At 35.2% G+C, this 57,671-nt stretch carries 56 protein-coding genes (2 of these 56 cut by a window edge); 27 read left to right on the top strand and 29 right to left on the bottom strand.

The features are described from left to right. Positions 1–535, top strand: partial view of a PLP-dependent aminotransferase family protein gene (locus tag ES677_RS03615; protein WP_148380463.1) — the final stretch only. Its footprint begins 1,310 nt before the window's first position; 535 of the gene's 1,845 nt are visible here — the last part of the coding sequence; its start codon lies beyond the left edge, outside the window; the stop codon is at positions 533–535. Positions 536–691: 156 nt separating this feature from the next. Next, on the top strand, positions 692–1,879 hold the full coding sequence (locus tag ES677_RS03610) for a BaiN/RdsA family NAD(P)/FAD-dependent oxidoreductase (protein ID WP_148380462.1): 1,188 nt from the start codon (positions 692–694) through the stop codon (positions 1,877–1,879). Between the two features lie 250 nt (positions 1,880–2,129). Here ES677_RS03610 and cysM read toward each other — a convergent pair whose 3' ends face one another. Together cysM and epsC are read right to left on the bottom strand one after the other, a co-directional pair. Further along, a complete protein-coding gene (cysM, locus tag ES677_RS03605) occupies positions 2,130–3,008 on the bottom strand; it encodes a cysteine synthase CysM (protein ID WP_148369670.1) in 879 nt (292 codons plus the stop codon). 1 nt (position 3,009) lies between these two features. Continuing rightward, entirely contained in the window at positions 3,010–3,801 is a 792-nt protein-coding gene (gene epsC, locus ES677_RS03600) for a serine O-acetyltransferase EpsC (protein WP_148380461.1), read from the bottom strand. Positions 3,802–5,278: 1,477 nt separating this feature from the next. On the opposite strand from epsC, the gene ES677_RS03595 reads away from it, so the two are divergent. The 6 genes from ES677_RS03595 (at position 5,279) to hemN (ending at position 12,519) form a co-directional block, all read left to right on the top strand. After that, positions 5,279–8,125, top strand: coding sequence for a PAS domain S-box protein (locus ES677_RS03595; RefSeq protein WP_170235041.1), 2,847 nt, complete (start codon positions 5,279–5,281; stop codon positions 8,123–8,125). Positions 8,126–8,151: 26 nt separating this feature from the next. Beyond that, positions 8,152–8,517: a response regulator gene (locus ES677_RS03590; RefSeq protein WP_170235040.1), complete on the top strand. Its 366-nt coding sequence runs from the start codon at positions 8,152–8,154 to the stop codon at positions 8,515–8,517. 129 nt (positions 8,518–8,646) lie between these two features. After that, a complete protein-coding gene (locus ES677_RS03585) occupies positions 8,647–9,408 on the top strand; it encodes a LytR/AlgR family response regulator transcription factor (RefSeq protein WP_148380458.1) in 762 nt (253 codons plus the stop codon). 73 nt (positions 9,409–9,481) lie between these two features. Next, positions 9,482–9,892 carry a response regulator gene (locus tag ES677_RS03580; RefSeq protein ID WP_148369665.1) on the top strand — a complete coding sequence of 137 codons (411 nt, stop codon included), beginning with the start codon at positions 9,482–9,484 and terminating at the stop codon, positions 9,890–9,892. A gap of 798 nt (positions 9,893–10,690) precedes the next feature. Beyond that, the gene (locus ES677_RS03575; protein WP_148369664.1) at positions 10,691–11,032 is read left to right on the top strand and encodes a hypothetical protein; all 342 of its coding nucleotides are present in this window, start codon (positions 10,691–10,693) and stop codon (positions 11,030–11,032) included. Positions 11,033–11,157: 125 nt separating this feature from the next. After that, complete coding sequence (gene hemN, locus ES677_RS03570) at positions 11,158–12,519, top strand: oxygen-independent coproporphyrinogen III oxidase (protein ID WP_148380457.1); 1,362 nt, start codon at positions 11,158–11,160, stop codon at positions 12,517–12,519. Between the two features lie 166 nt (positions 12,520–12,685). Here hemN and ES677_RS15250 read toward each other — a convergent pair whose 3' ends face one another. The 10 genes from ES677_RS15250 to ES677_RS03525 all read right to left on the bottom strand — a co-directional run bounded on the left by ES677_RS15250 (position 12,686) and on the right by ES677_RS03525 (position 22,086). Further along, positions 12,686–12,853 carry a hypothetical protein gene (locus tag ES677_RS15250; RefSeq protein WP_170234435.1) on the bottom strand — a complete coding sequence of 56 codons (168 nt, stop codon included), beginning with the start codon at positions 12,851–12,853 and terminating at the stop codon, positions 12,686–12,688. A 23-nt stretch (positions 12,854–12,876) separates the two neighbouring features. Next, positions 12,877–13,584, bottom strand: a complete 708-nt coding sequence (locus tag ES677_RS03565; RefSeq protein WP_148380456.1) for a sulfite exporter TauE/SafE family protein — start codon at positions 13,582–13,584, stop codon at positions 12,877–12,879. Between the two features lie 6 nt (positions 13,585–13,590). Further along, complete coding sequence (locus ES677_RS03560) at positions 13,591–14,037, bottom strand: FixH family protein (protein ID WP_148380455.1); 447 nt, start codon at positions 14,035–14,037, stop codon at positions 13,591–13,593. 117 nt (positions 14,038–14,154) lie between these two features. Then, the gene (ccoG, locus tag ES677_RS03555; RefSeq protein ID WP_148369660.1) at positions 14,155–15,576 is read right to left on the bottom strand and encodes a cytochrome c oxidase accessory protein CcoG; all 1,422 of its coding nucleotides are present in this window, start codon (positions 15,574–15,576) and stop codon (positions 14,155–14,157) included. A 27-nt stretch (positions 15,577–15,603) separates the two neighbouring features. Continuing rightward, entirely contained in the window at positions 15,604–15,906 is a 303-nt protein-coding gene (locus ES677_RS03550; RefSeq protein WP_148369659.1) for a hypothetical protein, read from the bottom strand. 83 nt (positions 15,907–15,989) lie between these two features. Then, positions 15,990–16,880, bottom strand: a complete 891-nt coding sequence (locus tag ES677_RS03545) for a cbb3-type cytochrome c oxidase N-terminal domain-containing protein (protein ID WP_148369658.1) — start codon at positions 16,878–16,880, stop codon at positions 15,990–15,992. 1 nt (position 16,881) lies between these two features. Next, positions 16,882–17,073, bottom strand: a complete 192-nt coding sequence (locus ES677_RS03540) for a cbb3-type cytochrome c oxidase subunit 3 (RefSeq protein ID WP_148369657.1) — start codon at positions 17,071–17,073, stop codon at positions 16,882–16,884. A gap of 2 nt (positions 17,074–17,075) precedes the next feature. Further along, a complete protein-coding gene (gene ccoN / locus ES677_RS03535; protein WP_148369656.1) occupies positions 17,076–19,280 on the bottom strand; it encodes a cytochrome-c oxidase, cbb3-type subunit I in 2,205 nt (734 codons plus the stop codon). A 3-nt stretch (positions 19,281–19,283) separates the two neighbouring features. Then, the gene (gene ccoS / locus ES677_RS03530) at positions 19,284–19,496 is read right to left on the bottom strand and encodes a cbb3-type cytochrome oxidase assembly protein CcoS (RefSeq protein WP_148369655.1); all 213 of its coding nucleotides are present in this window, start codon (positions 19,494–19,496) and stop codon (positions 19,284–19,286) included. A 148-nt stretch (positions 19,497–19,644) separates the two neighbouring features. Further along, positions 19,645–22,086: a heavy metal translocating P-type ATPase gene (locus tag ES677_RS03525; protein ID WP_148380454.1), complete on the bottom strand. Its 2,442-nt coding sequence runs from the start codon at positions 22,084–22,086 to the stop codon at positions 19,645–19,647. A gap of 246 nt (positions 22,087–22,332) precedes the next feature. On the opposite strand from ES677_RS03525, the gene ES677_RS03520 reads away from it, so the two are divergent. Further along, the gene (locus ES677_RS03520; RefSeq protein WP_148380453.1) at positions 22,333–23,031 is read left to right on the top strand and encodes a Crp/Fnr family transcriptional regulator; all 699 of its coding nucleotides are present in this window, start codon (positions 22,333–22,335) and stop codon (positions 23,029–23,031) included. A 22-nt stretch (positions 23,032–23,053) separates the two neighbouring features. On the opposite strand, the gene ES677_RS03515 is transcribed toward ES677_RS03520, so the two are convergent. The 11 genes from ES677_RS03515 to ES677_RS03465 all read right to left on the bottom strand — a co-directional run bounded on the left by ES677_RS03515 (position 23,054) and on the right by ES677_RS03465 (position 36,345). Continuing rightward, the gene (locus ES677_RS03515) at positions 23,054–23,884 is read right to left on the bottom strand and encodes a universal stress protein (RefSeq protein ID WP_148369652.1); all 831 of its coding nucleotides are present in this window, start codon (positions 23,882–23,884) and stop codon (positions 23,054–23,056) included. Positions 23,885–24,054: 170 nt separating this feature from the next. Beyond that, a complete protein-coding gene (locus tag ES677_RS03510) occupies positions 24,055–24,489 on the bottom strand; it encodes a heavy-metal-associated domain-containing protein (RefSeq protein WP_148369651.1) in 435 nt (144 codons plus the stop codon). Positions 24,490–24,526: 37 nt separating this feature from the next. Further along, complete coding sequence (locus tag ES677_RS03505; protein ID WP_148380452.1) at positions 24,527–26,275, bottom strand: efflux RND transporter periplasmic adaptor subunit; 1,749 nt, start codon at positions 26,273–26,275, stop codon at positions 24,527–24,529. Continuing rightward, positions 26,265–26,738: a DUF305 domain-containing protein gene (locus tag ES677_RS03500; protein WP_148369649.1), complete on the bottom strand. Its 474-nt coding sequence runs from the start codon at positions 26,736–26,738 to the stop codon at positions 26,265–26,267. The genes ES677_RS03505 and ES677_RS03500 overlap by 11 nt, the downstream gene beginning before the upstream one ends. A 12-nt stretch (positions 26,739–26,750) precedes the next feature. Then, positions 26,751–29,255: a heavy metal translocating P-type ATPase gene (locus tag ES677_RS03495; protein ID WP_148380451.1), complete on the bottom strand. Its 2,505-nt coding sequence runs from the start codon at positions 29,253–29,255 to the stop codon at positions 26,751–26,753. A 76-nt stretch (positions 29,256–29,331) separates the two neighbouring features. Then, positions 29,332–29,901 (bottom strand): helix-turn-helix domain-containing protein, encoded by a 570-nt coding sequence (locus ES677_RS03490; RefSeq protein ID WP_148380450.1) that lies wholly within the window; start codon positions 29,899–29,901, stop codon positions 29,332–29,334. A gap of 3 nt (positions 29,902–29,904) precedes the next feature. After that, positions 29,905–31,173 carry a TolC family protein gene (locus ES677_RS03485; RefSeq protein ID WP_246124359.1) on the bottom strand — a complete coding sequence of 423 codons (1,269 nt, stop codon included), beginning with the start codon at positions 31,171–31,173 and terminating at the stop codon, positions 29,905–29,907. Positions 31,174–31,192: 19 nt separating this feature from the next. Then, positions 31,193–34,966 (bottom strand): efflux RND transporter permease subunit, encoded by a 3,774-nt coding sequence (locus ES677_RS03480; RefSeq protein WP_148380449.1) that lies wholly within the window; start codon positions 34,964–34,966, stop codon positions 31,193–31,195. 107 nt (positions 34,967–35,073) lie between these two features. Continuing rightward, a complete protein-coding gene (locus tag ES677_RS03475; RefSeq protein ID WP_148380448.1) occupies positions 35,074–35,490 on the bottom strand; it encodes an HYC_CC_PP family protein in 417 nt (138 codons plus the stop codon). A gap of 120 nt (positions 35,491–35,610) precedes the next feature. Beyond that, a complete protein-coding gene (locus ES677_RS03470; RefSeq protein ID WP_148369644.1) occupies positions 35,611–36,009 on the bottom strand; it encodes a rhodanese-like domain-containing protein in 399 nt (132 codons plus the stop codon). A gap of 24 nt (positions 36,010–36,033) precedes the next feature. Beyond that, positions 36,034–36,345, bottom strand: coding sequence for a rhodanese-like domain-containing protein (locus ES677_RS03465; protein ID WP_148369643.1), 312 nt, complete (start codon positions 36,343–36,345; stop codon positions 36,034–36,036). Positions 36,346–36,798: 453 nt separating this feature from the next. Between ES677_RS03465 and ES677_RS03460 the strand changes: the two genes are divergently transcribed. The 16 genes from ES677_RS03460 (at position 36,799) to ES677_RS03390 (ending at position 52,474) form a co-directional block, all read left to right on the top strand. Further along, positions 36,799–38,193 (top strand): anthranilate synthase component I family protein, encoded by a 1,395-nt coding sequence (locus ES677_RS03460; RefSeq protein ID WP_148380447.1) that lies wholly within the window; start codon positions 36,799–36,801, stop codon positions 38,191–38,193. A gap of 18 nt (positions 38,194–38,211) precedes the next feature. Beyond that, complete coding sequence (locus ES677_RS03455; RefSeq protein ID WP_148369641.1) at positions 38,212–38,778, top strand: anthranilate synthase component II; 567 nt, start codon at positions 38,212–38,214, stop codon at positions 38,776–38,778. A gap of 1 nt (position 38,779) precedes the next feature. Beyond that, positions 38,780–39,772 carry an anthranilate phosphoribosyltransferase gene (gene trpD, locus ES677_RS03450; RefSeq protein WP_148380446.1) on the top strand — a complete coding sequence of 331 codons (993 nt, stop codon included), beginning with the start codon at positions 38,780–38,782 and terminating at the stop codon, positions 39,770–39,772. 25 nt (positions 39,773–39,797) lie between these two features. Beyond that, positions 39,798–40,583 (top strand): indole-3-glycerol phosphate synthase TrpC, encoded by a 786-nt coding sequence (gene trpC / locus ES677_RS03445; RefSeq protein WP_148380445.1) that lies wholly within the window; start codon positions 39,798–39,800, stop codon positions 40,581–40,583. Between the two features lie 19 nt (positions 40,584–40,602). Beyond that, entirely contained in the window at positions 40,603–41,241 is a 639-nt protein-coding gene (locus ES677_RS03440; RefSeq protein ID WP_148369638.1) for a phosphoribosylanthranilate isomerase, read from the top strand. Further along, entirely contained in the window at positions 41,231–42,412 is a 1,182-nt protein-coding gene (gene trpB / locus ES677_RS03435) for a tryptophan synthase subunit beta (RefSeq protein ID WP_148369637.1), read from the top strand. Before ES677_RS03440 ends, trpB begins: the two co-directional genes overlap by 11 nt. 227 nt (positions 42,413–42,639) lie before the next feature. Then, positions 42,640–43,404 (top strand): tryptophan synthase subunit alpha, encoded by a 765-nt coding sequence (gene trpA, locus ES677_RS03430; protein ID WP_148369752.1) that lies wholly within the window; start codon positions 42,640–42,642, stop codon positions 43,402–43,404. Positions 43,405–43,414: 10 nt separating this feature from the next. Further along, positions 43,415–44,938, top strand: a complete 1,524-nt coding sequence (locus tag ES677_RS03425; RefSeq protein WP_148369636.1) for a carbon-nitrogen hydrolase family protein — start codon at positions 43,415–43,417, stop codon at positions 44,936–44,938. 106 nt (positions 44,939–45,044) lie between these two features. Further along, the gene (locus ES677_RS15245; RefSeq protein WP_170234434.1) at positions 45,045–45,188 is read left to right on the top strand and encodes a hypothetical protein; all 144 of its coding nucleotides are present in this window, start codon (positions 45,045–45,047) and stop codon (positions 45,186–45,188) included. A 360-nt stretch (positions 45,189–45,548) separates the two neighbouring features. Next, positions 45,549–46,169 (top strand): hypothetical protein, encoded by a 621-nt coding sequence (locus ES677_RS03420; protein WP_148369635.1) that lies wholly within the window; start codon positions 45,549–45,551, stop codon positions 46,167–46,169. Positions 46,170–46,283: 114 nt separating this feature from the next. Beyond that, positions 46,284–47,612 carry a Na+/H+ antiporter NhaA gene (nhaA, locus tag ES677_RS03415; protein WP_148369634.1) on the top strand — a complete coding sequence of 443 codons (1,329 nt, stop codon included), beginning with the start codon at positions 46,284–46,286 and terminating at the stop codon, positions 47,610–47,612. A gap of 85 nt (positions 47,613–47,697) precedes the next feature. Continuing rightward, a complete protein-coding gene (locus tag ES677_RS03410; RefSeq protein WP_148380444.1) occupies positions 47,698–48,459 on the top strand; it encodes a Rossmann-fold NAD(P)-binding domain-containing protein in 762 nt (253 codons plus the stop codon). Between the two features lie 18 nt (positions 48,460–48,477). Next, a complete protein-coding gene (locus ES677_RS03405) occupies positions 48,478–48,930 on the top strand; it encodes a tRNA (cytidine(34)-2'-O)-methyltransferase (protein ID WP_148380443.1) in 453 nt (150 codons plus the stop codon). 189 nt (positions 48,931–49,119) lie between these two features. Next, positions 49,120–50,568: a RimK family protein gene (locus ES677_RS03400; protein ID WP_148369631.1), complete on the top strand. Its 1,449-nt coding sequence runs from the start codon at positions 49,120–49,122 to the stop codon at positions 50,566–50,568. Further along, positions 50,568–51,794 (top strand): glutamate-cysteine ligase family protein, encoded by a 1,227-nt coding sequence (locus tag ES677_RS03395; protein ID WP_148369630.1) that lies wholly within the window; start codon positions 50,568–50,570, stop codon positions 51,792–51,794. The genes ES677_RS03400 and ES677_RS03395 overlap by 1 nt, the downstream gene beginning before the upstream one ends. Next, positions 51,791–52,474, top strand: coding sequence for an N-formylglutamate amidohydrolase (locus ES677_RS03390; RefSeq protein WP_148380442.1), 684 nt, complete (start codon positions 51,791–51,793; stop codon positions 52,472–52,474). The genes ES677_RS03395 and ES677_RS03390 overlap by 4 nt, the downstream gene beginning before the upstream one ends. Here the strand turns inward: ES677_RS03390 and ES677_RS03385 are convergent. The 5 genes from ES677_RS03385 to ES677_RS15240 form a co-directional block, all read right to left on the bottom strand. Continuing rightward, positions 52,471–52,713, bottom strand: a complete 243-nt coding sequence (locus ES677_RS03385) for a VF530 family protein (protein ID WP_148369628.1) — start codon at positions 52,711–52,713, stop codon at positions 52,471–52,473. The genes ES677_RS03390 and ES677_RS03385 overlap by 4 nt on opposite strands. A gap of 3 nt (positions 52,714–52,716) precedes the next feature. Continuing rightward, positions 52,717–52,932: a DUF6500 family protein gene (locus ES677_RS03380; protein ID WP_148380441.1), complete on the bottom strand. Its 216-nt coding sequence runs from the start codon at positions 52,930–52,932 to the stop codon at positions 52,717–52,719. Positions 52,933–52,934: 2 nt separating this feature from the next. Next, positions 52,935–54,227 (bottom strand): DEAD/DEAH box helicase, encoded by a 1,293-nt coding sequence (locus ES677_RS03375; protein ID WP_148380440.1) that lies wholly within the window; start codon positions 54,225–54,227, stop codon positions 52,935–52,937. Positions 54,228–54,643: 416 nt separating this feature from the next. Further along, the gene (locus ES677_RS15615; protein ID WP_246124357.1) at positions 54,644–54,880 is read right to left on the bottom strand and encodes a hypothetical protein; all 237 of its coding nucleotides are present in this window, start codon (positions 54,878–54,880) and stop codon (positions 54,644–54,646) included. 181 nt (positions 54,881–55,061) lie between these two features. After that, positions 55,062–55,502: a hypothetical protein gene (locus tag ES677_RS15240; protein WP_170235039.1), complete on the bottom strand. Its 441-nt coding sequence runs from the start codon at positions 55,500–55,502 to the stop codon at positions 55,062–55,064. A gap of 365 nt (positions 55,503–55,867) precedes the next feature. On the opposite strand from ES677_RS15240, the gene ES677_RS03360 reads away from it, so the two are divergent. Then, positions 55,868–55,999, top strand: coding sequence for a 30S ribosomal protein THX (locus ES677_RS03360; protein WP_148380438.1), 132 nt, complete (start codon positions 55,868–55,870; stop codon positions 55,997–55,999). 1 nt (position 56,000) lies between these two features. Here the strand turns inward: ES677_RS03360 and yaaA are convergent, their stop codons facing one another. Beyond that, the gene (gene yaaA / locus ES677_RS03355) at positions 56,001–56,759 is read right to left on the bottom strand and encodes a peroxide stress protein YaaA (protein ID WP_148380437.1); all 759 of its coding nucleotides are present in this window, start codon (positions 56,757–56,759) and stop codon (positions 56,001–56,003) included. A 608-nt stretch (positions 56,760–57,367) separates the two neighbouring features. Here yaaA and ES677_RS03350 point away from each other — a divergent pair. Next, positions 57,368–57,671: the start of an FMN-binding glutamate synthase family protein gene (locus tag ES677_RS03350; RefSeq protein WP_148380436.1), read on the top strand. Its footprint extends 1,304 nt past the window's final position; only the first 304 of its 1,608 coding nucleotides appear in the window; it begins with the start codon at positions 57,368–57,370; its stop codon lies beyond the right edge, outside the window.

The following is a 57,671-nucleotide window of genomic DNA, read 5'->3' as shown; positions in this document are numbered from 1 at the left end:
AGGTAATATGAAAACGGAAGCATTAATGGATAAAATTGAAACACATCTATTGCTTTGCGATAACGAAGCGACAGCGCTTCAATATGAAATATTAGCACAACAGTTACCATCAATGAATCAAAGAATTGTTGAGGCACATAAAAACACACGCGAATTTGTAAACTTTATTCACGAGTCTTTACCAGCAGCGAAAATAAATTTTGTTTCAGAAGATTTAGCAAATGAAGGGTTTACACCCTCTGTTTTTTCTTTAGACCTTCCTACTAAAGGGAATACCGATGCGGAAAGAGAGACTTATAAAAGAGCTTTAAATTTGAAGTTAATCAATTTAATGATTACAGAAATCCCAAATGAAAGCAAGTTCTGTGTAAGCTACGGGCAGTTAAAGGGCTCTTATTGGACCATACCTGCAACATCGACTCAAGGAACGACTAAAGAAGGTGATAAAGACTATATTGTACGTGTATCACTATCTCCAAATATGGATCTTGAGCGTCATAAAAAAGTCTTTCTAGATTTTGTAAAGAATAGTTAAGAATTGGGAGGTGGCACGCCTCCCAACTTAGTTGTATTTGTGCGCGATTTCTTAGTAAACCTAAAGCTAAAACCTATATAATAATGCATTTAGCTAACCGTTGTAGGCTATAAATAAAACGCTTTCATAAAGTCTAATAACAACTATTTTTGTTCTATGAAAAAACAAATTGCAATTATAGGCGGCGGGCCATCAGCTTATTTATTGGCTGCTTTTTTAGATACTGAAAAGTTTACTATCACCCTCTATGAAAAAAACAAAACCTCTGGACGCAAATTTTTAGTTGCCGGTAAAGGGGGATTTAATTTAACGCATTCAGAACCGATTAATCAGCTTATTAAACGCTACACACCAGATCATTTTCTAGACGCAGCCTTACGCAATTTTACCAATACCGATTTTAGAAATTGGCTTAATCATATAGGGATTTCAACTTACATAGGAAGCAGTAAAAGAGTCTATCCGAAAGAGGGAATTAAACCTATTGCTGTACAGAAGGCAATCCTAAAACATCTCGAAGAAAAAGGAATTATTATAAAGTATGATCATACTTTTTCTGATTGGGACGGTGCTAATAACCCGATTATTAATAACAAAACAATACCAACAGATTATACCGTTTTTTGTTTAGGCGGAGGTAGCTGGAAAGTTACGGGATCGGACGGAAACTGGCGTGATACTTTTTCTAAAAAAGGAGTTCAAACAAAACCATTTCAACCCTCAAACTGCGCTTATCAGATTGATTGGAAACCTGATTTTATTAAAAAGCACGAAGGAACACCTTTAAAAAACATTGCGGTGTCTTGTAATAATGGTATGCAGAAAGGGGAAGCCGTTATTACTACATTTGGATTAGAAGGAAATGCCATTTACGGACTGAGTCCACAAATTAGAGAACAGTTGCAGAAAGACTCCAAAGCACACCTTTTAATCGATTTTAAACCGTCGCTAACGTTAGAAAATATCCATTCTAAAATAAAATTATCTACCTATAGAAATACGACGGAGACCTTAAAAAAGGAACTCAAACTAAGTGCCGCTCAAATCGATTTATTAAAAACACACCTCACTAAAGCGTCTTATTTAAATACAGAATCATTAACAAAAAACATTAAACAATTTCCGTTAGAAATAATAAACACGGCCGCACTTGATGAAGCCATTTCCACCGTTGGAGGCATTGATTTAAAAGCCATTTCTAACCATTTTGAACTGGCCGCTCTACCTCATCAATATTGTATTGGAGAAATGTTAGATTGGGACGCGCCAACAGGCGGATATCTTTTGCAGGCTTGTGCAAGTACCGGAGTCTATTTAGCGAAACACTTAAATAACACGGATTAAAAACGCGTTTATCGCCGTTTAATTTGGTTTCTAGTTGAAGGTATTGCTGTTTCTATAGTTTTTAACCAAACGCGCACCTACAAAAGTTATCGTTTACCAAAATAAAAACCCTTAAACACTACTTCCGTAGCTGGCAATAGAAAAAAAGACGAACAGAAATTAAAATACGAGTGTAACAACGTATCTCATTTATTGCTAGAGCTTACTTGCTTTCGCAAAACCATTCCAAATACCTTCTACTACAAAGTCTTTATTTAAAAAGATCTGAAGACAAGTAGCGATCTCCACGGTCGCAAATGATACTTACAATAATTCCACTATCCAATTCATTCGCCAATTTTAGAGCTGCTGCCGTAGCACCTCCGCTACTCATCCCTCCAAATATCCCCTCTTCTTTTGCCAATCTTCTGGTCATAGCCATAGCTTCGTCGCGGCTAACCTCCAAGATCCTATCTACTTTTTTCGGGTTATATATTTTAGGTAAATACGCTTCTGGCCATTTACGTATTCCAGGTATTTTAGAACCATCAGTGGGTTGCACACCAACTATTTGCACCTCTGTATTCTGTTCCTTTAAAAAGGTAGAAGTGCCCATAATGGTTCCCGTCGTACCCATAGACGACACAAAATGAGTAATCGATCCCTTGGTATCCCTCCATATTTCTGGCCCAGTAGTATTATAATGCGCTTTCCAGTTATTATCATTTGCAAATTGGTTAAACGAGTAATAGTTCTCGTGGTCTACTTTAGCCATAGCATAATCTCGCGCACCTTCTATCCCGTCTGGGTGTAGCGTAACCTTCGCGCCATAAGCTTCCATAGTCTGAACGCGCTCTTTAGTCGCCGTTTCTGGCATAACGAGTTCTATATCTAATTTAAATAATCCCGCAATCATTGCTAGTGCAATACCCGTATTACCACTAGTGGCTTCAATAAGTTTTGAAGATTCGTCGATTTCTCCAGCATCCAGCGCATTTTTAATCATATAGTAAGCCGCCCTATCTTTTACGCTACCACCCGGATTATCTCCTTCAAGTTTAAAATACAGACTTACATTGGGGTTGGTGTTTAACACCATTGATTTTACAAGTGGTGTATTTCCTATTTGATCTAATATCGTTTTATTCATCTTATTTTTTTGGTTTAGTGATGACTTGTACCGTTGGTGTGTGCAGAACTATTGAGTTTTTTAAGACCGAGGTCGTTAACCATGTATTACCACCTATAACACTATTTTCACCCACAACCGTATCTCCACCTAAAATGGAGGCGTTGGCATAAATAACAACATTTCTCTCTATTGTAGGATGCCTTTTTACATTCTTTAGCTGCTTTTTAACTTTAAGCGCCCCTAAGGTTACCCCTTGATATACTTTAACATTATCGTGGATTTCCGCGGTTTCTCCAATCACAATTCCCGTGCCGTGATCAATAAAAAAAGACGCTCCTATTTGTGCTCCAGGATGAATATCAATTCCGGTGAGCTGGTGGGCGTACTCCGTCATAAGTCGTGGTATTAGAGGTAGTTTTAAAGCATAAAACTCTCTTGCCATTCTATATATTGCAATGGCAAAAAACCCGGGGTAAGCCAAATAAATCTCTTCCATTGAGTCGGCTGCAGGATCATTTTTATAAATAGTGATGGCGTCTTTTTTTAGACTAGAGAATAAAGAGGGGATAATTAAACAAAAGTCCTCCCATGTTTTACAGGGCTGACCTGCAATTTGCGGACATGCTAAATCTCTAATCACGCGAAATAAATCTTCCAATTCTACCAGTGCTTTTTCTGCATCTGTAGACCGGTCGAATAACGCCTTAAAAAGCAATTGTGTAAACCGTTGAGATTCCTCCTTTAGTATACTGGAAAAATGAATTTCCTCTTTTTGTTGATGTATAGCCTGTAGCAATACGGATTGATTCATTAGTTTAATTTTAGAAGAGAAGCAGTATAGCAGCTAAGGCTGAATAATAAAAGCAAGTAAAAGTACTTTCAATTCAACGTTTAGCGTTTGAAATAATGCTTAGCATCGTTAATAGTTTCAAAGATAAAGCTTCAACCCTTTAAAATAAGTTAAGAATTTTATAATCTATTCGTTAAAGGGCTTCACACTTCACCACTACTTCTGACACCGTAAGTAGAAAAAAGAACCACAGACAGTAAAAAAAGGTGTAATAAAGTATCTCATTTATTGCTAGTGCTCGCCTACTTTCGCTAAATCCGGAATACCAACAGGTATAAAAAGGGGCAACTATTGCTTTTACCCGCTAAATGAGTCGCTTTAACAAAGCAACAAACCCTATAGAATAACGGAGAATACCATTACAAAATAGTTTTAAATGGCATTTCATCTAACAAACAAACAAACACTCAAAGCAGGAAAATTAATGGATCTAATTCCCTTTTTGTATGTCATGAATTTTTTGAATGGAAATAGACTATACAAATCATTAATAGCCATAAAAAAATGGCCCGTATTTTAATTTAGTTACAAAAAACGAATATCAAAAGAGACCAACACATTGGCAATGAAGAAATAGCGTTATAATTAATAATGAATAGAAGCAGCAAAATGGCCAGAAATAGTTGACGGATTTATGCCTACAATAATTGAAAGAATAAAAAAAACCACCCTATTGGAATACATTTTTGTTGACTCAGAAAACGTTCGGTTTTTGGAAATGCTCAAGCATACTTAATAAACAAATGTATTTAAAGCTTGATTTTGAGTTTTCCTATTTAATAACAACGCAATGGTTTGAAATAGAATAAAGAGCTCCAATTTTTCAGAAAACGGGAGTTAAAAACCTCCTTAATGGAATATTAACTCACGTTTAACAAAAAAATAGAAAAATTTTAAAGACAAAACAAAGTCTATTTTGAGATATAATAAATAATAAAACCCGTTTATTCCCTTTTAAGGTACATATATTCCTTTTTAAAGACACTTACAACAAAACACCCCGAGCCATTACTATTGGGTTCTTTAATCAATAGTAATAGCGTAATTTAGCACAGTCCAGAAGTTTAACAGACATGACAACATCTCTTTTTATTTCAAACAGATTTATTATCTCGAGAGACCTAAAAAAACTTTGCATAACCTAAATATTTATAAACAACGCAATAGTTGTTTCGTATAAATAAAATTCTCTTTTTAAATTTATCACAGAAATACAAGACCGCTACAAATGACTATTAAAATAATGACTACCTCTTATTTTATAATGTTTCGATTGGTATAGCATTAAATAATGATAGTATCAATGACATAATTAAACGTTTAAAATTATATCTATGAGTTAATGTATAAGCCATTCCATTCACAACCTTACATTATACACGCCCTACAGTCTTACTTAGGACGTACTGAAGGAGAAGACTTAACAAACAGAAATAACATGCAGCAAACAATCCCATATATATTTATTGCAAATCACATAGAAATAGAAAATTGTATTACACAACTCAATCAAGGCCTAACAAATATTGTCCTAAAAGAGAACCTCTCGTCTTTAAATCATAAAGTGGAAAAAAACCTAAAAGAAAGTTATGTTTTTAATAATAATGTAGTAGTCAAACAAAGCACAGACAAGAACTCCTGTGAAATTAAATCTTCCAAAAACGAAGCCACATTACAGGCTATATTTGATAATTCTATGGAAGCCATTCTCCTCGCCAATAAAGAAGGGTTTGTTATTTCTGCGAATCCTGCTGCTAGTAATATGTTACAAATGACACTTCTAGAGCTCTGCAAAAAACACTGGTCTGACCTTATTGATTTAACGGATCCCAAATTAAAAGGCTTTATAAAAGAACAACAGGAAAAAGGAAGATGTAAAGAAGAGTTAAGATTAGTACAGAAAGATGGCACTAAACTACCTGCTATAGTAAGCTCCGTAAACTATACGGATGTTTATGAACAACAAAGAATTTTAGTGACTATTAATGATTTATCAACATGTAAAGAAGGTAAAAAAAAACTTCCCAAAACAACCATAAAACCGCAGGAAGCCTTAGATGAACTCAAGAAATTAATGGACTCTTCTTTAGATATACTATGTACTATTGATGAAGAAAGCAGGTTTGTTCAAGTAAGCGCTTCTTGCAAAAGCACTTGGGGATACTCCCCCCATGAATTAATTGGCAAAAATTACCTCAGCCTCATAGCTAGTGAAAATCAAGACGCTACCATAAATATTGATAATGAAATCAAAAAGAGCCAGCCGGAGAGGACATTCGAAAAAAGAATGACCCATAAAAATGGAACCACTGTGTACGTGGTATGGACTACCAAATGGGATAAGGATGAAAAGTTATTTTATTGTACAGCCAAGGATATTACAGGTGAAAAAAAATTAGAAAAAGCCTACGAAATAGGAAGACAACGGTTTTTGGACTTTTACAACCACTCCCCATCGTGTATGGGAATTTTAAAAGGGCCTACTCATATTTATGAAATGGCAAATCCACTGTGTTTAAAATTAATTGGCAAAACCAATATCATTGGTAAAACGGTAATGGAAGTATTACCCGAACTAAAAGACCAGGGCATTATAGAATTATTAGACGGCGTGTATAATACAGGGGTACCATTCATCGCTAACGAAAGGCGTTTTAATTTTGATTTACAAGGCAATGGAAACCTTGAAGATAAGTACTTGAATATTTTATATCAAGCGCATAGAAACCTTGACGGTATTATTGACGGAATTTTGTTTTTTGCAATTGATGCCACTGAACAAGTAAAGTCAAGAATAAAAATAGAAGAAAGCGAAAAAATGTATCGTCAACTAATAAGAGAATTGCCTGTGGCGGCATACTCTTGCGATGCGGCCGGAAAAATAAAAATTTTTAATAAGGCAGCGGCTACGTTGTGGGGCGTAAAACCAAAAATAGGAAAGGATTTATTTTGCGGCTTCTCGAAACTTATAGACAATGCTGGACACTTGATACCAGCGCACTTGTCTCCTATGGCTGTGGCCTTGAAAGAAGGCAGAACGGTATCTGGTTGGGAAGGTACTGTCGAACGGCCAAATGGGGAGAGGCGCAATGTAATTCCTCATGTCGTTCCCTATATTGACTCATCAGGAAAAGTTACAGGCGCTGTTAATGTGTTAACGGATATCACGGAAAGCAAAGCGGCTCAAAAAGTATTGGAGCTACGTAACAAAGAACTGGCCGATTATAAATATGCTTTAGATGAATCAAATATTGTAGGAATTACTGATGCAAATGGAATAATAATATACGCAAATACTAACTTCTGTAAAATTTCCAAATACAGTTTCGAAGAATTAATAGGACAAGATTTCAAAATTATTAACTCAGGCTATCATTCTAAAGAATACATAAGTAATTTATGGCAAACGATAACTCAAGGTAAGATATGGAAAGGCGAGTTGAGAAACAAAGCAAAGGATGGAAGTTACTACTGGGTAGACACTACCATAATCTCCTTTCTTAATGAGCAAGGAAATCCGTATCAGTTTGTTACCACGAAATTCGATATCACAGAACGTAAAAATGCAGAACTAAACCTTGAAATACAAAATATAAAACTACTCAAAACAAACAAAGAATTAGACCGTTTTGTGTATAGCGTTTCTCACGATTTACGTAGCCCATTAACCTCAGTTCAAGGACTTGCTTCAATTATTGAGGACGAAACCAAAGAGCCTGAAACTATGGAACATGTTCAGATGATTAAGTATAACATAAATCGTCTCGATGACTTTATAAGAAACATTTTAAGTTATTCACAAAACAACCGGACAGGTTTGGAAGTAGAAACAATCCCTGTAAAAGAAACAATTACAGATATTACTCTGGCCCTGAAAAACATAACCAACGCACAAGGAATTCACTTTGACATTGATGTAGAAGAGCACTCAACGTTTTATTCAGATAGGTTGCGTTTTAAAACCATTATAGAAAATCTTATTTCTAATGCCATTAAATATCATAAATCTAGCAGTACCGAAAGATTTATTAAAGTGAAAGCAATTGCCAATGACAAAATGCTACAACTTAAAGTGTCGGATAATGGAATAGGTATTCCTTTAGAGTATCAAGAAAAAATATTTGATATGTTTTTTAGAATATCAAGTAAATCACAAGGTTCCGGAATTGGTTTATACATTGTAAAAGATACAATCGAAAAATTAGAAGGCTCTATTAACGTCTCTTCACAGATAAAGAGTGGTACTACTTTTGAAATAAAGCTAAAAAATTTTAAAATATGTTAGAACTAAAATCAAAGTTCAAAAGAGTCATGATAATTGATGACAATACTATTGACCTCTATATAACTGCTCGACTAATAACAAAATATAATTTTGCACAAGAAAATAACCAGTACAAATCTGCTTTAAAAGCTTTGGATTTTTTAAAGAAAAACCAGAACAACTTTTCAGAATTGCCAGAAATAATTTTCGTGGATATCTATATGCCCATAATGTCAGGATTCGAATTTATGGAAGAATATGATAAATTATCGTTAGAATTAAGAAACCATTGTAAAGTATATATTATATCGTCCTCCATTGATGGAAATGACATTAAACGAGCAAACGACAACGTCAATGTGGTGGCTTTCCAAGTTAAAACTATTACCAAAGAATTCCTCGATAGTATTTAATTAATATTTAACAAATTGAATGTCTTTCTTTAGCCATAAAATATCGATATCCTTTTTGTTGTAATCCGCTTTAGTCTATTCAGTATAGCTAAAAGCCATAGCATTATTTTAAAAACAAAACATCAAAATATGATCAAACTAAATTCCATAATTATTAATGATAATAAAGAGACGCTAACACTTTTAGAAAAATTTGTTGAGGAAAACTCTATGATCATGAATATCGTTGGAAGTACAGCTTCTATAAGGGAAGCCATAACTTTGATAAAAAAAAACAGACCAGAAGTCGTGTTTATAGACATTACTTTTAAAGATGATACTTTTTTTGACATGCTGGCTCAAATAGAATTCAACACCCCAAAATTGGTGTTTATATCTGAGCATCATAACATTGCCGTAAAGGCTTTTAAAAATAACGCTATTGATTTTATACTAAAACCAATAGAGTTTAACAACGTTATTTTAGCTCTCTACAAAGTGATTAAAGCAATTAAAATGGAACGCAGTTATCAAGACGATAAAATAAACAATATCAATATTTTGAATGCTCAAAACCAAGGCGGTAAATATGTTGCCGTTGCTTCGTTAGACAAGGTTGAAATCATTCATATGACAAATATTATGTATTGCGCAGCAGAGGGGAAATACACCTATTTTCACCTATTGAATGGAAAAAAAATAATGTCGAGCAAAAATTTAGGAGAGTATAGGACCCTTTTGAGTAACAGTTGTTTTTTCAGAATACATCATTCGTATATTATTAATGTTCATCATATTTCCATAATTTCTAAAAAAAACGGATATTATTGCGAATTCCCTAATGGAATCGCACTGCCAATTGCAAAAAGGCGCCAAGAAGATTTTAATAAATTTATAAAGCTACGCGATTAAAAAAATTAACACAAAGTAGCGGTGTAACAATACCGTTACAACCGATTTAATTAACACTAATAATTTAAAAAATATGATGGCCCAATTACAACCCAAGTTTGAAAGAGTTATGTTAATTGATGACAACCCCACAGATCTCTATATTTCATCACGTATAATTTCAAAAAATAACTTCGGAAAAGAAGTCTTAGAATATTCTTCTGGACAAGCAGCGTTAATATATCTCCAGCACAACCAGAAAAACGCTGCTTTACTGCCAGAAGTGATTTTTATAGATATATATATGCCGTTAATGTCAGGATTTCAGTTTTTGGAAGAATTCAACAAACTTTCCTCCGCTTTAAAAAAACAATGCCAGGTGTTCATAATTTCATCAACTATCGATGATTTAGACATCGTACGTGCACGAACAGATCAAAATGTCGCTTTCTTTCAAGTAAAGCCTATTACTAAAGAATTCCTTAACCGCATTGGCACCCATTAATAAGCAATATAATTAATAAAACTGTACGTATCTCAACGTAACGCTATATCTAACTAAAAACCAGACTTTCTATTACAAAATAGTAATGATTTGCTATTTGCATTAGGTGACCTGTTTGAAAAGAATTTAAGAAGTATTCCGCTTTTCTTAAACCAGATATTAAGAATCACTTATTTCCTGTATAATGCAGTTGTTACTTTTCGTTTTACATTTAGACAATAATCTTCTTCCTTTGTTCTTTAACGACCTATGGCTAATCAATCTAAACTCAAATCTTTAGATTCTATATAGATGTTTTTTTAAAAATTAATTCTAAAAATTATCGAATTTAATTTAAAGTATGAAAAAATCAAATAGACTAAGAATTCAAAAAATACTTCTATTTCTCATTACATACCTCTTGAGTTTTTCTAAAGTTATTTCTAACACCTTGCCTGCTCTTCCCTCGCGCAGTAAAAGTTTAGTTGAACCTCCTTCCTTAAATATTGACACCTATCTAATCCCGATGTTGTTATTAGGCATTTTATATGGTTGTTATTTTATTAAAAAAAAATTAAATAATTAGAAATTACAAAACAAAAACACGGGATTTTAGGTTTTCAGAGTTATAGCCGCGTTATGCCATAAATTAGATACTCTATGGATAGTGTATGGATAGTGTATGGATAGTGTATGGATAAAAAAAACCTTCTCAATGTAAAAAACAACTAAAAAGCAGACTTTAACTATCATAAATTAGCAGTATTTTTAGAACTCTTAATAGATTTACTAACCAACAGCTATTTTACTTTTTTACGTATGACCATTAAAGACTTAGAAGGCACTTACACTATTATCGGCAAAAACCAGGATACCGAAGGGCAATCGTATAAAGGCGTCTTGCACTTAATCTGTAAAGAAAACAACCGTTTAGATGCCCAATGGCTTATAAACAAAACCCAAGAGCAATCAGGAACAGCCTTTTTTAAAAATGACATTCTAGTCATTAATTTTAAATATACCGGAGATGATGACACTATTTATAAAGGCGTAGCGGTGTATACTTGTATTTCTAAAGATTTATTAGACGGTTTTTGGTCTGAAAAGTACGGCGACCAAAACTGTTTAGGCTCAGAACGTGCTTTTAGAATTTTAAATTAAGTACAGATTGTAAAGGCGATATGCACACTCTTATCCCTCTTATTCAGAGAAAAAACAACCAAAGCTAACAAAAGTCATCTTTTAGGGCACTCATATGTTATAATTTTGAATAAAATACATAAGCTATGAGTGTACTAATTTCAAAATACAATATTCCAGGACCACGATACACTAGTTATCCAACGGTTCCGTATTGGGATAACGATAGTTTTTCATTAAAGCAATACAAAGAAACTTTAATAAGAAGCTTCAAAGAAAGTAATACTGTAGAAGGGATTAGCCTTTACATTCATCTGCCATTTTGCGAGAGTTTATGCACGTTTTGTGGCTGTAATAAGCGAATTACAAAAAATCACTTGGTGGAAGTGCCCTATCTTAAAGCGGTTTTAAAAGAATTGTCTTTATATAAAGCACTTTTAGGTGAAAAACCAATTATAAAACAAATTCATTTAGGCGGCGGAACACCAACATTTTTTACCCCTGAGAATTTAAACTTTTTAATTACTGGTATTTTCAAAATTGCTAAAAAAGCAGAACATTACGATTTTAGTTTTGAAGGACACCCCAACAATACCACAAAAATTCATTTAGACACCTTAGCGAAAAATGGTTTTACACGTGTCTGTTATGGTGTTCAGGATTATAACGAAACCGTACAAAAAGCCATAAACCGTATTCAACCTTTCGAAAATGTGCAAAAAGCCACCCAGAATGCGCGCGATGCCGGTTATACGTCTGTGGGGCACGATATTATTTACGGATTACCGTTTCAAACCGAAGCCCACATTATTAATACCATAGAAAAAACAATCGCACTCAACCCCGACCGTATCGCCTTTTACAGCTACGCACACGTGCCGTGGATAAAAGGTAATGGCCAACGTGGTTACAAAGAAGAACACTTACCTAATGCAGAGTTAAAACGTCTGCAATACGAAACAGGAAAGCAACTATTGCTAGATGCTGGTTATGTAGAAATTGGTATGGATCATTTTGCATTGAAAAGCGATAGTTTATACACAGCAGTAAAGGAGCACACTATCCACCGTAATTTTATGGGCTATAGCGACAGCAAAACGCAGGTTATGATTGGTCTAGGAGTATCGGCCATTAGTGACAGCTGGTACGGTTTTGCACAAAATGTAAAAAGCATTGAGGATTATAAAAATATGATTAATGATGACATACTTCCTATATTTAAAGGTCATATTTTAAGTGCTGAAGATTTAATTATACGCAAACATATTCTTAATTTGATGTGTACGTTTGAAACCTCTTGGGAAGACGCCTCTTTGTATTTTAATGAAATACCTGAAGTATTGTCTAAACTAGAAGAACTTGAAAAAGATGGTTTAGTAACTATTTTAGAAAACAAGCTTTTAGTTACCGAAAAAGGCCGTGCGTTTGTGAGAAACATTTGCCTGCCTTTCGATTTACGCTTACAACGAAACAAACCAAAAACACAATTATTCTCTATGACAGTATAGAGTACCCATAAACGTCTTAATTTTGTAGTTAGAGTTTAAAGGAGAAAAGGAAAGCCGTAAAATAGCTTTCCTTTTTTTATTGTTTAAAATAGTGCGTTTTATAGTCCTTAAAAATGATGGGTAGTCGGTCTTCTCTTTCAATCATTTCACGTCTTATACCAACTAATTACAGTACCGGTTCGTCTTTATCAGAATCCGTTTTGGTTTTAGCTTTTTTATCAGATTTCACCATATTGATAACTACCGCTGTTAAAACGATACAAACTAATGCAAAAACACCTATTATGGCTACGCCCATTCCCCAATTTACTAAAGGTAACATTAAACTTTTCATACTTCTTATTTTTAAAAATTAAACTAATGGCAACTATTGTCGGCCGATACTTCTTCAACAGTAATCATTTCCGATGGAGAAATATACTTGATACCTAAACCTAATCCGCGTAAAATAAATAATAGGGCTATTATAAATACAAAGACAGGAATCGCTTTTAAGATGCGCTTTTTAAGGGTGCCCGTTATAAAATTACCAACATAAATAGCGGTGGTCATTAACGGCACTGTCCCCAACCCAAACACTAGCATATACAAACTACCATTCCAAGCGTTTCCGCTAGCTAACGCCCCAAAAATAGCCATATATACTAGACCGCAAGGCAACAATCCGTTTAAATACCCTATGGTAAAAAACGTGCCAAGGGTTTTCTTTTTAAGTGCTTTACCCATTGCGTTTCTCACTTTAGAAACCGCTCTGTATATAGGTTTAGAAAAATTATACTTATTAAAAATGTTGGTGGGCATTACTATAACTACAATCATTAAAACCCCAATTAAAATAGAGAGCTGCTGTTGAAAACCAAATAGATTTAAACTTTTACCGACCAGCCCAAAAATGAATCCTAATACGGCATACGTTAATAAACGGCCCGAATGATAACTTAATAACTGGAGGACTCTCTTGGTTTTGTTTTTACGATCTATGGGCAATAAAAAGGCAATAGGCCCGCACATTCCTACGCAGTGGAAACTCCCTAATAAACCAAATATAAGTGCCGATAGTAACATAAGTTATTAATAAGTAAACGATTTTTTATACATAAACGGCGTGCCGTCGTACTCCCAATCTATAATAATATTCCAGCGACCGTCAATCAAATTTTTTCCAGGTATGAACACATTAGAATTCTCTAGAAGTAATGGTAAATTAAAATCTAGTTGCTCATTAGACGGTCGGTAAAGAAACACGTTTCCTTTTATCTTTGACTCCTCGAAGGTCTCTGGAAACACTAATTTCAGTCCGTTATCTGTAATTTCAAAAATAATTTTTTCTTCTAAATCATTCGTGTTTGTTTCAGCATCTATTTCTTTTTGGTACACTACTTCTTTCGCATAATACTCTTCGGTGACTAAATCGAAGCTAAACTTTTTATGAGTACTCATTGTAATAACTAAATATAGTATAAACCCCATAAATAATGCCATCGCAACGACAATACCTGTTCCCCAATTCCATTTCATAATTTTTAATGCTCGCTAATAAAGGCGCTTATATAGACTCCCCTAACGAGTTTCTTCTTAAATAAATTTACACTCTTAATCGCTTACTATTACATTGAAAACAAATCACTTACAGATTTATTTATAACTTCGTGGTCCCATAAAGGTCGTTGTTGTGGTTTCTATTAATTGGTCACCACTATACACGCCTATTTCGACACGGTCTTTATCGCCGCTTAATCCGCTAGCGTTTATTTCTACAAATAAAGTACCTTTTGCCAAATCTTGCTCTGGCACTGTAAAATTTGAGTGCGATACCAATTTCACTGTGCCTTTGTGAGACATTAATTCAAATCTAACGTTTTCAATATCTTTAATGGTTTTATTTACCAACTTAAAAGTATACACATTACTAATAATATTGCCTTCTTTGTGTTCGTATAGCTGGCCTGGTAATCTTAAAATAGTGGCTTCAACATCGTTTCTTAAAAACAACATCCCTATAAGTACAGCAATTAAAATCCCTAAAACAGCGGTATAACCTTTTAATCTAGGTGTAAATTTAAAAGGTTCTTTCTTTTCTATATTATCCTCACTAGTATAACGAATAAGTCCTTTTGGTAAATTTACAGACTCCATCATATGGTCGCATGCATCGATACAAGCGGTACAATTTATACATTCTAATTGTGTACCATTACGAATATCGATTCCTGTAGGGCACACGTGAACACACTGAAAACAGTCTATACAATCCCCTTTACCAGTTGTAGCTCTGTCTTCATTCTTTTTAAACTTTGCACGGCCTTCTTCTTTCTCACCACGTTTATGATCGTAGGCTACAATTATAGATTTATTATCTAATAACACACCTTGTAAACGACCGTAAGGACAAGCGATAATACAGACTTGCTCTCTAAACCAAGCAAATATAAAATAGAATACACCTGTAAAAATAAGGAGTGATACTAGCGTACTTGTGTGTACAAAAGGACCGTCGGTGATATAACGAATAAGTTCATCGCTTCCTATTAAGTAGGCTAAAAAGACATTGGCTATTAAAAATGAAATGATAAAGAAAATGATCCACTTTAATACGCGTTTTCTAATTTTCTCTGCATTCCAAGGCATCTTTTTCAATCGGATTTGTTTTCCTCTATCGCCATCAATCCAGTACTCTATACGACGGAATACCATTTCCATAAAAATAGTCTGCGGACAAATCCAGCCACAAAATATACGACCAAAGGCCACCGTAAAAAGAATGATAAAAACCACTCCAATAACCATCATTACAACAAATAAATGAAAATCTTGTGGCCAAAACGGATTACCAAAAATATTAAAACGGCGTTCTAAAACGTTAAACATTAAAAACTGATTTCCGTTTATTTTAATAAACGGTGCAGAGACTAAAAATGCCAAAAGTACATAACTCACATATTTGCGATAGTCATACCATTTACCTGAAGGTTTTTTAGGAAAAACCCAAGCTCTTTTTCCTTCTTCATTAAGTGTTCCTATTGAATCGCGAAAATTCTCTTCCCCTTGCTCTGCCATCTTTCCTTAAGTTATTCTGGTGTTATTCTAATGTTCTGCTAATACTAAAAACACAGCATCGTTGTAGGCCTGTATGCAATACGCCTGTTCTAGTGGAACGTTATACGTATCGAACATTGCTAAACGAAAACTTTGACCTTCCATATTAAAATCGATTTCACCTTTTACTACTAAAATTTTTGTTTTAGTAGAGGCTATTCGTTTTGGTAAGATCACTTCTCTTTTTAAACTTACAGCAGTAAGATTAGAACTCTCTGAGTTGAATAGATTTTTTAAAACTATTTGCTCCGAGTGTTCTAAACCTTGTGCTATATTATGTAACATATTCATTGTAAATAGAGTCTTTTACTCGTTTACTTCAGTTTCTGATAGTGCATTTTCATTGTTTACTGGCAGTGCGTCAGTTTAAGGCTCTATTTTGGAGTGTTTTCATCCTGCCAAATTTCTCCTTCTGGAGCCTTTGGTTCTGCTGGAGTTGTTCCTCCCAGACTAATAACATAACTCGCAGCTTGAGCCATCTCTAAAGGTTTTAACTCTGACTTCCAAGAAATCATACCTTTACCTGCTCGACCACCTTCTAAAAGTGTTCTAAAAACATTTTGAACTCCACCACCTAAAATCCAATACTCATCGGTAAGGTTTGGCCCAATACCACCACCACCGTCAGACTTATGACACGCGATACAATTTGTTTCGTATATTTTTTTCCCTGAATTCAAATCTGACGCATCGGTTAATAAAGTCACCGTATTTACATCGACTAAGTCTTTTGCCGTTTTTTTCCATTCTTCAACTTGAATTTTGGCTTCCGCTACGGCCATTTCATACTCTTCTTTCTGGTTGTAATCATTCAGCACTTCAAAGCGCACCATATAAACAATGGCAAAAATAATTGACGCATAAAAACCGTATACCCACCATGGCGGTAAATTATTATCTAGCTCACGGATACCATCGTAATCATGATCGAGAATAATTTCCTTTTCTTCAATATCCTCATCGTTTCCAAGCATTTTTAGGTACGTTACTCTAAACCACTTAAATTGGTTTTCTTTTCGGTACACTTCTTTTGCTAAATAACTGGCTTGCTGCTCGGGCTTTAGTGTTTTAAATAAAATAACACGTAAGGCTTCGATACATATTTCGAAAGCCATACCGAAAAGCATTACAGTACCTATAATTATCCAGTAAATGGGCTCAGTAAGCATTGCCCATTGCTGATCTGTTTCATAAACCCATTCCATTAAAATTATAGAAATAATTAATAACAAGAAGAGTCTTAATAAGGATGCAGTTGTTCTCATATTAGTTTTGGTTTGTATTAATGGTGTCATCTTCTAAAGGAATGTTACTAACTTCCTCTATATGTGATTTTTTTGCCGTAATAACCCACAAAAAAAGTCCTACAAAAAAAATGAAGAATATTAATAACGATACTAAAGGATAGATTGCAACACCATCTATATTTTCTAGGTTTCCTTTTACAAATTTGAACATATCTATTCGTTTAAGTTTTCTGTTGATCCGTCTCCATTTGTCACTTTAATATCGGTACCCATACGTTGTAGGTAAGCTATTAAGGCCACAATTTCTCTATCTCGCATTTGTACAAATTCCTCATTATTATCTTTTGCATACTGCTTATCTGCTTCGTATGTTTTTGCAAAATCAGGATCGTTATACAAGCTTTTTTCAATTTTCTCACCTTGCTCGGACATCCACTGTTGCGCTGTAACGATATCATTTTCTGTATAAGGAACACCAAGTGTTACCATTGCTCTCAGTTTAGTTTCAGTATTACTTTTATCGAGCTCATTTAAAATTAACCACTTATAAGAAGGCATAATAGAACCTGAAGAGGTGCTTTGCGGATCGTACATATGATTAAAATGCCAGTTATCACTATACTTACCACCTATTCGCATTAAGTCTGGTCCCGTACGTTTACTTCCCCATAAAAAAGGATGATCGTAAACATATTCCCCTGCTTTAGAGTATTCTCCGTAACGTTCTACCTCACTTCTAAAGGGTCTAACTTGTTGTGAGTGACAACCTACACAGCCTTCTCTAATGTAAAGATCTCGACCCTCTAATTCTAATGGAGAATATGGTTTTACACTAGAAATTCTTGGAATATAATCGTCTACCATTAACGAGGGTATAATTTGTACCATACCTCCAATAAGAATAGCGATTGTAGCGAAAATTGTTAATTTAACAGGACGTCTCTCTAACCAAGAGTGGTACCCTTCTTTTTTAGTTCTGTTTTTCGTTATTTTTTCTAATGGTGCAGCTTCTGCTAACTCATCGGTTACAGCGCTTCCTGCTCTAGCCGTCATTATTAAGTTAACAACACCAATTATTGCTCCTGAAATGTAAAGCGTTCCCCCAATAGCACGCATCCAATACATTGGCATAATTTCGGTTACGGTTTCTAAGAAATTCCCGTAAGTTAAAGTACCATCTGGATTAAATTGTTTCCACATAGAGGCTTGCACAAATCCTGCTACGTATAAAGGTAATGTATATAAAATGATACCTAGAGTACCAACCCAAAAGTGTGTATTGGCTAATGTAAGAGACCATAATTTAGTTTTAAATAATCGGGGTACCATCCAGTAAATCATACCAAATGCCAAGAACCCATTCCAAGCTAAAGCACCAACGTGCACGTGGGCAATAATCCAGTCACTAAAGTGAGCGATAGCATTTACGTTTTTAAGTGATAACATTGGCCCTTCAAAAGTAGCCATCCCATAACCTGTAATCGCTACAACCATAAACTTAAGAACAGGATCTGTTCTTACTTTATCCCAAGCACCACGCAATGTTAATAATCCATTAATCATACCTCCCCAAGATGGCGCTAAAAGCATTATTGAGAATGCAACACCTAAGTTCTGTGCCCAATCTGGTAACGAAGAATATAATAAGTGATGGGGTCCTGCCCAGATATAAATAAATATTAACGACCAAAAGTGCACAATAGATAATCTATAAGAATATACCGGTCTGTTTGCCGCTTTTGGAACGAAATAATACATTAAACCTAAAAATGGTGTAGTCAAGAAAAATGCTACGGCATTATGCCCATACCACCATTGTACTAATGCATCTTGAACGCCAGCATACATAGAGTAACTCTTCAATGCGCTTACCGGAATTTCCATACTGTTTACAATATGTAAAACAGCTACAGTAACAAATGTTGCTAAATAAAACCAAAGTGCAACATATAAGTGACGTTGTCTTCTTTTTAGCATAGTTCCAATTAAATTGGCTCCAAATACAACCCATACTACAGCAATAGCGATATCAAAAGGCCATTCTAACTCCGCGTATTCTTTAGATGTTGTGTACCCTAACGGTAGTGTTATGGCAGCACCTACAATTATAGCTTGCCATCCCCAAAAGTTAAAATTACTTAACCAATCTTTCCACATACGCGCTTTTAATAATCGCTGTGAAGAGTAATAGACTCCAGCAAAAATAGCATTACCAACAAAAGCAAAAATAACGGCATTTGTATGTAACGGACGTAAACGACCAAAACTTAACCAAGAAATACCATCGGTAAGATTAGGGAATAAAAACATAAAAGCTAATAGTAGCCCTACACTCATTCCTACAATCCCCCAGAATAGTGTTGCGATAATAAAGTTCCGTACAACCTTATTATCATAATAAAATTTTTGTAATTCCATAGTTTATTTAGTTAGTCTTTTTTTTCTTGGTGTTGTTTCATTGGTTGATTTACTAGTTTCTTTTTTTTCATCAACAAGTTCATCTTCAAAAAGCATTCTTACAGAGGGCGTATACATATCATCGTATTGACCTTTCTTCACAGAATAAATAAAAGCTGCAAAAAACACTAGTGCCACAAAAACACTGATTGCTAAAAGCATATATATAATATTCATATCATCTTGAATTACGGTGTAAAATTACCGGTATTGGTTTATTAATAAAATGACTTTTGTCAGTTTACTTCTTTTTATTTCAAAATACCCCTTTTTATTTCTATTCAATGATTCTTATTGATATTTTCCACCTTACTCCCTTTGGGTATTAGTCGACCAAATTAAGCTTTCGCCCTAAAATATATGTATAAACAGTCGTAAAAATCACGATACTTATAGAGCTTAAAGGCATTAATATTGCTGCTACAACTGGCGCTAAATGGCCTGTCACCGCAAAGCCTAACCCTATTACATTGTAGAATAACGAGAAAATAAAAGCATAGTTAATAACTTTTATACCTTGACGAGATAACGTTAAAAACGTTGTTATTTGTTTAAAACGAGAAGCATCTAAAATACCATCGCACGCTGGAGAAAACACATTGACGTTTTCCGAAATAACAATACCCACATTACTTTGTGCCAATGCCCCAGAATCGTTAAGTCCATCTCCAACCATCAACACATTCCTCCCTTGATCTTGTAACGTTTTAACATAATTGAGTTTGTTTTCAGGCTTCTGATTAAATAGCAACGTGATCCCTTTAGGAAGTATTTGTTCTAAATACGCTTGCTCTCCATTATTATCGCCAGATAAAACAACGAGATTACAATTTTTAGACAACGCTTCAAATACATCAGTCATACCCGCTCTGTATTCATTAAAAAATACGAAGCATCCCTTATACTCTTCGCTGGTACCAATATGAACTGTAGTTTTGTTTGTATTCGATTGCTCTAAAACTTGTGATTTTTCTTGAGCTTTCTCAGTTACAAAATCATAGGAGCCCACTTTTATAGAAAACGCACGTGAAACCCCTTCAATACCTTTACCTACTTCTTCTGTAAAGGAATCTAAAGTGCAAATACCATTCGTATTCAACAGCGTATATAAGGCACGACTCAGAGGGTGATTTGAGGCACGTAAAGTTGAAGTTAATACTAATTTCTCGTCTTCGGAGAGCGTTATTCCTTCGTAAACAATTCCGTTTTTCTGATTGGTAGTAAGTGTTCCAGTTTTATCGAAAACCACGGTATCGATGTGAGATAGTTGCTCAATCACTTTACTGTTTTTAATGTAGCATTTATTACGACCGAAAATGCGCAGTAAATTCCCTAAAGTAAAGGGAGCGGCCAGAGCTATTGCACACGGGCACGCAACAATTAGTACCGATGTAAACACATTTAGTGCGATCGATGTATCGTAAAATAACCAAAATATTGTGGACACTAAAGCTATCAATAATAAGGTAATGGTAAAGCGCTTACTTATCTTGTCTGTTAAACTTTCAAATCCGCTCTGCTTATTTTTACTAAATATTTCGTTAGACCATAATTGGGTTAAATAACTTTGTTCTACTGGTTTTAAAACCTCCAACTCGATAACACCTGCTTGTTGCCGGCCCCCAGCATATAAATAATCGCCAGACTGTTTTACCACGGGTTCTGCCTCGCCGGTTACAAAACTATAATCGATTAATGCTTTCCCTTTTATTAAAATAGCATCGACAGGAATTAATTCTGAATTTCGGATAATTATTCGGTCTCCTTTTTCTAATTCGTAAACTTGGGCTTGGTCTTCTTTTTTTGAAGTTTCGGATGTGTTTTCACCATCAACCGAAGCGTATTCCTTAAATAATCGTGTTACCGCAATAGGAAAATAGGATTTATAGTCTCTTTCAAAAGACAAGAAAGCATAGGTTTTTTGCTGAAAGAATTTTCCTAATAACAAGAAAAACACTAAACCAGCTAAACTATCGAAAAAACCAGATCCCCAGTCCATAATAATTTCTACCGAAGACCGAACAAATAAGACGAATATACCTATAGCAATGGGCACATCAATATTTAATATTCTAGAACGTAAGCCTTTATAAGCAGATACGAAATAACCCCAGCCTGCATAAAAAACGACAGGTAGCGAAAAGGCAAACATAAGCCATCTAAAAAAATATTTATACCGCTCTAGCCAAAACTCATCGACTTTAAAGTACTCGGGGAAAGACAAAAACATAATGTTTCCAAATGCAAAACCTGCAATACCCAGTTGGTAAATTAAAGTACGATCGGTTGTCGTTTTTTTTACAGAAGCATCTTCTAGAGATAGATAAGGATCGTACCCTAATTTAGCCAATAAAACCACTAAATCATGCAAATTAAAACCGTCGCTTGAATACGTAACCCGCACTGTTTTTTTAGGAAAATTGACTTGCGCCGTTTTAACTGCAGGATTAAGTTTGTTTAAATTCTCTAAGACCCAAATACAAGAACTACAATGTATGGAAGGAATTAACAACGTCACCACTTGAATGCCTTGTTCGTTAAATTCTAACAACTTATCAGAAATCACTTTATTCTCAAGAAAGTCGTATTTACCTTCTATACGAGAGGGTGTAATTCCTGGTGTTTGCTGTAAATCGTAGTAATAAGAGAGGTCGTTTTCATTTAAAATATCGAACACTGTTTTACAACCGTGACAACAAAATTGTTTATCCTCATATTTAATTACAGTTCTATCGCAGGCATCACCACAATGGAAACAATTCTCCATAACTACTTAATTTACTTCGACCTTAAAAAGATCATTCATACCTAAGACAAAGGTCTTTCATTTTACAGCCCAAAAAGATGACATTTATCATATATATTAGCATTATTTAGCTGTTTTAAAGTAAAACCTACAGCCGTATAATTTACAACATTCTCTAGAGTTTTCATTATAAAGAACTTTACTTTCATAGATTTCGCCTAAATTATTCGTTTCTTTGCAAGAATAAAGAATAATATTTTTCAACTTATGAGTCATCTTGAAAGGCGTTGTGAAAATTGTATTGTTAGACAATTAAATTCATTAAAAGCCTTAAAAAAGGAAGAGCTTAAGCGCATTTCTGATAGTAAAATATCGAAAATTATAAAAAAAGGCGAGTCTATCTTTAGAGAAGGAGAAAAGCTTAACGGGGTTTTTTGTATTCAAAATGGCGTTTCTAAGCTCTCAAAAATGAGCGATAATGGTAAAGATCAAATTGTTAAAATCGTAGCAAAAGGTGAGATTTTAGGACAACGTTCTGTGATTTCAGATCAATCTACGAATTTAAGTGCGGTTGCTCTCAATGATATGACGGTGTGTTTTATTCCTAAAATGGAACTCTCAAAATCTCTTGACGAAAACACACAATTCACTCAAGCGATCTTAAAACAAATGGCTCAAGATTTAAAAGTGGCAGACGATGTTATTGTTAGTATGGCGCAAAAAAGCGTTAGACAACGTATCGCTGAAGCGTTAATGTATTTACGAGATAATTTTGGCGTAGACGAAGAGGGTTATATTTCCATGACGCTCTCGCGCGAAGACATTGCAAATGTCGTTGGCACAGCAAAAGAAGCGTGCATCCGTACGCTGTCGTCCTTTAAAAAGGAACAGTTAATTTCTGCTACAGGTAAACGCATTAAAATAGAAAATGAAAAAGCCCTCTATAATTTAATAGAAGGCTTGTAAATTTTTACTTGGTTTTGCAATCTTATATTTTTACTGTTAATACGGGGATTTTAGAATGATTTACAATATCTTCTCCAATACTTCCAGAGAAAAAGTGAGCTAATCCGCTTCTACCATGCGTGGGTATACTAATCACATCCGCCTTTATTTTATTAGCAAAATTAAACACTCCTTGCTCCACAGAAAAGTCGGCATAGATTGTTACATCTTCTGGTAATATTTTATCATCTTCTGGCAAACTCACTATAAATTCAATAATTTGCTTTTCAATTTGATCTGTACTCTTATAGTTTTGTCCCGGTAAGTTTACGTATAATAAATGAAGCTTAATATCTAATAATTTAAACATTCCAGAGACCTTATTGTACACGTCTAAACTTTCTACTTTAAAGTCGCATGCAAAAACAGCATCTGACGGGTTAAAGTTTGTTTCTTCTTTAATTACTAAAACAGGCACCGACGCGGTACGTACTACTTTCTCAGTGTTAGAGCCTACAAAAACTTCAGAGACACCGCTAGTACCATGCGACCCCATAACTATTAAATCGCCACCATATTCTTTAGCAACATCATCTAATTCTGAAAATACTTTGTAATTTTTTACCGTATCATGAATTGTTAGTCCCTCTAAATAATCTTTATCTAAAAATTCTGTAAAACGTTTTCTGGTTAGTTTTATTAAAAATAAGCCTTCAATAGAATCATTCCCTTCTTTAATAAGCTTTGCATCGCTTATGCCCATCATATGTACAACAACAATTTCTGAGTTCTGATGTCTAGCAATTTGTGCCGCTACCCTTAAAGCGTTTTCTGAGTGTATTGAAAAATCTACAGGTACTATAATTTTTTTCATTGGTCTATTTTTTTTTGGTGGTTAATCTAAATTTTACTTTTGTAAATATAAGGACTCTCATTGTAAAAAAAGGTGACAATTATCACAGTCACCTTTTAATTACTATAGGATAAAGTTAACCATTATAAAACAAATTCTATTGGTATTTAGCATAATTTGTAACTCTAAAATTACATTTTTGTACCAGATTGGTTCATTTCCATTGCATGATCATATTTACAACATCCTGGTAATTCATTGTAAGCCTCCTCATTACCAGCCACTTGTTCCGTATCGTAACCCGAATTTGCAATAGCAGTATGAATAGCCATTTCATCGGTCGCTTTTTCATCAAAAGCCACGGCCATTGTTTTAGAGTCCACATTCCAATCGGCACTAGAAACGCCCGCTACACTTTTTGCCGCTTTTTCAATCGTTTCTTTACACATTCCGCAGTTACCGCGCACTCCAAAAGTAGTTTCCACCATCGCTAAATCTTCTGCTCCCGTAGTCGCTATTTCTGTTTCTGGCGTGGTCGTTACCTCGGTGTCTATTTTCGCTTCATTTTTACAGCTTGTAAAAGCTATCATCATTAGTACTGCTGCACTTAACATTGTTTTTTTCATCGTTTTAAAATTTAAAGTTATTACTATTTATTCCGTTTTACTCAATACTATCTTTTACTTCTCCACATTTTAACATCGCCGCACCAAAATAAGGGTTTAACACGTGTTTACTTGTACTTAACCAATACGCACCATTATCGTTATTCGCCATCGGGCAATGTAAATTAAAGACCTCTTCATTAATTCCAAAAAGTTTTATTGCAGTGGCCAATTGTAAAGACACCCTCTGAAATACCTCTCGCTGACCTGCAATCGTTCGTGTTTCGGCTAAGTTTTTTGTACTTTCAAACAACGTCCTTATTATAGGTTCTCCAGCTGCTTTGGCTTCAGTAGTTTCTAATTCTTTTAAAGCCAGATTATTTACTTTTTTTAATAACACTTCGGAAAAGTCTCTTGCCACCGCAACATTATCCTCTGCTAAAGCATCTTTTACTTGTATATACGAATCATACACCGTTTTTAGCTGTTGCTGAAATACTTTTGATGCTTTTAAGCGTTTCACAACCTCAAGTTTTGGCTCAGTATTAGCAACTACTGAAGTATTTGATGTATTTGAAGCATTCATCATCGATTTCTTACCTCGTAATTGTGCTGCCGCATCAACGGTAAATGTGCCGTTAACCACAATCTCTTCACCTTTAGTTAAGCCCTCTAAAATAACATAAGATTCTCCCACACGATGCCCTAAAGTAACTTCACGCATTTCGAAAACAGGAGTATTTTCATCTTTTTTTACATAAATCACAGAACGTTTCCCCGTCCACATTACCGCCGACGCCGGTATTTTTAACTCTTGATTAATACGATCAGAATTCACATTCACGGTTGCCGATACAAACATACCAGGTTTAAAAACCCCTTCTTTATTTTTTAAAACCACACGCAAAGTAGTCGTACGCGTTGTCGTATTTAAGGTTGGTGAAATAAAATCTACAACCGCTTCTACTTCTTTATTAGGATACGCATTTGCCGATACCATAACCGTTTGCTTATTTTTTATTAAATTGATTTGATTTTCGTACACATCAAATTGTGCCCAAACCGTATTTAAATTGGTAACTTTTAATAGTGGCTGTCCTTGTTTCACGTAATCCCCTTGGTTAACCAATTTTTCGGTTACTGTTCCTGAAACCGTAGCATAAATAGGCACATATTCTTTTACTATTCCAGAACTTTCAATTTGTTGAATTTGAGTTTCAGAAAGTTTCCATAGCTTCAATTTATTACGAACCGCCTGATACAAATCAGGCTGCGTTTTCTTTAACGACGCTGTCGTAATCAACTCTTGCTGAGCCGCATATAACTCAGGAGAATACAAAGTCGCTAAAAGCTGTCCCTTTCGTATTTCTTCTCCCGTATAACTCACATTTAATCGCTCTATCCGTCCCGAAAAATAACTGGCTTGCACTTTATTTTCTTCTTCATTTTGAGCAATTTTACCCGAAAGCACAAGTCTATTTTCAGCATCACCCTCGGCTTTACCTACCCGACGCGTTTGTATATTCGCTAATGCCATAGCATTTGGAGTTAACTTAAAAGCGTTGGCCGCAAGACCTTCACTACTACTTGCGGCCGGAATTAAATCCATACCGCAAATCGGACAATCGCCCGGCTCCGATTGCATTATTTGTGGATGCATAGAACAGGTCCACATTTTCTTGCTCTCGGCAACCTCTTCGTGATTATGTTCTATTTCTTTATTAGAGTCGCCACCAAAAACAAACCAACCAATGGATACGCCAATAGTTAGAAAAACCGCATACATAATTATTTTATTATTTTTCATTTTCTAATCGTTTTATCATCGCCTTCATCTCACCAATTTCTTTGCGTTGTGCTGCAATTATAGCATTAGCTAATTCTTTTACTTCCGGATCTTTTATATCTGCTCTTTCACTAGTTAATATCGCAATGGAATGGTGTGGTATCATTGCGCGAAGCCATAACACATCGCCTATAATAGGTTTTTGAGCACGCACTAATCCTAAGGCGCCCATAAACAAGAGCACACTCCCTAATATAATAGCGATGTTCTTCTTTTTATTTTGGTACATACCCAGCATAAATAGCAACATAATCACCGCCATTGCCGAGATACCCAAACAGGTCATGTAAAAACGCGTTAAGCTAAAATAAACGTGGTCTATCGCGTATGTATTAAGATACATAGTAACATACATCGCCACAAAAGAAGCGCCTAACATTAAAAAGAATTTGGTATACTTATTACTTTTTTTTGAATTTTCCATAATTGATTGGTTTTAGATTTTTATTGATTTTAATCGCAACGCATTTGTAATAACAGACACCGAACTAAAGCTCATTGCTAATGCTGCTATCATTGGTGACAATAATATGCCGAAAAACGGATATAAAAGTCCTGCTGCTATAGGGACTCCCAACGTGTTATAAATTAAAGCAAAAAACAGGTTTTGTTTAATATTTTTCATTACCGCATCGCTTAAGTGTCTCGCTTTCACTATGCCCTGCAAATCGCCTTTTACTAAAGTAATCATTGCGCTTTCTATAGCCACATCGGTCCCTGTACCCATTGCGATGCCCACATTACTTTTTGCTAATGCTGGCGCATCGTTAATACCATCGCCTGCCATCGCTACAATTTCACCTTGCTCTTGAAGTTTCCGAACTTCTTCTAATTTATTTTCCGGTAACATTCCGGCCTTATAACTCGATAATTGCAACGTTTCTGCAACTGCCTTCGCTGTATTTTCGTTATCACCCGTTAACATAATCACCGCGATACCTTTCGCTTGTAATTCTTGAATAGCTTTGGCACTTGTCGCTTTAATTTTATCGCTAATTACAACATAACCTACTACTTTTTCATTTACCGATAAATAGGACACCGTTTTTCCTTGCTCTTGAAGCGCTGTAACCGTTTTGGTCATTTCCTTATTGATAGTTACCTTAGCATAATCCATCATTTTAGCGTTCCCTAAAGCCACTTTTAAATCATTGACAGTTCCTTCCACACCTTTTCCTGTCACCGCAATAAACTGTTTGACATCTAATATTTCTACGCCTTTCTCCTTACCATAATTTACTGTCGCTTCACCAAGCGGGTGCTCGCTAGAACTATTTAAAGACGCTATAAACTGAAGTACCTCAACTTCAGAATACTCAGTATTTTCAGCATTAAAAACACCAATTTCCTCAACCGTTGGCTTCCCTTCGGTAATGGTTCCTGTTTTGTCTATAATCAACACATTTACCTTGTCCATTAACTCTAAGGATTCGGCATTTTTTATTAGTACACCATTTTGAGCACCTTTACCAACCCCAACCATTATCGACATAGGCGTTGCCAGACCTAAAGCACACGGGCATGCAATAATTAATACCGCAATGGCATTAACTAACGCAAAAACATAAGCGGGTTCTGGTCCCCAAATTGCCCAAGCGGCAAAAGTTAGTAGAGAAATTGCAACTACGGTCGGTACAAAATAGCCAGAAACCGTGTCGGCTAACTTTTGGATAGGCGCACGACTTCGGCTGGCATCGTTTACCATTTTCACTATTTGCGATAGTAAGGTTTCAGAACCTACTTTTTCTGCGCGCATTAAAAAGGACTGATTCCCGTTAATGGTGCCACTACTCACCGTATCACTAACCGCTTTACTTACTGGCATTGGTTCTCCAGTTATCATAGATTCATCGATAGTACTTTGTCCTTCAGTAATAATACCATCGACAGGGATTTTATCGCCTGGTTTTACTTTTAATATATCACCCTTTTTAATGGTATCGATCGCTACTTCTTCGGTGTCGCCATTTACAACACGAAGTGCTTTATTGGGTGCTAATTTTAATAATTCTTTTACTGCGTCGTTAGTTTTACTGTGTGCTCGCGCTTCTAAAACTTGCCCCATTAACACTAAGGTTAAAATAACCGTGGCCGCTTCAAAATACACGTGAACAGCTCCCATTTCGGTTTTAAACTGAGCTGGAAAGAAATCTGGAAAAAACAATCCGAAGAGACTAAATAACCAAGCCACCCCAGCACCAATACCGATAAGGGTAAACATATTGAGATTCCACGTTTTTATACTTCTATAAGCACGTTCAAAAAACATCCACGTCGCATAAAAAACCACAGGAATAGACAGTCCTAATTGCACCCAGTTCCAATACTTCTGATCTAAAATAGAATACAATGGATTGTTAGGAATCATCTCGCTCATTGCAATTATAAAAATGGGCAATGTAAACCCTAATGATAACCAAAATTTGTGCATCAGCTTTTTATACGTCTTTTCTTCGGCCGATAATGAGGGTTTCAAAGGGACGAGATCCATTCCGCAGATTGGGCAATCACCAGATTCATCTTTTACAACTTCGGGATGCATTGGGCACGTCCATTTTTCAGATTGAATGGCCTTTAGGTTTTGCTCTTCTACTAAATCCATTCCACAGACTGGGCAATCTCCCGGCGCGTCGTATTCTTTATCGCCTTCGCAATGCATCGGGCAATAAAAAACACCTGTCCCCTGACCTTTTGGTTCTTCTTTAGGTTTGGATTCGGGAATAGATTCTTCCTGATTATAAATCTGGTAGCGACCGCCATCATTTTCCAAAGCATCTTTTAAAACTGACATAGCGATGCCGTCTTCTGATTCTATTGTTGCTTCGGCAGCGTCCAAATCTACACGTGCCGAAAGAACACCGCTCACTTGCGAAAGCGTTTTTTCGACATGACCGCGACAACCATTGCACGTCATTCCTTTTATTTTATATATTTGTTCCATTAGTCTCTTTTTTAATACTATGCCCGTAAATATAAAGCTAAATACGCATTTTAGTTTTCACAATTCGGTTACTTATTTATATAATTTTGTCTATGGTTTTTCGGTTCCATTCTTTAGCATTTTTATATTCTGTCATCGATACTCCAGTAACCATTTTAAATTGTCGCGCCAAATGACTGCTTGTTTTGTAATTTAGTGAATACGCGATTTCAGAAAAATTAAGTTGCCCCAATTGAATGAGTTCCTTTACTTTTTCAATTTTAAGCTGAATACTGTATTTTTCTAAAGTTACCCCTTCAGTTTTACTAAATAATTTACTTAATACCGAGTAACTTTTACCAAAACGCAAAGCAAGATCTTGAGACAATTGTTCGGTTCGTCCTGCTTCAATAGCATTTATAAGTTCAATTTTAAGTTTTTCAACAAGGGTGTCTTTGTCATTTTTTATGATTTCGAAACCATTCTTTTTAAGTTGAATGCTTAGTGATTCTAAATTACTTTCTTGATTACTCTTTTCAGTTTTAACCACATTAACCTGACCTAATTCGATAGACTCTACGGTAAATCCTTCACCCTCGAAAATAGTTAACACCGAAGCAATACACCGATCACAAACCATATTTTTAATCGTATAAATTTCGTGCATTTTCTATTGTGTTAGATAGTTAATAATTGACGCTTGTACACAGTAATTTTTGATGCTTTCAATGGTATTGGTTTGAAATTTTAACAGCAATTCCTGAACCTCTAAAACCGCAGTAAAATCTAACGTTCCCGTCTCGTAAGTTTTTAATAAAATCGTTTCTGCTTTTTTAGTTTGATTGCTGTTTTTTAAAAGCATAGTATAACGAACACGCGCTACATTTTTTTGTTTTATAGCTTTATCCAAAACCGTCTGTAATGTATTAAATTTATTGGTTTTCTCAAATTCTATGCGCTCTTGTTCCCATTGGTTTTGCTTCGTTACAGATCCAAACTTTTTATTAAAAATGGGAATAGACACGGTTACCATTGGCATAATAATGTCTTTACCGTTATCGGCAAACGTCATATCTGGATTTTTGGACACGTTTATATAATCTAACCCAAAACCTATTGCGGGCGCTTTTTCCTTCTGATTTAGGAGCTCTAACTGACTCACCGATTCATACAATTTATCATATTTGATTAGCTCTGGGTGCACTTGTAAGTTCTCACTATTAAACACCACCTCATTCTCAGGGATTTCGAAAGTCGTTTCAATAGTTATCGGCGTATTTTTACCTCTATTTAACTGAAGATTCAACACACTTTGCTCTGATAAATAATTAATTTGAAGGACATGCAACTCTTGCTCTAATTCATTTTGTCGCACTTGTAGGCGCAGCACATCTACCACCGATGCTTTTCCCGATTCAATACCGGTTAACGCCAACTTTTCGTAAGTTTTTAAAAGCTGAATCGTCTCTTCAAACACCAATTGTGTTTCTTTATTTTGATATAACACGTAATAGGCATTCGAAATGGAAGCTGCCAATTGTCGTTTTAATATGGCGATGTCTTGATATTTAGCTTCGGCTAAAGCGCTAACATAATTCTCTCGTGCCGAAAGCGTTCCAAACCACGGTATCATTTGTTTTACCGACAATTTAAATTTCTGTGGGCCCGTTCTGGTTTCGGGTTCACTTACAAAATACCCTGCGCCAAATTCCGTATTAGGGATTGTATTGACTTCATTTACCTTTTCTGAAGCAATACGGTACTGCAATTCGAATTTTTGAACCTCCGGATTATTATGCAACCCTTCTTTTATTAAACTACCCAATTCTTGTGAGAATACTGCATTTTGAAATCCGAAAAACAAAGCACAAAATACCATCATTTTAAAAGTCTTAAAACCAATGCGCTTCGCCGTTTGTTTGTATTTATTTGAATTCATTTGTATAGGTTTTAAACGATTATGATAAGCGAGAATTAGTTTGAATTTTTGTTGGCGCTATATCCTTTATCTTACGCTCTGCTCTCCAACTAAATAAAACAGGCACTACAAATAAGGTAATTAAAGCGACTAACATACCGCCAAAACTTGGAATTGCCATCGGAATCATAATATCACTACCGCGCCCTGTCGACGTTAATACCGGTAACAACGCTAATATGGTGGTTGCCGTTGTCATTAAACACGGACGAATACGTTTCTCTCCTGCTTCTAACACAGATGCACGAATAGCAGCTTTTGTTTCTGGTGTATTACGCTCGAAAGTTTGTGTTAAATAAGTCGCCATTACCACGCCATCATCGGTTGCAATACCAAACAAGGCTATAAATCCAACCCAAACAGCGACACTTAAATTAATGGTTTGAATTTGAAAAACGTCGCGTAAATTTTCCCCAAAAATGGTAATATTTAAAAACCACTCTTGACTATATAACCCAATCATAATAAAACCACCCGCAAATGCAACCGCAATTCCAGTAAACACCATTAATGATGTGGCTACAGAGCGAAATTGAAAATAAAGAATTAAAAAGATTATTGCTAACGCTAATGGCACAACGACCGCTAACGTTTTTTCGGCACGTACTTGATTTTCGTAGGTTCCAGTAAACTGATAACTGATGCCTTTGGGTACGATTAATTCGCCAGCATCAATTTTTTCTTGTATAAAATTTATCGCATTATCGACCACTGTCATTTCGGCAAAACTTGATAATTTATCGAATAGCACATACCCCACTAAAAAGGTATCTTCACTTTTTATCATTTGTGGCCCTTGCTCGTAACGAATAGTTACTAATTCACTTAACGGCACAGAACTTCCGTTTCCCACAGGAATGTAAAGTTGTTCCAAATCGGAAGGATTGGCACGCAATTCTCGGGGATACCGCACACGAATACCGTAACGTTCACGACCTTCTACTGTTTGCGTTAAAACCTTACCGCCAACAGCAACCTGCAACACCTCCTGCACGGCTTGAATGCTAATACCGTAGCGTGCAATATTTTGGCGATTAATATCGATAAGCAAGTACGGCTTGCCTACAATTCTATCGGCAAATACAGCTTCGGTTTTCACCCCTTCTACTTGTTTTAAAAGATTTTCTAACTGCACACCAAAAGCTTCAATTTCTTTTAAATCTTGTCCTTTTACTTTAATTCCCATTGGCGCTCGCATTCCTGTTTGCAACATAATTAAACGCGTTTCTATAGGTTGCAATTTAGGTGCAGACGTAACACCCGGTAATTTAGTAACTCTCGAAATTTCGTTCCAAATATCGTCAGGAGAATTTATTTCTGGTCGCCAGTTTCTAAGATAATCACCATCTTCGTCGGGTATTAATTGTTTATTTAATGTGGAAATTTGCCACGAATGTGCTTCAGTTTTAGCTAAAACAGAATCGTTTTTTAACACAAACTCACCCTTTTTATTTACTCGAAAGCGTTGCGGGTCGCCGTCACTATTCAACAAATATTCCGATTTATATTGAATAATATTTTCATACATCGATAACGGCGCAGGATCTAAAGCCGATTCGGTACGCCCTGCTTTTCCAACCACTGTTTCAATTTCAGGTATACTCGCGACCGCCATATCCAATTGCTGCAAGACACGTTTATTTTCTTCAATTCCTGAATGCGGTAAGGACGTTGGCATTAATAAAAACGACCCCTCATTTAAAGAGGGCATAAACTCTTTTTCGATATTTTTGAAGACTAAAAAACCAATAATAACAAGTCCTAAGGGTAATGATAAAAACAATAATTTATGATCTAAACACCATCTTAAAATGCGCGAATAATAGGTTCTAAATCCTATAAAAACGCCCAATAATCCGAAGCAAATAACACTAACAAAAATAAAATTAAAGAAAATATTATTATGAATCCCTAGTGGTCTCCAATAGTCGGTTAATAGAATCACAACCGCTAGGGCCGATAAGAGGCCTTCTGCTTTGGGCAGCGGTCCAAAAGGCAAATAGTCTATTAATCGGCACATAGAAATAGCAGCAAACGCAATCACTAAAAGACCGAGCCAAAACCCATAAAAGAGGCCGATGAGACCAATTAGAATCAGTATATAATTAGTAATAAAACGCGTTGTTCGTTTCATCGTTTTCTTACGGAATAAGAATGCTGCGAACGGCGGAATTAAAAACAGCGCCACAATTAACGAGGTTGTTAGTGCAAATGTTTTTGTGAATGCTAAGGGTCTAAACAACTTACCTTCAGCCCCAATCATAGTAAATACAGGGATAAAACTAATAATCGTAGTCATAACCGCGGTAACAATTGCACCAGAAACTTCGGTTGTTGCTTTGTATACCACCTGATTTATGGAACGATTTTTAGGTGCAGATTGCCCTGCATTTTCTGCTATCCCAGATTTGGCTTTATGCTCGTCAAGATGCCTAATAATATTTTCAGATAAAATAACACCGACGTCCACCATTGTACCAATGGCGATAGCAATTCCTGACAATGCGACAATATTCGCGTCGACATTAAAGAGTTTCATAGCGATAAAAACCATTAATATCGCGACTGGCAATAAGCCTGAAATTAAAACTGAAGCTCTTAAATTAAACACCATTATAACAATAACAAGTACTGTAATTAAGATTTCTAAAGCGAGCGCCTCATTTAGTGTACCGAGCGTTTCTTGAATCAATTCCGAACGATCGTAAAAAGGAACAATTGTGAGTTGCGATGTTCTTCCGTCGCTTAAAACTTTAGACGGCAACCCTGTACTTAACTCATTAATTTTGGTTTTAACATTGGTAATCACTTCCAACGGATTCGCACCGTATCGAGCGACAACCACCCCACCAACAACCTCAGCTCCTTCTTTATCTAATAACCCACGTCTCTCTGCGGGCCCTAAAGATACTTTAGCGATATCTTTTACTGTAATGGCAGTAAAGTTTTTGGAAGTCACTACTGTGTTTTCTATATCGGCTATCGATTTTACGTAACCTAAGCCTCGCACTAAATACTCGGCGTTATTAATTTCTAATGTTTGAGCGCCAATCTCTTTATTACTTTCTTTGACCGCTTTTACCACGGCATTTAAACCAATGTTATACTGGCGCATTAATTCGGGGTTCACATCAATTTGATATTCTTGGGTATACCCGCCAATAGACGCGACCTCAGACACCCCACTTGCCGACGATAACCCAAATTTTACATAGTAATCTTGTATACTACGCAATTCGTGTAAATCCCAACCACCAGTTACATTTCCTTTGGTATCTCGACCTTCAAGCGTATACCAAAAGATCTGCCCTAAACCTGTTGCATCTGGCCCCAATGCTGGATTAACGCCTTCAGGTAACAAGTTCTTCGGTAAGGAATTCAGCTTTTCTAGAATACGACTACGGCTCCAGTAAAACTCTATATCTTCTTCAAAAATGAGATATATACTCGACGCCCCAAACATCGAAGAACTTCGCACTGTTTTTACACCCGGGATACCTAGCAACGCACTTGTTAACGGATAGGTAATTTGATCCTCGATATCTTGAGGTGATTGTCCGTTCCATACGGTATAAACAATCTGCTGGTTTTCGCCAATATCGGGAATAGCATCTACAGCGACAGGATTACTAGGCAGAAAGCCCGTATCCCAATTAAAGGGTGCGTTTATAGTTCCCCAACCTATAAAAAGGACGAGTAATAAAACGGCAACCAGCTTATTTTCTATTAAAAATTTTATGCTTTTATTTAGCATCTGATTTATTTATTTAAACAATGAAACATAGGTGTAGAAAACACCGAATACAGCATATTCTCCTCGCAAAATAACTTCGCAGGATACTATAGATTATTGTTTAAAAATCAAATGAGGTAAGTCTCGTCTAGCTTGTAGAGTTCTTGAACGACGAGTGGTGATCGGTAATCTTGATAATTAGTTTCTTCTTTGTTTATGGTTTCAAAAAGAGAGCTATACGCATAAACGAATGCGGTTACAAACAGTTGTTGGCCGAATGAAATGTGATGGCTATTTTGATGCAATTCGTCTTGTCCATCCACTACCAATTGCTCATCGTTACAGCAATTCTTTTTTACTGCAGAGCATTCAGTATTTTTACTCGTTGTTTGCATTGACATTTGGCACGTCTTTGCTTTTTGAAAAATAGCAGTATCTACTAACGAGCCGCCACAAAAATGCATATCGATAGTAAAGGACAATGTAGAGAATAACACTACAAAAGCCAGCATCGTTGCGAATATTTTATGACCTATTTTTTTCATAGTTAGTAACAAATGTACAAAAAAAATAATCGCTTAATTTTGTTTAACACGAAACTAAGCGATTATTTCAATAGAGATAATCAATAAAAAGCCTCGTTATAAGGCAAAAAACTATTACGTCTATATATTTTTATTAGTAGTTGTATTTAAATCGATGTGTTTCCATTTAGAAAAACCTTCTTTTAAATCATATATTTTTTTAAACCCCGCGTCTTTCATTTTTTTAGCACACATTGCACTTCTGTTCCCCGATTTACAATACAGCACTACCGGTTGCTCTTTGTCTAACAACTCGATATCCGCATCAAAAGAATCCGAATTAATATTGATATTTTGAGCATTAATAATATGTCCAAGATCAAATTCTTCAGCGGTTCTTACATCTATTAATTGCACTTTTTCTAGGTCTAGAATTAAATCAATTTCCTCAGGGCTCACCTCTGTGATTACACCTTCAGAATTATTTTCACAACTTAGTGACGCCAATGCTACGGCAAAAATTAAAATTATTTTTTTCATTACTATATAGATTTATAATTACACTTAAAATTGTTTATCTCCAGTCCATTCAGAAAAACCACCCATAAGGTTATAGGCGTTCTCAAACCCCATATCGTTCATTATCTCGCAAGCCTGTCCGCTTCTTCCTCCAGATCGACAATACACATAATAATTTTTGCTTTTATCGAGTTCTTCTAATTCGTAAACAAATGCCTGCCCCTTAAAAATATTTATATTTAAAGCATTCGGGATATTCCCTTCGCCAAACTCCTCTTCTGTTCGCACATCTAAAAGGACTGAATTATCATCATTTTTTAACTTGTTTGCCCAAAGTTCTTGCGTTAAATCTGCCATTATAATTGTTTTAGACGGCAAAGTTAAGGTTTTGCTTTTTCCTTCTTCAGAAAAAAATATTTTTTATTAAAAAAGAACAGCAAAAAATCTACCCCTAAAAAAACTTACATCCATCTTCTTAACTACTCTAATATATTTATCTTATTTTCACTCTTAATTTTTTAGTCAACATAAATAAAAATCTAAATTCTTATCATCAAAAATTAGAAAACAGATAAAGATTGAAAATAAATTGTGTTTTAACATATAATTATAGGAAAATTTAATTTTTCATTTATATATTTGTCAACTATTACAAAATACAATGAATACAATTTTAAATAATACTTGGTGGTGGAATTCTCGAAAATTAACAATCGTGAAATAACCCTATTCGTAATATTTAAATTAAAATATATTGAAAAAGGCTTGTCGTTCACGACAAGCCTTTTTTTTATTTAAAAAACTTAAACAATGAAAACCTTTAGCCTGTATACCCACTATAAAAAAATACTTGCAGACACCATTACTCCTGTAAGTATTTATCTTAAAATAAGAGATAAATATCCGAACAGTATTTTGTTAGAAAGTAGCGATTATCACGCTAGTGATAATAGTTTTTCGTACATCTGTTTTAACCCGATTGCCTCTATAAAAATTGATAGCAAAAGAATTGTACAAACCTTTCCCGATGGCAGTGAAATGGTTAATAAAACCAAAAATGTCGCAGAGAAAATTCATAAATTCACGAAACGTTTCAAGGTTTCTTCTAACAACGAATTTAAGTTTATAAACAACGGTATTTTTGGCTATACTGCTTACGATGCGGTAAAATATTTTGAAGACATTGAGATTTCAAAAAAACCTAATTCTATAGATATTCCTGATATTTATTATGCGGTATACCAAAATATTATAGCGATAGACCACTTTAAAAACGAGGCTTATATTTTTGCGCATTGCCACGATACAGAAAATAATATCGACGAAATTCTTCAACTTATAAAATCGAAAAACTTTGCCTCTTACGATTTTTCAACAAACTCTGACATTTCATCCAATTTAACAGATAAAGAATATAAAGATCAAGTAGAATTAGCTAAAAAACACTGTGCTCGAGGCGATGTGTTTCAATTGGTATTATCTAAAAAATTCTCTCAAGATTTTAAAGGCGATGAATTTAATGTGTACCGCGCACTAAGAAGCGTCAATCCGTCGCCTTATTTATTTTATTTCGATTATGGTGATTTTAAAATCTTTGGTAGTTCACCAGAAGCACAATTAGTCGTTTCTGATGGTCGGGCCGAAATACATCCTATTGCCGGTACATTTAAACGCACTGGTAACGATACGCAAGATACCGAATTGGCAAAACAGCTCGCCGAAGACGAAAAAGAGAATGCAGAACACGTTATGCTTGTAGACCTGGCACGAAATGATTTAAGTAGAAACGGCAGCGAGGTAAAAGTAGAAACGTATAAGGAGGCCCAATTTTTCTCTCACGTTATTCATTTGGTAAGTAAAGTAACAGGTAAAATTAATAAGAACACACAAACAATGCAGGTAGTCGCCGATACTTTTCCTGCCGGAACATTAAGCGGAGCGCCAAAGCACAGTGCGATGCAGCTTATTGAAAAATACGAAAAAACAAGTCGTGCCTTTTACGGGGGCGCTATAGGGTTTATGGATTTTAACGGCAATTATAATCACGCAATTATGATAAGAACCTTCTTAAGTAAAAACCACACACTGCATTGGCAGGCTGGAGCCGGATTAGTTTCGAAATCCAAACCTGAAAATGAATTACAAGAAGTGTATAACAAATTAGGCGCCTTAACAAAAGCCATAGAATTAGCAAAAGACATCTAAAAAAGATGCTCCTCATATATGAAAAACATATTAGTAATTGATAATTACGACAGCTTTACTTACAATTTAGTACATTATTTAGAAGATTTAGATTGTAAAGTTACCGTAAGAAGAAACGATAAATTAACACTAGATTTTGTAGAGGCATTCGATAAAATCGTATTATCTCCAGGTCCAGGAATTCCGGAAGAAGCCGGATTATTAAAAGCCATTATAAAACACTACGCTCCTACAAAAAGTATTTTAGGTGTTTGTTTAGGCTTGCAAGCCATTGGAGAAGTGTTTGGCGGTACTTTAATAAACTTAGACACTGTTTATCATGGTGTATCGACTACAGTAAAGATTATTGTCGACGATGAGAGTTTATTTACTGGATTAGAAAAAACGTTTAGTGTAGGACGCTACCATTCGTGGGTTGTTAACGAAGCTCTACCAGAATGTTTAGAGGTTACTTCGGTAGACGAGAACGGACAAATTATGTCATTAAGACATAACGTTTACGACGTAAAAGCGGTGCAGTACCACCCAGAATCGGTATTAACACCAAATGGAAAACAAATTTTAGAAAATTGGATACGAAATTAAAATGAAAGCGATACTAAATAAATTAATTAACCAAGAACCTCTTTCTTGTGAAGAGGCTCAAAATGTATTAGTAAATATTTCTAAAGGAAAATACAACCACACTCAAATTGCCGCATTTGTTACGGTATATATGATGCGTAGTATTACCATAGATGAACTTAAAGGGTTTCGCGATGCTCTTTTAGAACTCTGTATTCCCGTGGATTTATCAGACTATAACACCATAGATTTATGCGGTACTGGTGGGGATGCAAAAGACACTTTTAATGTCTCTACTCTAGCGTCTTTTATAACGGCTGGCGCTGGTGTTCAAGTAGCAAAACACGGCAATTACGGCGTCTCGTCTGCTTCAGGATCTTCAAATGTAATGGAGGCCATTGGCATTACTTTTACAAACAAAACGGCGGCATTAAAAAAATCTTTAGAAGATGCTAATATTTGTTTTTTACACGCGCCCTTATTTCATCCGGCAATGAAAAAAATGGCACCGGTAAGGCAAGACTTAGGTTTAAAAACATTTTTTAATATGTTAGGTCCAATGGTAAACCCGTCGTTTCCAAAAAACCAGTTGGTAGGTGTTTTCAACTTAGAATTACAGCGCATTTATGGCTATCTTTATCAAGATACCGATATTAATTATAGTATTGTTCACGCTTTAGATGGTTATGATGAAATTTCGTTGACAGGTAACACTAAAATAATTACGAATCATTCTGAAACTATTTTAACGCCGAAAGATTTAAACCTTTCACCTATAGAACCTGCAGCGTTATATGGTGGAAAAAGCGTAAAATCGTCCGCTAAAACATTTTTAAAAATTATAAACGGAGACGGAAAAGAAGCACAAAATAATGTGGTGTGCGCTAATGCCGGCTTAGCCATTGCAATGGTAAAAAAGGTAAGCCACGCCGAAGGTTTCGAACTCGCAAAAGAGTCTTTACTTACGCTAAAAGCCAAAGCGAGTTTAAATAAATTAATCGCATTAAGTCATTAACCAAACCTCTTTATTTCTTAATAAAATGAATATATTATTACGTATTGTAGCCGATAAAAGGCAAGAGGTCGATCTCCGCAAGTCGCTAATTCCAGTCTCACAATTGGAACGTTCTGTACTGTTTAATCGCAACACATTGTCGTTAGCGCTTAGTCTTAGAAGTAGTGCTATTGGTATCATCGCAGAGCATAAGCGCCGATCGCCTTCAAAAAATATTATTAATCAAAACTTCACAGTGTGCGAAGTGGCCAAAGGTTATGAAAATGCAGGTGCAAGCGGACTCTCTGTTCTTACAGATGCTAAATATTTTGGTGGCTCGTTAGACGATTTAATCGTGGCACGTGCGTGCTGTAACTTACCCATTTTACGTAAAGAGTTTATTATCGATACTTATCAAATTACTGAAGCTAAAGCGCACGGTGCAGATGCCATATTGTTAATTGCCGCTATTTTAACACCCAAAGAGATTCAACATTTCTCTACTTTTGCAAAGCAATTAGGTCTAGATGTTTTACTGGAAATACACAACGCCCAAGAACTTGATAAATCTTTACTTCCGAGCATCGACATTATCGGTGTTAATAATAGAGATTTAAACACCTTTACTGTGAGTTTAGAAACTAGTAAAACGTTAAGTTCTTTGATTCCTGAAGAATTTGTTAAAATTTCTGAAAGTGGCATTAGTTCTATCGACGCCGTAAAAACCCTTCAGCCATTTGGTTATAAAGGTTTTTTAATAGGAGAGCATTTTATGAAAACCGATAACGCTGGCCAAAGTGCCAAAGCATTTATCAATCAACTAAAAAAATAACAACAATAAAAATATACAGATGAAATTAAAAGTTTGCGGAATGAAATCTGAAAGTAACATTTTGGATGTGGCTAGCGATGTGAAACCAGATTATATGGGGTTTATTTTTTACGAAAAATCGCCGAGATATTTTAATTCTGAATGTCCAGAAATTTCTGAAGACATCAAAAAAATAGGTGTTTTTGTTAATGCAAAATTAGATTTCATAGTCGGTAACATAGAAAAACACCACTTACAAGGTGTACAATTACACGGTAACGAATCGCCAGAATTCTGTGCAGAAGTGCGTGCGTTTGGCGTTATTGTTATAAAAGTATTTTCTATAAAAAATCATTTCGATTTTAAGGTGTTAGAACCTTACGAAGACGTTTGCGATTACTACATGTTCGATACAAAAGGTAAAGAACCCGGTGGAAACGGTTACACGTTTAACTGGAATGTTTTAAAAAAATACACATCGAGTAAATCGTACTTTTTAAGTGGCGGTATCGGTATGGAAGAATTAGAAGACTTTCTATTATTCCTAAAACGACCAGAATCAGACTTGTGCTGTACAGTAGATTTAAACAGTAAATTCGAATCGACTTCAGGCTTTAAAGACATTAAAAAACTAAACGATTTTAAATACCAACTTATAAAAAACGGTTATGTCCTATAATGTAAACAGCAAAGGTTATTACGGCGATTTCGGTGGCGCATACATTCCAGAAATGCTCTATCCAAACGTCGAAGAATTACGTCAAAACTATTTAAAAGTAATGACCGAACCTTCATTTATTAACGCTTTTAACGCTTTATTAAAAGATTATGTTGGGCGTCCGTCGCCCTTATATTTTGCCAAGCGACTTTCAGAAAAATACAACACCAAAATCTACTTAAAACGCGAAGATTTAAACCATACCGGTGCGCATAAAATCAATAATACTATTGGCCAAATTTTAATGGCGCAACGCTTGGGCAAAAAACGTATTATTGCCGAAACTGGGGCTGGACAACACGGTGTTGCCACCGCTACCGTTTGTGCATTAATGGGGTTAGAATGCATTGTGTATATGGGGGCGGTCGATATTGAACGCCAAGCACCAAACGTCGCCAGAATGAAAATGTTAGGCGCCACCGTTATTCCTGCAAATTCGGGTAGCAAAACGTTAAAGGACGCGACAAACGAAGCCATTAGAGATTGGATTAATAACCCCGTAAATACCTATTATATTATTGGTAGCGTTGTAGGGCCGCATCCGTACCCAGATATGGTGGCGCGTTTTCAAGCCGTCGTTTCCGAGGAAATGCAATGGCAATTACAAGAGAAAGAAGGCCGAAAAGACCCCGATTATGTTATCGCTTGTGTTGGAGGCGGGAGTAATGCAGCGGGTGCTTTCTATCATTACCTCGATACACCAAAGGTTAAATTAATTGCCGCCGAAGCCGCTGGTTTAGGTGTCCATTCGGGCGAAAGTGCCGCCACCTCTATTTTAGGTAAAGAAGGTATTATTCACGGTAGTAAAACACTGTTAATGCAAACACCCGACGGACAAATAACCGAGCCCTACTCTATTTCTGCAGGATTAGATTATCCTGGTGTTGGCCCAATGCACGCTAATTTGTATAAAACCAAACGCGCAGAATTTATAGCAATTACAGACGACCAAGCAATGGAAGCCGGACTAGAATTAAGTATGCTCGAAGGTATAATTCCGGCCATTGAAAGTTCGCACGCACTTGCCGTATTTAAGCAAAAAACCTTTAAAACAGACGACGTTATTGTGCTGAGTTTATCGGGTCGCGGTGATAAAGATTTAGACACGTATAGTAAACATTTTAAGTTATAATATCTTTAAGTGTTACTATAATGGCGTTACCCAAAGGGTCAGGCTTTCCGCTATATCTTTTTTTTGGTTTCTTTAAAATGGTTTTTTTGACTATTAATTCTATTTCTCAGCTAAAAACAAATCAAAATACAATCAAAAAAAAGGATGTCGCATCAATCCTTAACGCAAATAATAACACACGATATATTTCATTGAATAATTAAAACCCAGCTTTTTTGGCTTTACAAATGAATAGAATACAGACAAAATTAAAGGAAGACAAAAAATTATTATCCATTTACTTTTCGGCAGGATATCCTTCGGTTAACGATACCGTAGAAATCATTCAAGAACTAGAGAGCAATGGTGTAGATATGATCGAGATTGGATTACCCTTCAGCGATCCTTTAGCCGATGGCCCCACAATTCAAGAAAGTTCTACGCAGGCGTTAAAAAACGGCATGACTTCAGAGCTTTTGTTTCAACAATTACAATCTATTCGAGCGTCCGTTTCAATTCCTTTAATTATTATGGGCTACTTCAACCCTATTCTTCAATATGGTGTCGAAGCCTTTTGTAAAGCGTGTCAAGAAGTGGGTATCGACGGTTTAATTATTCCCGATTTACCTGTTGATGTGTACGATGAAAACTATAAACACCTCTTCAAAAAATATGGTATAATCAATGTGTTTTTAATTACGCCTCAAACCTCACAAGAGCGTATTCGTTATATCGATTCTATTTCCGAAGGGTTTATTTATATGGTAAGTAGTGCTAGTGTTACCGGTAGTAGCTCTGGCTTTCAAACAGAACAAACCGATTACTTTAAACGGGTGGCGAATATGGAACTTCAAGCACCACAAATTGTAGGTTTCGGTATCTCAAATCAAGAGACTTTTAAGCAAGCAACCCAACATACAAAAGGCGCAATAATTGGTTCAGCATTTATTAAACACCTCTCTGCTAATGGTATTAAAAATATAGATACTTTTGTAAATACAATTTTACATTAATCGTACTAAAATGGAAGACATAGAAAATATAGAATTAGAATATTTAAAAATAGAAGATTACCAAGAGCTTAAGGAAGCGATGATTGAATCTTATTCTACAATGCCAGACGCCTTTTGGAAAGAACATCACATTCAAAAATTAATAGATATATATCCGGAAGGGCAAGTCGTTATAAAAATCAATAATCAAATTGCGGGTTGTGCCTTGTCCATTATTGTCGATTATAACAAATTAGACAATCACCATACTTATAAAGATATTACAGGAAACGACACCTTTACTACGCATAAACCAGATGGCGATGTTATTTATGGTATAGATGTTTTTATAAGACCACGATTTAGAGGTTTACGTTTAGGGCGCCGTTTATACGATTATAGAAAAGAACTTTGCGAGCGCTCCAACCTTCGTGGTTTGGCCTTTGGCGGACGTATCCCAAACTTTCACAAGTATTCAGATACGTTAACACCAAAACAATATTTAGATAAGGTTAAAAGTAAAGAAATTAACGATCCCGTTCTAAACTTTCAGATTTCGAACGATTTTCATCCTACACGCGTTTTAAAAAATTATTTAAAAGGCGATAAATCATCTGGAGATTATGCTATTTTATTAGAATGGGATAATATCTATTACGAAAAAGAGAACAAAAAAGCCAGTACAATAAAAACGGTAGTTCGTTTAGGTTTAATACAATGGCAGATGCGTTTGTATAAAGATTTGGACGAATTAATGCAACAAGCAGAATTTTTTGTGGATGCTGTTTCTGGTTACCGCAGTGACTTTGCCGTGTTTCCAGAGTTTTTTAACGCGCCGCTAATGGCAGATCACAATAATTTGTCTACACCAGATGCCGTTAGAGAATTAGCAAAACACACCCAAGAAATTGTCTCGCGCTTCTCCCAATTAGCGATTTCTTATAATATAAATATTATTACCGGTAGTATGCCAGAAATGGTAAACGAAAAGTTATATAATGTTGGTTATTTATGTCGCCGCGACGGAAGTTTAGAACGTTACGAAAAACTACACGTTACCCCAGACGAAGTTAAAGTATGGGGAATGGTCGGCGGAAACAAACTTCAAACATTCGATACCGATTGCGGAAAAATAGGGGTATTAATATGCTACGATTCTGAGTTTCCTGAACTTAGCCGCTTGTTGGCCGATGAAGGAATGGACATTCTGTTTGTTCCGTTCTTAACCGATACGCAAAATGGCTATTCTAGAGTAAGACATTGTGCGCAAGCTAGAGCGATAGAAAACGAATGTTATGTAGCCATTGCAGGAAGTGTTGGTAATTTACCTAAAGTAGAAAATATGGACATCCAGTTTGCACAGTCGGCTGTTTTAACGCCATGTGATTTTGCTTTTCCTTTAAATGGAATAAAAGCTGAGGCTACCACAAACACGGAAATGATTTTAATTGCCGACGTTGATATCGATTTATTACGAAACTTAAACAAACATGGCAGCGTTAAAAACCTTAAAGATCGTAGAAAAGACTTATTCTCATTAACCAAAAAAGAATAATTAACAGGTCTTAACAGTTTCTGTCTCCGTTTTATGACTATTTTAATACATTTTTATTTCTCTAATATGTAGCTTTGATGTATAACAATTAAAAAACTTAGAAATTATGGGGGCTATTGAAGATAAAAGAAAATTTAAAACGACAAAGAAGCAATCAAATCCGACGAACCCAACAGGAAATACAGATATTGAAACAAATAAATTCGATATTGAAGAGTCGTCTATAAAGGGGCAACAAAAAAAGAAATAATTGGCTTATTAATTTTATATAAAAAAGAACTGTGTAATTAATTTTACATAGTTTTTTTGTTTAATTTTAGTTATATTAAACAATGTTTTAAAACATTTTACGAATAATACGATTTCATTGCCAAAAAAAGTGTGTTTTATACGTTTTATAGAATAAAACACTATCATTTGTTATTTTTTAACAAAAAATTAAAAACCATCAAGTTAACATACTATAAAATAAAAGTTTACTTTTGTAGGATGTTTAAAAGTATTATCCCTTTATATACTTTTTTTTATTTTTTATTATAAAACAATTTAATCAAGGGCAATATTCGTCTTAAAATACGAGTCAGTTAAATTAATTAACCATTGTCTATTTATGAAAAGAGCAAAAGTATCTTCAGAACAAGATTGGCTAAACCTACTAGAGGAAGCCATAGCTAACGGCGTTAAAATTCAAGTAAACCATAGATTTAAGTATAAAGACAGAAATCTAGGAACTTTTCTTACTGGTGCTAAACGCAAAAGTAAACCCGAGTTAATTAAAAAAATTGAAGATTTAGGTCTCGATTTTAAAATGCACAGTAAAGATCCCGAAGATTTTTTAATGCGATATATTAAAGAACTTAGAGAAAACGAAAACCCTGTTAAACAACAATACATCACCCGTTTCAATTCTTACATACTTCCTAAGAAAACAATTCTTAAGAAAGATACTAAGAAAGAGTTGAATGAGGTTTGGAAAGAGAAGTTTGGAGACCGTAGAAAATGGACCAAACCAGAAACGACCGAAGATAAAATAATGAGATGGAAAGCTTTTAGATATGATGAAGCCCTAAACCCTGATGGTAAATGGTTTCACTATAAACGCATCATCGGTAAGTTATATAATTGGGTGTACACACGTAAAACTAATTTGGATAGAATGGAAGCTATTGCGCATCATTTTAATGCTAAAGAAATTGAAGAGCTTAAAAAAGAAGGCTTTTTTAATGTATAATTAACATTAGGCAGAATAGTAATCTTAAAAAATACAGTTATTTTCGTAGTGAACTCAAGTTAATACTGTTTTCATTCAAAAAAACCTGATGTAACTTCATAACTGTATTAATTAATGATTAAAAGAATTATCCTATCGCCAATTCAGAAATTTGTTAAGACCGAGAGTTTAGCAGGTATACTGCTATTTAGCGCAACTATTATTGCCCTTATTTGGGCCAATTCACCTTTCGTAGACAGTTACACGCATCTTTGGGAATATAAATTAGGAATATCTTTTGAAGATTTTGAGCTTAAAAAACCATTACATCTCTGGATCAATGATGGTTTAATGGCCATTTTCTTTTTCTTAATTGGTTTAGAGCTTAAACGAGAGTTACTTATTGGAGAAATTAACACGATAAAAAAAGCAGCGTTCCCTTTTGTTGCGGCATTAGGGGGTATGATAATTCCGGTTATTTTATACTTAACCTTAAATCAAGACGTAACAACGACAAAAGCTTGGGGTATACCGATGGCTACCGATATCGCTTTTGCTTTGGCTATTTTGAGCACTTTAGGGAAGCGTGTACCTTTAAGTTTAAAAATATTCTTAACCGCTTTTGCCATTATAGATGATATCGCCGCAGTATTGGTTATTGCCGTTTTTTATAGTTCTAATATTAATTGGGAATACATTATTTACGGTCTAATTCTTATTGGTATTTTAGCCGCCTTTTATAACAAAAAAAAATATTCCCTTGGTATTGGTTTAGTCCTTGCCGTCGTTATTTGGTTTTTATTCCTTAAATCTGGGATTCATCCAACCATAGCAGGTGTTCTATTAGCATTTACAATTCCTATTAAAAGGCGAATTAATTTAAGTCTTTACGCTGAAAACCTGTCTTCGATCTCCGAGAAAATCGTAAGGCAATCTGATGGGAAAGAAAAACACTTACTCTCAAATGATGAAATTAATCACATTGATGACTTAGACAATTTAACCGAAGCAGTGCGTTCTCCTTTGCAAGATTTAGAACAGAGATTACATAATCTAACCGCTTATTTTATTCTTCCTATATTTGCTTTTGCTAATGCCGGAGTCGTCATTAATACCAGTTATAACTTTAATTTCTCGCTCCTCTCAAATATCGCAATTTCTTTATTCCTTGGAAAATTTATTGGTGTGGCATTATTCTCTTACTTAGGAATAAAACTAAAAATAACGCGGCTACCGGAAGGTGTTAAATTTGCGCAAATTCTAGGAATTGCTTGTATTGCAGGTGTTGGGTTTACCATGTCTATTTTTATTGGAAACTTAGCCTTTAGCGACGATCTTTCTAATATAAACTCAGTTAAAGTAGGTATTATTATTGGTTCCTTAATAGCTGGGTTTTTAGGGTATGTTATTTTAAGATTTACGGGCAATAAACCTCCGTCTCAAAATTTAAATAAAGAGTTGTAAGTCGCACAGAGTCTAGGCTCATCTATGGCTATTTTTATAATTCTTACATCGTTTTGTAATGTCTTTCTTTTCCAATTAATTATATATGACTAAAACCATAAGTATTTTAGGCTGTGGCTGGTTAGGTAAACCGCTAGCTTTTAAATTGAGCGCATCCTATTCGGTGAAAGCGTCCAATAGATCAATCGAAAATGCCGTTGAATTTGAGAAGAATAATATCAAGCATTATGCAATTAATTTGGAAGACAAAACTATAGCCACGTCCAACTTTCTAAAAGCCAATGTTCTAATATTACCTATCGCTTATAAAAATATCGCTAATTTTGAACGCTTAGTGAATGAAATAGAAAAATCTTCAATACAACACGTTATCTTTATCAGCTCGACCTCGGTTTACGATAACACCAATGGGACGGTAACGGAAAATGCGCCTACCAACAATAGCGCGTTGTCTCAAATTGAAAAATTATTTTTAAACGCTTCCAATTTCGATACCACTATTATTAGGTTCTCAGGACTCTTTGGCTATAACCGTAATCCGGCTAATTTCATATCCGCATCGAAAAAAATGCCGAACCCTGAGGGTTACGTCAATCTTATTCATCGGGACGATTGCATCGCTATAATTGAAGAGATTATAAAAAAAGACTGCTGGAACACCATTTTTAATGCCTGTTGCAGTTCGCACCCAAAACGCAATTCATTTTATATCGCACTTGCTAAAAGCTACAACAAGCCATCGCCCGATTTCGAAAGCGGTTCTTCCAGCTATAAATTAGTCTCTAATGCTAAATTAGTAAACACTTTAAATTATGAATTTATTTACAACGATTTAACCAAAATATAAAACAAACGCTCCCAACGAATGCCTTTAAATATAGTTTTAATAGAACCCGAAATCCCAAATAATACTGGTAACATTGGCCGCTTAACATTAGGTTCTGGCTCGCGTTTGCATTTAGTAAAACCTTTTGGTTTCGAAATTAGCGACGCCCGTCTAAAACGTGCAGGCTTAGATTATTGGAAACATATAGATATTACCATTTATGAGAACATAGAAGACTTTTTTAATAAGAATAAAGATGCTGCTATGGCTTTCTTATCCAGTCACGGCTCACAATCGCATTGGGACATTCCTTTTAAAGACAATTTATTTTTAGTCTTCGGAAAAGAATCTTCAGGATTACAAAAATCAATCACCGATAAGAACAAAAAGGCCCTCTACAAAATACCACTTCATAGCGAGCACATTCGTAGTTTAAACATTGCAAATGCTGTAAGTATCGTTGTTTACGAAGGCTTAAGACAACTAAAATAAAGCGCTAAAAACCAGGTATCTACATTTTTGAAACTCCCCTAAAATCAAATTAAAAAAGAGTGTAAATTTATTTCGAAATTGTTAAAGCTATTCAAAAAAAATATACATTTACTATACATTGTGCTATTATCATATTAAATTAAGCACAACACACTTATTGTAAACTTATATTTATTTAAAGCGTCTTTAATGCAAAAATACATTGTTGTCAATCAGCCAGAAAAATGGACTGTTGCGATAGATCATATTTCCGTTATTTCGTCTCAAGACTATTTAACGAATCCTAAATTCTCACGTCTAAAAAAAGCAAGAATTTTTAACCTTTGTAAGGATTATTCATACCAATCTAAAGGATATTACGTCTCGCTTTTAGCCGAAGCACGAGGGCATTTAGCGATACCTACCGTTAAAAATATTGTCGATTTAAAAACCTTAAAGCTCGTTCGTATTGTATCTGGTGAGTTTGATGATGTGATTCAGCATCATTTAAAAAACATCAAATCTCAAGAGTTTACATTGAGTATTTATTTCGGCCAAAACGTAGCGCAAAAATACAAAGAGTTGAGTGCACTTTTTTACAGACATTTTCAGATGCCCTTTTTACGCGTAAAATTTAATCATACGACAAAATGGAATATTCAAAGTATTCGTGCTATTTCAGAAAATGAAATCCCTGAAGAACACAAAGAAAGTGTCCGCATATTTGCTAATCAATATTTTTCAAAGAAGCGTTACGACACACCGAAACTGGTAAAAACGGATTTTGATTTAGCCATATTAGTCAACCCCAAAGATCCTGCACCGCCAAGTAATGCTAAAGCCCTAAAACGGTTTACCGAAATTGCCGAAAAGATGAATATTTATGTCGAAATTCTTGAACCTAAAGATTTATCGCGCTTATCGTCTTTTGATGCTCTTTTTATTCGTCAAAGCACCGAAGTGAATAACGAAGCCTATGCCTTTGCTCGAAAAGCACAGAAAGAAGGTTTAGCGATTATAGATTACCCAGATGCCATTTTAAAATGCTGTAACAAGGTATATATGGCTGAAGCTTTAGAAAACGCGAATATAGACACTCCAAAAACGTGCATAGTATATAAAGAAAACAGAGACACTATCTTGGAGATTACAGGATTACCGTGTGTGCTAAAAGCGCCAGATTCTACGTTCTCCTTTGGGGTCAAGAAAGCCAAAACTGTAGACGAATATAACACGCTTGTTACCGAAATGCTTAAAGAATCTGACCTGATAATTGCGCAAGAGTTTTGCCCATCAGATTACGATTGGCGCATAGGTATTATCGACGACAAACCGTTTTACGCGTGTAAATATTATATGGCTAAAGGGCATTGGCAAATTTACAATTGGAAAGCAAAAAACAAAAATGACCAAGATGGTAATGCCGATTGCTTACCCATAGAAGAAGTGCCTAAAAAGGTGTTGAATATGGCTATAAAATCGGCTAAACTTATGGGAAAAGGTTTATACGGTATAGACATTAAAGTAGTAAATAACAAACCCATGGTTATCGAGATTAACGACAACCCAAATATCGATTTCGGAGTGGAAGACGCGTATTATGGCGATGCGGTTTACATCGAGATTCTTTCAGCCTTAAAAAAACGTTTAGATTCCTAATGAGCAAAAAATATCATTTATTTGAAGTATACGGTATAGAGTTAGAATATATGCTCATTGATACCGCTACATTTAAAGTCGCTCCCAAAGTGGATGCATTATTAACTAAAAAAAATGGTGCCTTAACTTCAGATATCGACAACGGTTTAATTGCGTGGAGTAATGAATTAGTGGCGCACGTAATAGAATTGAAGACAAATGGACCTACAAAAGATTTAGATAATTTATCGGAAGCATTTCATAAAAACATTATCGAAATAAATAGCCTTTTAAAGACTGAAAATTTAAAGCTATTACCAACAGCGTCGCATCCGTTAATGAATCCCTTAACCGACACACAGCTTTGGAAACATTCGTTTAGCGAAGTTTACGAGCTCTATAATCGCATTTTCGATTGTAAAGGTCACGGTTGGAGTAACGTGCAAAGCACACATATTAATTTGCCGTTTTTCGATGATAAAGAATTTGAAAAATTACACGCGGCTATTCGCGTTATATTACCATTAATTCCAGGATTATGTGCCAGTTCTCCTATCTTAGAAGGCAAAAATACGGGGTTTAAAGACACGCGATTAGAATACTATAAAACGAATCAGAAAGAAATTCCAGAAATGACAGGCTTGGTAATTCCGGAACGTGTGTTTACAAAAATCGATTATTATTCTACCATTTTCGAACCGATTAAAAAAGCCATCGCACCGAAAGATACTAACGGTATTTTAGATCATCATTTTTTAAATTCACGAGGAGCAATCGCCCGTTTTGATAGGAATGCCATAGAAATTAGATTGGTAGATATTCAAGAATGTCCGCAAGCAGATATTGCCATTTGCGTGTTAATTATTGAAACATTAAAATTATTAGTTAATAAACACTTAGCCTCTTTGAGCGACCAAAAAGGATGGACAAAAGAAGCGTTATTTGCTGTTTTTAACCCTATAATTAAAGAAGGTGAAAACTACGAAGTAACAAATACAAACTATTTACAATTGTTCCATCTAGAAGAAAACGCAACAGTGAATGCTATTTGGAAACACTTATATAAATTAGCAAAACCAACTATTCACGCGTCACATTATCACGCGATTGAAACGATTTTAAATGACGGCACTTTGGCGACTAGAATTTTAAAGGCAGTCGACAGTGATTTCTCTGAAGCTCACATTAAAAAAGTGTATTCTAAACTTGCCGATTGCTTACAAACAAATACCGTATTCTCAGTATGAAACTGATTGTAACCTGCGAACATGGAGGCAAGACTATCCCGAGTGAGTACACAGAATATTTTAAAAATAGTCTTGAAATATTACAATCGCATCGTGGTTACGACTTCGGTGCTTTAGATGTTTTTAATGCGTTAAAAACGCTAGCAGTATATTCTAATTATAGTGCTACAAGTAGATTGTTAATTGAATTGAATCGCTCGTTGCACCATAAACATCTCTTTTCTGAGTTTACGAAAGGGTTAGCCAACACCGAAAAAGAGGGTATTATAAAGGATTATTATTTCCCGTATCGCAATGCGGTAGAAACAGAAATAAGAAATTTAATTGGCAGTAATGAAACCGTGTTGCATTTATCCATTCATTCATTTACTCCCGTTTTTAACATTATAGAACGTTCGTGCGATATTGGAATTCTTTACGATTCTTCAAGGCAAGGAGAAAAACGATGGGCCTCACTATTAAAAGACCATTTAAAGACTGAAGATAGCAACTTAAACGTGCGATATAACTATCCCTATTTGGGCAAAGCCGATGGTTTTACAACGTACCTAAGACAACAATTCGCACTTAATTATCTAGGTATTGAATTAGAGATTAATCAGAAGTTTTCAAGGCAAAATATAATGCATTCAACATTAAAAAGCATCTTATTTCACGCCATAAAAAAAGCCTTAAATTAATTAAGGCTCTTTTTATACGCTTGACTTTTAATCATTTTTAAATATAAATTTTCGACTTTAGTTCGTGCCCACGGTGTGCGACGTAAAAATTTTAAGCTCGATTTTACTGTTGGATTTTCATTAAAACAGCGAATTTTTATGGTAAGTCCTAAATATTCCCACCCGTAATGCGTTTGTAAATCGGTGATTATTTTTTCTAAAGTAATACCGTGTAAAGGATTGTTAGGTTGTGGTTCCATTTTTTAAGAATTTAAAACGAGTGCTTTAATTTTAACAGCTTTTTCAAAATGATTTAATTGATGCGTTCCTATCCACCACGTTGCAGCTTCCATTAATAACTCCGGATCGTCATTTTTATTAGCAAAAAAAGCGTAAAAAGAGAGTCCGACGGACTCTCCCTTTTGCTCTATTTTCTTATTGCAAACTGCTATAATTTTTTCCTTTAAACGACTACGCATCCTTAACTTTTTGAACGTCGGTCGTTAGTACGTTTTGGACGTCTTGAATTGTGAGCCGATTTACTCTCACCAGATTTAGACCCTCTTGATTTGGATGTATTAGAGTTACGCGATGATCTACCACCACCACCACCTTGCTTTATCGGTGCTGTTGATGCATTAGGATCAGGTTCGTAACCTTCCATTATTTCAATTGGTAATTTCTCGCCTATTAATTTTTCAATGTCTCGTAAAAATGTAGTTTCATCGGCACTTACTAAAGAGATTGCTTCTCCTTTCGCTCCTGCTCTACCCGTTCTACCAATTCGGTGAACGTAATCTTCAGAGATATTAGGAATTTCAAAATTCACCACGTGTGGTAATAAGGGAATATCTAGTCCTCGAGCAGCAATATCAGTAGCCACTAAAACACTTACGGTTCCTTCTTTGAAACCTGCTAAGGCTTTTGTTCGTGCCCCTTGACTTTTATTTCCATGAATAGCTGCTGCAGTAATGCCTTCGCTAATCATTTTCTTTGTTAGTTTATTTGCTCCGTGTTTGGTACGTGCAAACACTAAAACTTGCTTCCAATTTCCATCTAGAATTAACTTGATGATGAGGTCTGTTTTTTTACCTTTCGCTACACGATATACTTTTTGAGATATAGCCTCTACGGTTGTGTTTTCTGGCGTTGCTTCAACTTGCGCTGGATGATTTAAAATACCCTTCGCGAGTTTCTTTATGTCTTTAGAAAACGTCGCAGAGAACATTAAATTCTGACGTTTTGCTGGCATTATTTTCATTACCCGTTCAATATCGCGTAAAAACCCCATATCTAACATACGGTCTGCTTCATCCAAAACAAATATTTCTACGTGTTTTAAAGACAATAGACCTTGATTATTTAAATCTAGTAAACGCCCTGGAGTTGCTACCAATACATCTACACCTTGTCTTAAGGTAGAGACCTGCGATTTCTGGTTTACACCTCCAAATATAACAGTACTGCGAATATCTAAAAACTCACTATACTCTCTAACATTAGCATACACTTGTGCTGCTAATTCTCGTGTTGGTGTTAATATTAACGCACGAACTGGACGATGTCTTTCGGCTGGTCGTTGTGATAATAAATGTAATAACGGCAGTGTAAAACCTGCTGTTTTTCCTGTTCCTGTTTGGGCAGAAGCCAATACATCGACTCCTAATAAAACTGGAGGAATTGCTTTTAACTGAATTGGAGATGGAGTTGTGTATCCTTTTTTGCTAATTGCTTTTAGCAAGGCTTCGGATAAGCCTAAAGATTTAAATGACATACAAATTGTTTAGAAACCCACATTTGTGGGGTGGGAGATGACAATTTATTATAAATATCACCTCTATTAATTAAGCGACAAATGTACACTTAATTTATTTCTATTTACTATAATTGTGTTTTCTTTAGTCCTAAACCCCCATAAACCGTATTGAAAAGCGATCTTATAAAAACTCGCTATCCTGAAGTACACGAAAATCGAAGGCATTAAACTCAGTACTTATAGCTTTTAGCTCTTTGAATAGCGACTTACTACCTATTGAAATATTTACCGCGCCCGAAGACGACGTTAGCGAAACTGTTTTATTTAGACGCTCGCGGCAAAAAGCTGATACACTTGGCAACACAAAATGGTGTACTCTAGATATTTAACTTTCTCACTGCTCTAGTTTTAATCCGTACTTTTTAAACTGCTTTCTAAAGAAATCTCAGGGCTATTTTACTGTTTCCAATTATAAACAACAGCATTGCTACCGAAGGGAATTCTTGTGGACAACCGATAATATTATGGCATTTTATAGCCGTCGCACCCATAGCGGATGCATCTATTTTTTCACTTTCATCCGATTCTTCACTATCGCAAACCTCAATTTTATATGCTTTTAGAAACTGTTTCCATTCTATAATGGCTTCTTGAGAAATACCGTAACGCAAATTTAAATTGTAAATCGCAGCGATGCATAACTACACCGAATTATAGTGACTGCCGTAACAACAATCGATATCCTTTTCTAATAGATCGCCAGTAGTAAAACGTGGTGGCGGCAGCTTGCCTAAAATTAAAGGTTCTAAGTCTTTCTGTATAAATGGCGGTTACGGCTACCGGAGTACAACATTAAGCCTTGGCTAAAAGCATCTCTACTTCGTGCATTGTTGGCTTATATTTTATTTTGTTGGGTTTGGTAAAATGCTCAGATTCCGTCTTTAATTCTTTCAAAATCTCTTGAGCATCTTCCATTTTTCCTTTATTCTGAAGAAATTTAGCCAATGCTAATCGCTCGTTATAATTTGAATAACGCTGATCTATTTGTCGTAATTGCTCTTCGGCTTCTTCAACGCGACCTAATTCATTTAACGCTAAACCATAAAGAAACTGTGCGTTTTTAGCTCTAAAATCTAATACGTCTTTTATTTGATCACCATAAAAAACAGAACGCTCAAAATTATTTGTTTGATAATAGCCGGCTATTAATTTTTTAATGACAAATAAATTATTTTGACCTTTATCTTCTAAAGCAATTTTGTAATGGGTTATGGCATTCTCAAAATCTTTCATTTCAAAATACGCTTCTGCTAAATTAATTCTATTGAGATACGTTTCTGAAAACTCAAGTTTCTTCTCTAGATCCTTAACTTTTTTCGAGGGTGTTAAAACAGCCGTTATCCCTTCTTGAATTCTTTCGCCATCGCGTTTATTATAAACCTGTGTAATTAAATAAATTGCCGAACCAATAGCAGGAATAAATAAAATTAAAAAAATCCAGTAATACTGGTTCCTGTTTTTAATAAGATGATAGATGCACTACACTTGCAAAGCAACGATAATATAGTACATATGTTAAATTTTATTTTAAAGTGTTAAATATAGTGAACTATCCCCAATAATATAAGTACCTTAAGGGTTAAACAAATATTAAAATTATGGGAAGAGGAGACAAAAAATCGAAACGCGGAAAAATTAGCCGTGGTAGTTATGGTGTAAGACGCCCACGCATAAAAAAACGAGTAACACCGGAAACTAAAATAGAAATCGATAAAAAAGTTAAACCTTAATTTATCGGGTAAATACTAAGTTATGTTCTGAAGAAAGCGCGTCGCTTAATCCGTATCCCTCTGCAGTAAACCCTTTTAAATCATCAATGGTTTTAGCATCGGTATCTACGATGTAACGCGCCATTAATCCGCGAGCCACTTTAGCGTAAATAGCAATTATTTTATACGTGCCATTTTTAAATTCCTTAAACTCGACTGTAGTTACAGGAACTTTTAAGGCTGCGGTATCTATAGATTTAAAATACTCGTTACTCGCTAAATTTACAAATACCTCATCGTTTTCTAATTCCTCATTTAGCGCTTTAGTGATCTCTTCTTTCCAGAATTCGTATAAGTTTTTGTTCTTTCCCACCGGCATTTTTGTTCCCATTTCTAAACGGTAGGCTTGCATTAAATCCAACGGTTTTAATACGCCGTACAGCCCCGATAAAATGCGGACTTTATCTTGTAATACATCGATTTTTTTTGACGCTATGGTATAAGCATCCAGACCGCGATATACATCCCCATTAAAAGCATAAATTGCCGCACGTGCATTGTCTGTTGTAAATGGTACCGTCCATTCTTGGTTACGCGCGTAATTTAGTTGCCCCAAATTATCGCTTATATGCATTAATTTAGATAGGCTTTTTGCCGATTTCTCTTTTAGTATGTTATTAAGTCGCTCCGATTGTTTTAAAAATATGGGTTGCGATACTTTTTCTGTTGGTAACTGCGTTTCAAAATCTAAAGATTTTGCTGGTGATAGTACTATTTTCATCTTTTATTGCTTCTGTTTACTAATTTACTACTAATTCTCCTGTTTTACAGCTAGACCTTAAATCTTATGATTGTATTAACGCATTTTGCAGCTAAAAACAGACTAGCGTTCGCCATATATAAATTTAATACTTAAAGCACAAAGTACACACCCCTTTGCACTGCTATTTCTTATCAATGTATAAGAAGTATTTATAGACTTTTAAGGGGTATTTAACAGACGTTAGTTTTGTATCACACTTGTTGTAATTAATTAGATACTGAATTGATCTGCCTTTTTCAAAATCCTTTACACGTATCTTTTCTAGATGTTCAGAACTATTCTTTTTATAAATAGCCCCATTAGACGTTCTTAAACCACTTCTGTTTTTAGAACTATTTTTAAAAATTCGACATTTTTATTCTCTTCTACACACTAAATAATGCGAGATTAATCTTAGAAAAACAATTAAGCTTTCTTTCATTTCATTTTAATTTTTATTTCAGAATTATATTGTAATTTGCCCTAAACGATTCTGTATTTACAGATCAATGGTTCTAAATCAATTAAACTATAATAAGCTATTTATTTCTTATAAAGAAAGCTAAGAATTCAATTAAACGACTATTATGCGTACTCAATTTTATATTATATCAACTATTTCATTGTTGATATCACTGGCATCAGGCCTATTTTTAAGTCCTTATTGGTATGTGCTTTTTGGGATTGTATTATCCTTTACCATTCTAGGATATTATGATATTCTCCAAACGCGGCATACTATTATGCGAAATTATCCAATACTAGGTAGGCTGCGCTTTGTATTAGAAGATTTACGTCCTAAAATGTATCAGTATTTTATAGAATCCGATATTGATGGTAGACCTTTTAATCGCGTGGACCGTTCCACAGTATACCAAAGAGCGAAAGGCG

Source organism: Bizionia gelidisalsuginis (genome assembly GCF_008086185.1).
GTDB classification, from domain to species: domain Bacteria; phylum Bacteroidota; class Bacteroidia; order Flavobacteriales; family Flavobacteriaceae; genus Bizionia; species Bizionia saleffrena.
Note: the sequence above shows the minus strand (reverse complement) of the source record. Positions and strands in the feature narration are given on the sequence as shown.

Excerpts from the sequence above, each read along its gene's own strand:
- ES677_RS03545 (WP_148369658.1), bottom strand. The coding sequence starts at position 16,880 with ATGAGAACAACTGCATCCTTATTAAGACTCTTCTTGTTATTAATTATT.
- ES677_RS15250 (WP_170234435.1), bottom strand. The coding sequence starts at position 12,853 with ATGAAAAGTTTAATGTTACCTTTAGTAAATTGGGGAATGGGCGTAGCC.
- ES677_RS03400 (WP_148369631.1), top strand. The coding sequence starts at position 49,120 with ATGCAAAAATACATTGTTGTCAATCAGCCAGAAAAATGGACTGTTGCG.
- ES677_RS03550 (WP_148369659.1), bottom strand. The coding sequence starts at position 15,906 with ATGAATATGTTACATAATATAGCACAAGGTTTAGAACACTCGGAGCAA.
- ES677_RS03375 (WP_148380440.1), bottom strand. The coding sequence starts at position 54,227 with ATGTCATTTAAATCTTTAGGCTTATCCGAAGCCTTGCTAAAAGCAATT.
- nhaA (WP_148369634.1), top strand. The coding sequence starts at position 46,284 with ATGATTAAAAGAATTATCCTATCGCCAATTCAGAAATTTGTTAAGACC.
- trpB (WP_148369637.1), top strand. The coding sequence starts at position 41,231 with ATGTCCTATAATGTAAACAGCAAAGGTTATTACGGCGATTTCGGTGGC.
- ES677_RS03515 (WP_148369652.1), bottom strand. The coding sequence starts at position 23,884 with ATGAAAAAAATTATAGTACCTGTAGATTTTTCAATACACTCAGAAAAC.
- ES677_RS03510 (WP_148369651.1), bottom strand. The coding sequence starts at position 24,489 with ATGAAAAAAACAATGTTAAGTGCAGCAGTACTAATGATGATAGCTTTT.
- ES677_RS03480 (WP_148380449.1), bottom strand. The coding sequence starts at position 34,966 with ATGCTAAATAAAAGCATAAAATTTTTAATAGAAAATAAGCTGGTTGCC.
- ES677_RS03465 (WP_148369643.1), bottom strand. The coding sequence starts at position 36,345 with ATGGCAGATTTAACGCAAGAACTTTGGGCAAACAAGTTAAAAAATGAT.
- ES677_RS03485 (WP_246124359.1), bottom strand. The coding sequence starts at position 31,173 with ATGAATTCAAATAAATACAAACAAACGGCGAAGCGCATTGGTTTTAAG.
- ES677_RS03455 (WP_148369641.1), top strand. The coding sequence starts at position 38,212 with ATGAAAAACATATTAGTAATTGATAATTACGACAGCTTTACTTACAAT.
- ES677_RS03395 (WP_148369630.1), top strand. The coding sequence starts at position 50,568 with ATGAGCAAAAAATATCATTTATTTGAAGTATACGGTATAGAGTTAGAA.
- ES677_RS03540 (WP_148369657.1), bottom strand. The coding sequence starts at position 17,073 with ATGTTCAAATTTGTAAAAGGAAACCTAGAAAATATAGATGGTGTTGCA.
- ES677_RS03590 (WP_170235040.1), top strand. The coding sequence starts at position 8,152 with ATGATAATTGATGACAATACTATTGACCTCTATATAACTGCTCGACTA.
- ccoS (WP_148369655.1), bottom strand. The coding sequence starts at position 19,496 with ATGAATATTATATATATGCTTTTAGCAATCAGTGTTTTTGTGGCACTA.
- yaaA (WP_148380437.1), bottom strand. The coding sequence starts at position 56,759 with ATGAAAATAGTACTATCACCAGCAAAATCTTTAGATTTTGAAACGCAG.
- trpD (WP_148380446.1), top strand. The coding sequence starts at position 38,780 with ATGAAAGCGATACTAAATAAATTAATTAACCAAGAACCTCTTTCTTGT.
- ES677_RS03565 (WP_148380456.1), bottom strand. The coding sequence starts at position 13,584 with ATGTTACTATCGGCACTTATATTTGGTTTATTAGGGAGTTTCCACTGC.
- ES677_RS03460 (WP_148380447.1), top strand. The coding sequence starts at position 36,799 with ATGAAAACCTTTAGCCTGTATACCCACTATAAAAAAATACTTGCAGAC.
- ES677_RS03525 (WP_148380454.1), bottom strand. The coding sequence starts at position 22,086 with ATGGAGAATTGTTTCCATTGTGGTGATGCCTGCGATAGAACTGTAATT.
- ES677_RS03495 (WP_148380451.1), bottom strand. The coding sequence starts at position 29,255 with ATGGAACAAATATATAAAATAAAAGGAATGACGTGCAATGGTTGTCGC.
- ES677_RS03595 (WP_170235041.1), top strand. The coding sequence starts at position 5,279 with ATGCAGCAAACAATCCCATATATATTTATTGCAAATCACATAGAAATA.
- ES677_RS03440 (WP_148369638.1), top strand. The coding sequence starts at position 40,603 with ATGAAATTAAAAGTTTGCGGAATGAAATCTGAAAGTAACATTTTGGAT.
- epsC (WP_148380461.1), bottom strand. The coding sequence starts at position 3,801 with ATGAATCAATCCGTATTGCTACAGGCTATACATCAACAAAAAGAGGAA.
- ccoN (WP_148369656.1), bottom strand. The coding sequence starts at position 19,280 with ATGGAATTACAAAAATTTTATTATGATAATAAGGTTGTACGGAACTTT.
- ES677_RS03470 (WP_148369644.1), bottom strand. The coding sequence starts at position 36,009 with ATGAAAAAAATAATTTTAATTTTTGCCGTAGCATTGGCGTCACTAAGT.
- cysM (WP_148369670.1), bottom strand. The coding sequence starts at position 3,008 with ATGAATAAAACGATATTAGATCAAATAGGAAATACACCACTTGTAAAA.
- ES677_RS03505 (WP_148380452.1), bottom strand. The coding sequence starts at position 26,275 with ATGAAAAATAATAAAATAATTATGTATGCGGTTTTTCTAACTATTGGC.
- trpA (WP_148369752.1), top strand. The coding sequence starts at position 42,640 with ATGAATAGAATACAGACAAAATTAAAGGAAGACAAAAAATTATTATCC.
- ES677_RS15240 (WP_170235039.1), bottom strand. The coding sequence starts at position 55,502 with ATGAAAGATTTTGAGAATGCCATAACCCATTACAAAATTGCTTTAGAA.
- ES677_RS15245 (WP_170234434.1), top strand. The coding sequence starts at position 45,045 with ATGGGGGCTATTGAAGATAAAAGAAAATTTAAAACGACAAAGAAGCAA.
- ES677_RS03425 (WP_148369636.1), top strand. The coding sequence starts at position 43,415 with ATGGAAGACATAGAAAATATAGAATTAGAATATTTAAAAATAGAAGAT.
- ES677_RS03575 (WP_148369664.1), top strand. The coding sequence starts at position 10,691 with ATGACCATTAAAGACTTAGAAGGCACTTACACTATTATCGGCAAAAAC.
- ES677_RS03360 (WP_148380438.1), top strand. The coding sequence starts at position 55,868 with ATGGGAAGAGGAGACAAAAAATCGAAACGCGGAAAAATTAGCCGTGGT.
- ES677_RS03410 (WP_148380444.1), top strand. The coding sequence starts at position 47,698 with ATGACTAAAACCATAAGTATTTTAGGCTGTGGCTGGTTAGGTAAACCG.
- ES677_RS03580 (WP_148369665.1), top strand. The coding sequence starts at position 9,482 with ATGATGGCCCAATTACAACCCAAGTTTGAAAGAGTTATGTTAATTGAT.
- ES677_RS03385 (WP_148369628.1), bottom strand. The coding sequence starts at position 52,713 with ATGGAACCACAACCTAACAATCCTTTACACGGTATTACTTTAGAAAAA.
- ES677_RS03610 (WP_148380462.1), top strand. The coding sequence starts at position 692 with ATGAAAAAACAAATTGCAATTATAGGCGGCGGGCCATCAGCTTATTTA.
- ES677_RS03420 (WP_148369635.1), top strand. The coding sequence starts at position 45,549 with ATGAAAAGAGCAAAAGTATCTTCAGAACAAGATTGGCTAAACCTACTA.
- ES677_RS03520 (WP_148380453.1), top strand. The coding sequence starts at position 22,333 with ATGAGTCATCTTGAAAGGCGTTGTGAAAATTGTATTGTTAGACAATTA.
- trpC (WP_148380445.1), top strand. The coding sequence starts at position 39,798 with ATGAATATATTATTACGTATTGTAGCCGATAAAAGGCAAGAGGTCGAT.
- ES677_RS03500 (WP_148369649.1), bottom strand. The coding sequence starts at position 26,738 with ATGGAAAATTCAAAAAAAAGTAATAAGTATACCAAATTCTTTTTAATG.
- ES677_RS03490 (WP_148380450.1), bottom strand. The coding sequence starts at position 29,901 with ATGCACGAAATTTATACGATTAAAAATATGGTTTGTGATCGGTGTATT.
- ES677_RS03475 (WP_148380448.1), bottom strand. The coding sequence starts at position 35,490 with ATGAAAAAAATAGGTCATAAAATATTCGCAACGATGCTGGCTTTTGTA.
- ccoG (WP_148369660.1), bottom strand. The coding sequence starts at position 15,576 with ATGGCAGAGCAAGGGGAAGAGAATTTTCGCGATTCAATAGGAACACTT.
- ES677_RS03560 (WP_148380455.1), bottom strand. The coding sequence starts at position 14,037 with ATGAAATGGAATTGGGGAACAGGTATTGTCGTTGCGATGGCATTATTT.
- ES677_RS03380 (WP_148380441.1), bottom strand. The coding sequence starts at position 52,932 with ATGCGTAGTCGTTTAAAGGAAAAAATTATAGCAGTTTGCAATAAGAAA.
- hemN (WP_148380457.1), top strand. The coding sequence starts at position 11,158 with ATGAGTGTACTAATTTCAAAATACAATATTCCAGGACCACGATACACT.
- ES677_RS03405 (WP_148380443.1), top strand. The coding sequence starts at position 48,478 with ATGCCTTTAAATATAGTTTTAATAGAACCCGAAATCCCAAATAATACT.
- ES677_RS03585 (WP_148380458.1), top strand. The coding sequence starts at position 8,647 with ATGATCAAACTAAATTCCATAATTATTAATGATAATAAAGAGACGCTA.
- ES677_RS03390 (WP_148380442.1), top strand. The coding sequence starts at position 51,791 with ATGAAACTGATTGTAACCTGCGAACATGGAGGCAAGACTATCCCGAGT.